The following is a 57,671-nucleotide window of genomic DNA, read 5'->3' on the forward strand; positions in this document are numbered from 1 at the left end:
TACCTACCATGTTGGGTGCTAACAGATCGCTATTGAATCTATTGTCGGGATTAAATGTAGCAGTTAAAGCAACAGTCATATTGCCAGAAAAAGGACCATTTTCTGACGAATTAGATAAATTGAACATACCCTACCATGTTATAGCTTTTAAACATGTATGTGTACAAAAATATTCTTTTTTAAAAAAGACGCTTCTTTATTTGCCAAGGCTATTGCGTATTCGTGCGATAAATATTAAGGCTATAAGCACAATAAAAAAAAACGTGAACCTGATTGATTTTGATTTAATTCACTCTAATAGCGGGATTATTTCAATAGGACAGATGCTATCAAAGCAAACGGGTATTCCTCACGTTTGGCACCTGAGAGAGTTTCAGGATTTAGACTATAATTTGGAATATATATACGGAAAGGATAAATATCTTTTGCTTTTAAAACGGGCAGCTGCTGTTATATCAATATCAAAAAGTATTGCAAAACACTTTTACATAGGTGAGGATATAAATGTTATTTATAACGGTTTGTTTAACAAAGAACAAATTCATAATAAATCAGCAGATCCGAATGATAGGTATTTTATCTTTTGCGGCGCTTTAATCTATGACAAAGGAATCGAAGACGCGATTTACGCGTTTTCAAAAATAACCAATGAGTTTCCATCAATAAAACTTAAAATAGCTGGTGAATTTGTTAAAGAAGAATATAGAAACAAAGTACTAAATATAGTTAGTACTTTGGGCATATCAGCATCCGTTCAATTTCTTGGGTTTCAGAATGATCTTACTCAGTTAATGCAAAATAGCATTGCGCTTTTTATGTGCTCGCATAATGAAGCGCTTGGCCGTGTGACTTTGGAGGCAATGTATAATAAGTGCCTTGTAATTGGTTATAACAACGCAGGTACTTCTGAGCTGATCTCAAACAAAATTAATGGACTACTATATAACGATAATCGTGAATTTGAAAGTTCCATACGTTATTCGATAAGTGATCCATCAGCGTGTATGAAATTGGAAAACGAAGGGTACAAATTTGTGATTTCAAATTTCACAGAAAAAGCATATGCAGATCAGGTTTTAAATGTTTATAAAAGTTTAATTTATGACAGAGGTTAGAGGTACTGTTTTTATTATAACGGTTACATATAACGACGCCGACAATTTATTAAAAACATTATCAAGTGTAAGGGCATACAAAAAACCCTATCATCAATTTATCGTTATTGACGGAGGATCTAAAGATTCTACTTTAAATTTAATCGAGAGCAATCATGACATCATAGATAATTGGGTATCCGAAAGAGATAAGGGTATATATGATGCAATGAATAAAGCATTATTATTCCCTATGAATGATGATGACCTGATAATTTGGTTAAATGCAGGCGATTTACTTACGGATTGGTCTGATTTTAAAATAGATGATTATTTTAACTATGATTGCGTTTTTGCAGCGGTTTTTGCGAAGCTTAACGATAATTATAAAGAACATGTAATTACGCCTAAAATATTGGTGCCCTACAACGAGCGCAATTTTTTTCCGGTTACCACATTTATGCACCAGGGCTTTTTAATAAAAAGAAAGGCCTTTAATGTTTTGCCATATGACTTAGGCGTTGGTTTACAAGCCGAAAACTTGCTRATGTCAAAGTGTATTATTGGTGGAAATTACGGTGTTTTTAATGATGCAGTATCTGTTTTTTATCTTGATGGCGTATCAAACAGGGATTTTAAAAAATTGTTAAAATCTTATCTTCAAGTGGCGAAAGAATTGCAGTTTAACATCAGCAGCGTTATTATGCATCAGTTCCCATTTGTTTTTAAAACGCTTGTAAAGATTTTTTTACCTAATAAAGTTTTCAATTTTTTACGAAAAAAATAATTATGATATCAGTTTGCATGCCCTCATATAACGGTGAAGTTTATATAAAAGATCAGCTAGCTTCCATACTTGATCAGCTCTCAGATGAGGATGAAGTGATTATCTCTGATGATAATTCATCCGATTCAACGGTAGAAGTAATCCGGAGTATAAATGATAAACGAATTAAATTATATATAAATGAAGCTAACCTTCATTATATTAAAAATGTTGAAAATGCCCTTAAGCACTCGTCCGGAGATGTCATATTTTTATCAGATCAGGATGATATTTGGGCCCCCAATAAGGTACAAACAACGCTTGCTGCATTACAGGAAAATGATTTGGTAATTAGTGACTGTTATGTTACTGATAGTAATCTTAATATTTTACACGAATCATATTATCAGCTCAGGAAATCAAAGAAAAATAAATTTTTAGCTCTTGCGTTAGGTTCACCTTATTTAGGTTGTTGCTTGGCTTTCCGTAGAAATGTTTTATTAAAATCGTTACCATTTCCAGATTATATTTCGTCACATGATACTTGGTTGGGAAATGTAGGTGCGTTTCTTTTTAAGGCCAAATTTATTGATGATAAGCTTATCTATTACAGGCGTCATGGAGGTAACGCATCAATATTGGCGGGAACAAGTAAAAACCCTTACTGGAAAAGATTTGTAAAGCGGGCTCTTATAGTTAAAGGTTTGATACACGTTTCTTAACTACACGAACTTTGATATAGAAACATATCATCGCCGGCTATTAAAAGCATCTTAATATAATTAGTTGAATGCAACAAAATTTTAGTTTTTCAGTTCTAAATTAAATGTTTGATTATGAAGATGTTTAATTTTTTCGGTGTTTCTTTTCAATTTTTATTTATTATATTTTGTTTAAGCAGCTTTAAAGCTCCTAATGATTTAGGCGGAATATATGTTGCGCCTAATGGTAGCGACTCTAATACAGGGACAATTAGTAGCCCACTGAAAACTTTAAGTTTTGCGGTAGAGAAAAGTAGAAAGTCTGGTGTTAAAAATATAATTTTAAGAGGAGGGGACTATTACAATACTACGGTTACTTTTGTGCCGCAAGATGCTAATTTAATTATAAAAAACTATCAGGGCGAACAACCTGTTTTATATGGGGGGGTATTGTGTGATAACTTAGCTAAGCAAGGAAAATACTTTGTATCAAATGTAAAAGGAACAGCCGATAGGGTATGGGATTTTCGTATGATTATCAAAGATGATTCTATGTTGTTGCCGGCAAGGTTTCCTGCAAAAGGCCTGTTCAGTTACAAAAATAAGTGGAATCAAAAAACACTATCTTCTTCGGAAGGTTCCTGGCAAAAGAAACCATCAGATACGGATCGTGATGGACTTCAGTATAACGAATCAGATTTTCGATCTCTCGATCCTCAAAATGCTGAGATTGAGTTGTTTCATAGCTGGAACGAATCATATTTAGGAATAAAAAGTATTGACTCAATAAATAAGGTAATTTATTTTATATATCCGGCAACATACCCGTTAGGTGCATATATGGATCAGTCTGCAAATGCTAACAAGTATGCTGTATATAATGTGGCTCAAGGAATGACTTCTCCGGGATCATGGTATTTAAATCGTAGTGAGGAAAAATTATATTATTGGCCATTGGCATCTGATAATGTAAATAAGGTTAAAATATACCTGCCTAAGTATCGTACTATGTTTAATTTCGGTAGCAATGGAGTAAACAACATTACTATTGACGGTTTAACTATAAAAGGGTGCTCAAGTAAATTGCAGAATGAAAATTTTGGAGCCGTAACCATGGATGCGGCGATAAGCGGGACAAACGTTTCAAATATTAATTTAAGCAATTTAAGTATAGCAAACACCGGTAGTTCTGGAATTAATTTAAAGGGCAACAATAATAAACTTAATAATCTTTCGCTGTCAAATTTATATGGTGGTGGTATTTATGTAAATGGAAATAACAATGTCGTATCAAATTCAAAAATAAGCAATGCGGGATTATTGTTTAAAAGTGCGGTTGGAATTTATGAAGATGGTGCAGGCAATAGCATTTTAAATATAAATGTTAATAATGTTTCTTATTCGGGAATTTGTGTGAGGGGCGAGAGGGTTACTGTTCAGGGGTGTAAAGTATCAAATGTAATGCAATATCTTAATGATGGCGCTGCAATCTACTGTACCCAAAGGGAGAATATAACTATCACGAATAACGTGATAGTTGGACATCAGGGAAGTAAAATAGGCATCTATTTTGATGAAAAATCAAATAATAGTACTGCAGAAAAAAATACTATTATCGATTTTCAAATGCCGGTACATTGCCATATGGCAAACAATATAAATTTTAATAATAATATAATTATTGGAAGTTCTATCGCACAGGACTTAAGTTATCAAAATTCAAGTAATGTGAATTTTTCTGAAAACATCGTTGTTGGTAACGATATTTATATGGATAATCACCATGCGGGGACTAATAACCCCGGACTTGGCATAGTTGATAGTAATTATTTTGTCACCTTATCGCAGGCTCAACCAGCTCAAAAGAATCAGTTCTCTATTTTAAATAGTAACCAAAAGGACAACAATCATAAAGTATCTTTATCGACGACTAAGCTCAGAGATGTGATAAACAAACTTAAAGATGACCCTAATAAATATTTAAAGTTGAAAGGAATTTTAAGAGGAAATGAATTGGGTATCCAATAAACTTGAAAAAAAAAACACTGAACGTTTATTATTCGAAGTGCAAAGATATTGTCTTTGATGTGGTCTTAGTTTTAAAGCTATAAATAATCTAAATATATCACACTTAATGCATATACCTTGTTGTTATTGCATTTATTAAAATGACTTTACAAAACTAATGGCATCTAAAGAGATAAAAAGTTTAACCGGAATCAGGGGACTTGCAGCTGTATATGTAATCATTTTTCATTGGAATGTTGAGATTTCTCAGAAGATGAAATTGTCAGATTTTACGGGGAATATTCACTTTTTTAAAAGCATCATTAATCATGGTTATCTATCAGTCGACCTGTTTTTTATTTTAAGTGGTTTTGTATTAAGTTTAAGCTCGCACAGGGTATTTACTGAAACAGTATCATTTGGTGAGGATTATAAAACTTTTATGTTTAAAAGGTTTTTTAGAATATTCCCGCTATATATTTGCATGACTGTATTGTATTATTCTCTGTTTGACAGAGGCAGTTTTGCAAATTTTTTAGTTAATTTAACACTTTTGCAAGGTATTATTCCTTTCTTCAACGACTCTGTTATTCCACCAGGCTGGTCATTAACAAATGAATGGGTAATTTATTTCATTTTTCCGTTTTTATTTCATTACCTCATTAAATTTAGAAATAAAGCATGGGTACTGATTTGCGTCTCGCTATTAATTCTCATTCTGATAAGTATTTTAAGAGCACATTTTATAAACTGGGCAAATTATACACAGTTAAGCACAATTAAAGGGTTTAATCCGGTTGTTTCGTATACTCGCGGACCAGCAAGTTTTCTTCGCACTATAGTTTCGTATTTGCTCGGTGTTTTTGCCTTTATGGTATACGATAAAAAGAAAAACTATAGCAATTTTAAATATGCTGCCATAGCAATAATAGTTTTGCTATTTTTTAATAGATCAGACATTTTAATTATACTTTTAATGCCTTTCCTGATTCTTTACTTGACGGAAGTAAATTACCTGAGTAAGTTTTTCTCATCAAAAGTTGTATATTTTTTGGGCCTGATCTCCTATTCGCTATATGTGAACCATTATTTATTTATTGAATCGTATATGAAAGTGAGCAAGATGATAGGTATTAATAATAATGCGTTTAGCTTTTGTTATGTTGTAACGGGGACGTTGATATTTAGTATTATTACGTATTATGCAATTGAAAAACCGGGGATGAGCTTTTTAAAAAATAATGAAATAAAATTAAAACGTAATTGGATTTTTTTTGGGAAATAATGGCATTTCAACTCGTTGCTGCGTCTTTTGCACAAGATAAATACTATAAGCGGTTTATGATAAATTTCCTCTCCTCATGTTAATAAATTGTTAATTGTAAAAAGAATAATAAAATGTCTGTTTTGTTATTAATATTGTAATTAAATCAAAAAAATGTTTATTTTTGAATAAAATAATTTGTTACTTAATTTGATTATTTTAAATAGACTTTCTACCGATGCTTGATAAGCTTTTTTTAATATCAATGCCAATTTCTAAGGGGACTTATAAGCAGTTTATAAGTTCTATTGTTCATTTTGCAGAAAATAAAAGATCTTCATATGTATGTGTAGCTAATGTTCATATGCTAATTGAAGCTTACAAATCTAAAGCTTTTGCGAATTACGTTAGCAATGCGGATTTGATTACCCCTGATGGAATGCCGTTGGCAAAGGCTATAAAAGCCTTATATGGTGTAAAACAAGAAAGGGTAGCCGGAATGGACTTATTACCAGACCTTTTGTCAATTGCCGAAGAGCGTAAATTAGGCGTTTTTTTTTATGGCGGTTCTCAGCAAATGTTAAACTTGACAAGTGAACATTTAACAAATACATACCCTGATCTTATTATATCTGGCTTATATTCTCCTCCATTCAGAGAATTAAGTCAACAAGAGGAAACGGATGTTATTGGATTGATTAATAATTCTAACCCTTCAATTGTATTTGTAATCCTGGGATGCCCGAAGCAAGAAAAGTGGATGTATGAGATGAGGAATAAAATTCAAGCAGTAATGATTGGTGTAGGTGGGGCTTTACCTGTTATGATAGGTATGCAAAAAAGAGCTCCATTTTGGATGCGAAAGAATAGCTTGGAATGGTTATTTCGTTTATATCAGGAACCCAGACGGTTATTTAAAAGATATTTCAGTACAAATTTTATCTTCTTAGGTTTGTACTTCAAGGCATTAGTTGTTAAATTTTTAAAAATTCAAAATTAGCTTATGAAAAAAATCGCCCTATTAACAGGCATAACAGGCCAGGATGGAGCCTATCTAACAGAACTTTTGCTCTCAAAAGGATACGAAGTGCACGGTATAAAACGTCGTAGCTCTCTTTTTAATACTGACAGGATTGACCACCTTTATCAGGATCCGCATGATACAAACAAAAATCTTATCTTACATTATGGTGATTTAAGTGACAGTACCAATCTGATCCGTATAATTCAACAAGTACAACCCGATGAAATTTATAACTTGGGTGCAATGTCTCACGTTAAAGTAAGTTTTGACACACCTGAATATACAGCTAATGCTGATGGGATAGGTACATTACGTTTATTAGAAGCCATAAGGATTTTAGGTTTAGAGAAAAAGACCAAAATTTACCAGGCATCTACGTCTGAGTTATATGGCTTGGTACAAGCTGTGCCTCAATCAGAAACTACACCGTTTTACCCGCGCTCGCCTTATGCAGTAGCAAAAATGTATGCCTATTGGATTACTGTAAACTATCGTGAAGCTTATGGCATTTACGCCTGCAATGGTATCCTTTTTAACCACGAGAGCCCTTTACGTGGTGAAACCTTCGTTACACGTAAAATTACACGCGCAACAGCAAAAATTGCTTTAGGTTTACAGGATAAGTTGTATTTGGGTAACCTTGACGCACAACGCGATTGGGGACATGCCAAAGATTATGTAGAAGCGATGTATTTAATACTACAACAGGAAGTTGCCGAAGATTATGTAATTGCTACTGGTGTAACTACAAGGGTAAGGGAATTTGTAAGAATGGCATTTGCCGAAGTTGGCATAACCATTAATTTCAGAGGCGAAGGTGTAAACGAAACAGGTTATGTTGTTAGCTGTAGCAACCCTGATTTCCAGATAGAGGAAGGTAAGGAAGTAGTTGCTGTTGATGCGGCATATTTCAGGCCAACAGAGGTCGACTTACTAATTGGTGACCCTACTAAATCAAAAACTAAGTTAGGTTGGGAACCCAAATACGATTTGCAAGGTTTAGTTAGTGAAATGGTTGCAGCCGACGTTGAAAACTTCCAACGCGAGAAACTTTTAAAGAGCTCTGGTTATACCATCAAAAATCAGTTTGAATAATATGGATAAATCATCCAAAATTTATATAGCAGGTCATCGCGGAATGGTTGGATCAGCTATTCAGCGCAAGCTCGAAAAAGAGGGATTCCATAATATCATTAGCCGTTCATCATCAGAACTTGATTTACGGAATCAACAACAGGTTGGAGATTTTTTTAATGAAGAAAAGCCTGACTATGTTTTTTTAGCCGCCGCGAAGGTTGGGGGGATTGTTGCTAATAATACTTACAGAGCTGATTTTTTGTATGAAAATTTACAGATTCAGAATAACGTAATACATAGCAGTTACCTTAATGGGGTGAAAAAACTCATGTTTTTGGGCTCAAGCTGTATTTATCCAAAGCTTGCTCCTCAACCACTGAATGAAGATTATTTGTTGACCGGTCCGCTTGAACAAACCAATGAACCATATGCTGTTGCTAAAATAGCGGGTATAAAAATGTGCGACGCTTATCGTGCGCAGTATGGCTGTAACTATATATCCGTTATGCCTACAAATTTATACGGGTATAACGATAATTATCATCCCCAAAACTCGCACGTATTGCCGGCCCTGATCCGCCGTTTTCATGAAGCCAAGGCTCAGAACATAGGTGAAGTTACCATTTGGGGAACAGGAACTCCAAAGCGGGAGTTTTTGTTTGCCGATGATCTCGCCAACGCTTGCTACTACCTAATGCAAAATTATAATGAGGAAGGCTTGGTAAATATTGGCACAGGAGAAGATATTTCTATTAAAGATCTGGCTTTATTGGTAAAAGAAATAATTGGCTATGAAGGTACAATCAATTTTGATACTACCAAGCCCGATGGCACTCCTCGTAAGTTAATGGATGTATCTAAACTTCATAGCAAAGGCTGGAAACATACCATCGAATTGCCTGAAGGAATTAAATTAGCATACAGCGATTTTTTAAGTAAACTTGAAAGTAAGGCTCTTGCTTAAACTAGGTGTTTACGCTTAACCTGTTTTATTTTATATGGCAAGAAAAATTATTATAACCGGCGGTGCCGGTTTTATAGGTTCACACGTAGTACGGAGATTTGTAACCAGATACCCTGATTATTTGATTATAAATCTTGATGCACTTACTTATGCTGGCAACCTTGAAAACCTTACGGATATTGAAGATGCCGCTAACTATGTATTTGAAAAAGCAGACATAACGAACAAGGAACAAGTTGCTGCCGTTTTTGAAAAATACGACGTAACTGATGTTATTCATCTTGCAGCAGAGTCGCACGTAGATAGGTCAATACTCAGTCCTTTGGATTTTGTTTATACCAATGTTATCGGTACTGTTAATTTGCTGGAAGTTGCCAAAGAAAAATGGGCGGGAAGTTATGAAAATAGCCTTTTTTATCACATATCTACAGATGAGGTATATGGTGCTTTAGGCGAAGAAGGTTTGTTTACCGAAGAAACCAGGTATGACCCACACTCTCCTTACAGTGCAAGTAAGGCTGCGTCAGATCATTTTGTGCGTGCTTACCATGATACTTACGGTATGAGAGCAGTGGTTTCAAATTGCTCAAACAATTACGGGCCTTACCACTTTCCTGAAAAGTTGATTCCGTTGATGATAAACAATATTATTAACAACAAGCCGCTTCCTGTTTATGGCGATGGAAAATATACAAGAGACTGGTTGTTTGTAAAAGATCATGCAATTGCCATCGATTTGATCTTTCATGAAGGTAAAGTAGGTGACACCTATAATATTGGTGGCTTTAACGAGTGGAAAAATATTGATCTGGTTCATTTAGTGTGTAAACAAATGGATGAAAAGCTTGGGCGCGAATCAGGTACCAGCGAGCAGCTGATTACATACGTAAAAGATCGCCCTGGTCATGATAGAAGATATGCCATTGATGCAACCAAAATTAACAAAGAACTTGGCTGGGCGCCGTCGGTAACTTTTGAAGAGGGACTTTCAGAAACAATAGATTGGTTTTTACAGAACAAAGCCTGGTTAAATAATGTTACCACAGGTGCATACGCAAGTTACTATGATCATCAATACGAAAATCGTTAATCTAATACTATAAATAGCATGATAATTACAACTACTCCGCTTGAAGGATGTGTAGTAATAACTCCCCGCATTTTCAACGATGATAGAGGGTATTTCTTTGAATCGTATAATGCCAGGCGTTTTAATGAGGCTGTAGGGTACGAGGTGAATTTCGTTCAGGACAACCAATCTTATTCATCCCGCGGGGTATTCAGAGGGTTACACTTGCAAAAGGGCCAGCATGCACAGGCAAAGCTGGTGAGGGTAACAAAAGGCGAGGTATTAGATGTCGCTGTTGATTTAAGAACCGGTTCACCCACTAAAGGACAATACTATTCGGTTGTGCTTTCAGAAGAAAACAACAAGCAGTTTTTTGTTCCCCGGGGCTTTGCACATGGTTTCATAGTTTTAAGCGATACTGCGATGTTTCAATATAAATGCGATAATTTCTACAATAAGGAATCAGAAGGTGGGCTGCATTATGCAGACCCCGAATTGGGTATTGATTGGGGCATGCCTGATGCTGATATTCTGGTATCTGATAAAGACCGGGAACTGCCATTTTTGAAGGATGCAGCTGATTTTGGTTTTTAATAAATTTATTTTACCCCCCATAGTAAATTATTCAATATGGAAAATATCGTAGTTTTCGGTGCTTCAGGACAGCTTGGTCAGTGTTTAAAAAAGGTAGCGGCCTTAAAAAACATAAAATCAATTGTATTTCCATCCGAAGCGGAAGCTAATATTTTAGACGAGGCTTTACTGGACAGCATTTTTGAACAATATAGACCGGCCTATGCTGTTAATTGTGCAGCCTATACCGCTGTTGACAAAGCCGAAGATGATATTGAATTGGCCCGCAAGATAAATAAAACCGGCGCCCAAAACCTGGCTAATAAATGTAAAACCTACGGGGCTACATTGGTGCAGATATCAACCGATTTTGTTTTCAAAGGTGATATCCCTACTCCTTTGGTGGAAGATGATATTGCCGAGCCTGTTAGCATATATGGACTTACAAAGTTGGAGGGTGAGCAGGATATTGCAGCTATATTGCCACAGCATTATATCATCCGTACAAGCTGGCTGTATTCAGAATATGGGAACAATTTTGTTAAAACCATGCTTAAGTTAGGAGCCGATAGGGATGAACTGAAAATTATAGCCGACCAAATAGGTACACCAACTTATGCAATTGATCTGGCTGCTACCATTTTAGATATCATAACATTGGGAGGTGAAAATTATGGCATTTATCATTACAGTAACGAGGGAGTAACATCATGGTATGATTTTGCAAAGGGTATATTTGACTTATCGGGTACTCAGGTGAAAATTTATCCTATTCGTACAAGTGAATATCCAACAAGGGCAACACGGCCCGCCTTTTCAGTAATGGACAAGGCGAAAATAAAAGAAACATTTGGCCTGGAAATTCCGTATTGGCGTGATAGCCTTGCTGTTTGTCTTAAAGCACTTGAATCTGCCCAATAATCTAAACTAAAAACATCACTTTATGAAAGGAATTATTCTTGCAGGCGGTTCCGGAACCCGCCTTTATCCTATAACCAAGGCTATAAGTAAACAGTTAATGCCTATTTATGATAAGCCAATGATCTATTATCCATTGTCAGTACTGATGCTGGCAGGGATAAAAGAAATATTGATCATTACTACTCCGGAGGATCAAGCCGGCTTTAAACGTTTATTAGGAGATGGCAGTGAGTTGGGTTGCAGATTTGAGTTTGCTACACAGGAAGTGCCGAATGGACTTGCACAAGCATTTGTAATAGGTGCCGATTTTATTGGCGAGGATAAGGTGGCTTTGGTTTTAGGCGATAATATTTTTTACGGTTCGGGGTTCAGCAAGCTTATTCAAAGTTTTAATAATGTAAATGGTGCGGCCATATTTGCTTACCCTGTTGCAGATCCTGAACGTTATGGTGTAGTTGAATTCGATAAAGATTTCAAGGCTCTTTCAATCGAGGAAAAGCCGAAAGCGCCAAAATCCAATTATGCAGTACCTGGACTTTATTTTTATGATAATCAAGTTGTGAAAATAGCGCGCGATATACCTGCATCGCCGCGAGGCGAATTTGAAATTACTGATGTAAATAAAGTATATCTCGAAAAAGGCGAATTACAAGTTGGGGTAATGGACAGGGGAACTGCCTGGCTTGATACAGGTACCTTTGATTCTTTAAGTGATGCTTCGGAATTTGTAAGAGTTATTGAAAAACGTCAGGATACTAAAATTGGATGTATAGAAGAAGTAGCCTACCGTATGGGATTTATTGACTATGAAGCTTTGCAAACTTTGGCGTCAAAATATATTAAAAGCGGTTACGGGATGTATATTCAAAGATTACAACCTTAATTGATTTAACAGAACGATTATTTATTTCATAATTATCAATTTAATTAGATGACTAAAATTACGAAAATTTGCTGCATTGGCGCTGGGTACGTTGGTGGCCCAACTATGGCCATGATAGCAAAGAAATGTCCCGACATTAAAGTAACCGTTGTAGATTTGAACGAATCGCGTATAGCTGCCTGGAACGATCCGGATGTTGAAAATATCCCGGTTTATGAACCTGGATTAAGTGAAGTTGTTGCCGAGGCTCGCGGACGTAACCTTTTCTTTTCTACCAACGTGGAATCAGCAATTGATGAAGCTCAGATGATCTTTATCTCTGTAAATACTCCAACAAAAACTTATGGAGCCGGTAAAGGACAGGCTGCCGATTTAAAATGGATTGAGCTTTGTGCCCGGCAGATAGCCAGGGTGGCTAAAGACAACAAGATTATTGTTGAGAAGTCCACGCTACCGGTGAGAACAGCCAGTGCAATCAAGGATATCCTTACCCATACAGGTAATGGTTCGCAGTTTCAAATATTATCAAATCCAGAGTTTCTTGCCGAAGGTACTGCAGTAGAGGATCTTGATTCGCCTGATCGTGTTTTAATTGGCGGCGATAATTCTCCCGAAGGCCAGGTCGCTATCCAGGCTTTAGTTGATGTATACAATAATTGGATTCCGCGCGAACGCATTTTAACTACGAATGTTTGGTCGTCTGAATTATCTAAGCTTACCGCTAACGCTTTTTTAGCCCAGCGTGTATCATCTATAAACTCATTGACCGAAATTTGTGAAAAAACAGAAGCCGATATCAATGAAGTAGCCAGAGCTATAGGTACTGATAGCCGGATTGGCCCCAAATTTCTGAAAGCATCAGTTGGCTTTGGTGGATCATGTTTTCAGAAAGATATTTTGAACCTGGTGTATATCGCAAGAAGCTACGGTTTACAGGAGGTAGCTGATTATTGGGAGCAGGTTATTATAATGAACGATCATCAGAAAAAGCGTTTCGCCAACCAGATGATCAGAAATTTATATAACACCGTTAACGAAAAAAGGATTGCAATTTTTGGCTGGGCCTTTAAAAAGGATACCAACGACACAAGGGAGTCGGCTGCTATTTATGTCGCCGACCATTTATTACACGAACGTGCCCGTTTAGCTGTTTACGACCCTAAAGTTTCGGCCGAGCAGATTTATTTTGATCTTGATTATCTTGCTACAAGAACCCCGGAAGAAAATAAAACTGGTGTCAGCGTAATTTCAGATCCTTATGAAGCTTGTAAAGATGCGCATGCTATTGCGGTGCTTACTGAATGGGATGAATTTAAAACTTATGACTGGCAACGGATATATGATAATATGTTAAAGCCTGCCAAAATATTTGATGGGAGAAACTTGCTTGATGTAAGTAAATTACAGAAAATAGGATTTCAGGTACTGTCAATAGGTACCAATACACAAAGCGTGTAGCTAAATTAATAGCTGCCAACCCAACATGGGTTTATTGTACAAAAACAAAATAAAGAGGGCATTTCAAAGCTTTGAAATGCCCTCTTTATTTTGTAAATATCTATCTGGTTTGAGCTACTGTAGCAGATATTTCAGAAAATACATTCGCCTTTTTCGGTTTACAAGAATGTCCCTGCTGCTACTGTTTCATTGGTTGATTCGTCAACCAGGATCAATGAACCGGTAATGCGGTTTTTTTGGTACTCATCAAATACCACAGGTTGGGTAGTACGTAAACGGATCTTCACCATTTCATTCATCTTGATATCAGTATTTTCTTCCTGCTTTTCAAGTGTGTTGATGTCAAGTTTGTAATAAACTTCTTTAATAATCGACATTACCTCACGCGTGGTAGTTTTAAGGTGATATTTTGCACCCGGGCGCGGACCTCGGGTTGCCATCCAGCAAATCATCGCGTCAAGATCCTGGCTTACCTGCGGTTCGCTGTCGTCTTTTACAAGCATGTCACCGCGACTTACATCAATATCGTCCTCCAAAGTGATAGAGACCGACATTGGTGCAAAAGCTTCCTCAACCGGCCCCGAATAGGTATCTATAGATTTAATAGCCGATGTTAGTCCTGATGGCAGCACAGTGATCTTATCCCCGGGTCTGAAAATACCACCTGCAATGCGGCCGGCATAACCGCGGTAGTCATGATACTCATCTGCATGCGGGCGAATCACTGTTTGTACAGGGAAACGTGCATCTGAGTGGTTTTCATCACTGGCTATATGTATAGTTTCCAGGGTATGCAGCAGGCTTTCACCTTTATACCATGGCATATTTTCCGAATCGTTTACCACATTATCGCCGGCTAAGGCACTAATGGGCACAAAGCGAATGTCTTTAACATCAATTTTGGCAGCAAAGGCTTCGTATTGTTCAACAACTTTATTAAAGGCATCTTCGCTGTAATCAACCAGGTCCATTTTATTTACGCAAACAATAATATGCGGGATCCTTAAAAGCGATGCGATGAATGAGTGGCGGGAGGTTTGTTCAACAACACCTTTGCGGGCGTCAATAAGCACCAGCGCCAGGTTAGCAGTTGAAGCTCCGGTAACCATGTTGCGGGTATATTGGATATGCCCAGGTGTATCGGCAATAATAAATTTGCGTTTCGGTGTGGCGAAGTAGCGATATGCTACATCAATGGTGATACCCTGTTCGCGTTCTGAACGTAATCCATCGGTTAATAACGACAAATCAACGTGCTGAAGGCCCTTTCTTTCGCTTGATTGTTTTACAGCTTCCATCTGGTCTTCGAAGATGGATTTTGAATCGTACAGCAAGCGCCCTATTAGGGTGCTTTTCCCATCGTCAACACTACCTGCTGTAGTAAAACGTAATAATTCCATTGTGGTGGTATATTGTGCTCCAGGCTTGACTGCCTGAAGGCTCATTGAATCAAATTTAAAAATAACCTTGTTTTTTTCTGTCTTCCATTGAAGTATCCGAGCGTTTGTCATCACTTCGATTTCCGCGCTCGGTACTGCGGGTTGCTGATACTTCGGCAACAATCTTCTCCAATGTGTCTGCGCCAGACTCTATACCACCGGTTATGGTAATATCACCCAGGGTGCGGAAACGCATCAATTTGTTTTCGATAGTTTCTCCCTCCCGGAGCTGTAAAAATTCAGATGCCGGCAGCCATGTATTGTCGCGGTAAACGGCATTACGCTGGTGCGCAAAGTATAACGAAGGTATGGCTATGTTTTCCTGCAAAATATAGTTCCAGATATCCATTTCGGTCCAGTTGCTAATCGGGAACACGCGGAAATGCTCTCCCATGCGTTTGCGGCCGTTAAAGATATTCCAAAGCTCAGGGCGCTGGTTTTTAGGATCCCACTGTCCAAATTCATCACGGTGACTAAAGAAACGCTCTTTAGCACGTGCCTTTTCCTCATCGCGCCTTGCACCGCCAATAGCAGCATCTATTTTGTGGTTTTCAATGGTATCAAGCAGGGTTACTATCTGTAACTCGTTCCGGCTGGCATTGATACCGCTTTCCTCAACTGCGCGGCCCTTGTTGATTGATTCCTGAACCGAACCAACAATGAGCTGTACCCCAAGGTTCTCAACCAGTTTGTCCCTAAATTCCATTGTTTCGGGAAAGTTGTGACCGGTATCAATATGGATAAGAGGCATTGGGATTTTAGCGGGCCAGAATGCTTTTTTTGCCAGGTGTGTTACCACAATAGAGTCTTTCCCGCCCGAAAACAGGATGGCAGGACGATCAAACTGCGCAACCACTTCCCTGATAATGTAAATGGCCTCTGATTCTAATTCCTGCAGATGAGTAAGATAATATTTATGCATGTTAACAATGAAAACCCTGCTAACCCCACCTAAGTAGTAGAGTTTTGCATTTAAACTGCAATTATACGTAATTATGCCAATTATAGTGCTATCTATTTGGAATTTAACACAAATGGGCTGTTGTTAATTCCCTAGGTTATTAGGGCTGTTTATCTAATAAACGGATTTATGCCGATGTTTCAATTGTTTTGATCATCTGGTCAATACCATCGGGAGTGCCAGCATCAAACCAAACAAAATCTTTATCTTTTCTGAACCAGGTGAGTTGCCTTTTAGCAAAGCGCCTGGTATTTCGTTTTATAAGCAAAAGTGCTTCATTAAGGCTGGTCTTGCCATCAAAGTGATCAAACAGTTCAGCATAACCAACGGTATTTAACGCGTTCAATTGGCGGTAGGACAGGAGGGTCGTAACTTCATCAATAAGGCCTTGTTTAACCATTAGGTCAACGCGCAGGTTTATACGTTCGTATAATTTCTCGCGCGGCATATCAAGTGCCAGTTTAATGATATTGAAAGGCCTTTTGTTAATGGTGGCATTACGGTAAGATGAAAATGGTTTGTCCGTTGTTTCAAAAACCTCTAAAGCCCTGATGATGCGCTGCGGATTGTTCAGGTCAACCTGAGCGTAATAATCGGGGTCAACTTGTTTTAGCTTTTCCTGTAATGCGGTGATCCCTTCTTCTTCAAGTTGCAGGTTTAGTTTATCACGTACTAAAATATCAGCAACAGGTAAATCATCAAAACCCTCGCAAATGGCTTTAATGTACAGGCCTGATCCCCCCGCCAAGATCACTTTATCGTGTGTTTTAAAAAGCTCGTCCAAAAGTGCAAGTCCCTGCTTTTCAAAGTCGCCGACAGACAAACTTTCAGTTATGGAGTGCGAATTGATAAAGTAATGTTTAGCTGCAGCTAATTCTTCAGCATCAGGCTTAGCGGTACCAATGCTCATCTCCCTGAAAAACTGTCTTGAATCGGCAGAAACCACTACAGTATTGAAATGCTGCGCCAACTTGATGGCCGCAGCTGTTTTCCCTACTGCAGTGGGACCGGCAACTACTATAAGGGTTTTGTTACCCTGTGTCATGCTCATGGCGAAGCTTTTGGTGTTTTATATCTGAACGCCCTTTTTAGAGGCGGGGGACTATATATATACCGTTCCAAATTTACTTTTCACATCAGCCACAACCTGCTTAATGTTTTGTTCCTGGTCGCGTGGACAAATGAGCAAGGAATTGTTGGATTCTACCACAATATAATCATGCAGGCCCTGTAATATCACCAGCTTTTCGCCTGGAACGTTAACCATGCAGTTTGATGAATTATACATGATCACTTTTTCGGCAGGGATAACAGCGTTACCTACATAATCTTTATCGGCCAGGTCATATATCGATGCCCAGGTACCTAAATCGCTCCATCCAAAATCTGAAGGCAATACATATACATTATCGGCTTTTTCCATAATGCCGTAATCTATCGAAATGTTAACGCATTGTTGGTACACGTTATGGACGTGAGATTTTTCGTTTTCTGAATTATAAACCGGTCTCGCCTCAGCAAATGTCTCATGCATTTCGGGCAGGTACTGTTCAAATGCTTTAACAATAGACTTGGCCGACCAAACAAAAATGCCTGCGTTCCATAAAAAATCGCCGCTTTGGATAAATGTTTTAGCTATTTCAAGCGTTGGTTTTTCTGTAAAGGTTTTTACCTTATGAAAGTCATCATTGATAACGCTATCGGTGTATTGAATATACCCATAACCGGTATCAGGTCTTGATGGTTTAATGCCCAGGGTTATCAGGTAATCATTTGAAGCGGCGGTTTGCAGTGATTTTTCGATAGAGGCAACAAAAGCATCTTCGTCTAAGATCTGCTGATCGGAAGGGGCCACAACAATAACTGCATCTGGGTTAAGGCTTTCAATTTTAAAACAGCCGTAGGCAACGCAGGGTGCTGTGTTACGCATTACCGGTTCAGTAAGGATCTGCTGGTCCTCCATGTCGGGCAGCTGCTGTTTTACAAGCCTGGTGTAGTTTTCGTTAGTAACAACGTATATATTTTCTTTTGGGCATACTTTCAGGAAACGTTCGTAGGTATTTTGTATTAATGTTTTACCTGTGCCAAGAATATCTATAAACTGTTTTGGGTGCGAAGTACGGCTTATCGGCCAAAAGCGGCTTCCAATTCCTCCGGCCATAATAATGGCATAATAATTTTTGTTGTTCATTAGCAATAGGGGGATGAGTTGTTTATTGTGATTTGTTTAAAGAGTATTATATATGGTATAAATAGCATTACAACAAAAAGAGTATATAAAAAATTATATACTCTTTTTACGATTAATAATCGTCACTGTTGCCCCTGCTTGGCCTTTCATCATCTTCAAAGCCTTCATCGTCGCTAAATTCATTGTCGAATTCATCTTCTTCCTCCTCCTCTTCACCTCCGCCGGAGTGTTTTTCTTCGGGTAGTTCGTCCGTATCCGTAACTTCCGAAAAATCTTCGGTGTCCTCGGGATTAAAGGCCATTTCGTTTAGGAAATCGAAATCTTCAGTAGTAGGAGGTAAAACGGTTGGGTTAAATGAGTTGCCAAATTGTTTAGGTGCCTCGCCAACTGATTTGACAACGGCGGGATAAGTAGTGCCCGGTGTTTCATCTAAAATGATCTTCATCAATTCAACATGAAAATCGAACGGACGGTCAAAGTTGAACGTATAGTAAAATTTTTGATGCGGATCATCAATAAAGCTCAATAGCTTCACCTTGCTCATCAATGACACACCGCGGTCAATACGCCTTTGGTTAGGCAGGTAAGTTATTTCTTCACCTTTGGTCCACTGGTCATTGCTGATATAAAATGATGAAGAAAATTCCGGATTATAACCGGTTGACTGATGAATTGCGCGGTGAAGATCTTCGAAAGTTTGATTTGATTTTACATCAATTTCTCTCGTAACGTCATCGTAGTCTTCAAAAGTAACCCTGAACCTGTATAGTGCCATTGCTTATCGTAGATTTTGGACAAAAATAATAATGTTTTAATTTAATTTGGGTTAGTCACAACTTTTAAGCCAATTTCAAGGCCTTTGTTAATTGTAAAGCTTAATGCGGCCTCCCGGTTGTTGGGAATTTCGCCCTCCAGTATCGCTTCGCGGATCTGATTTTTTATTATTCCAACCTCGCGACCTTCTTTTATACCGAACAGGGTCATAATATCGTTGCCTGTAACGGGCGGCTGCCAGTTACGGATGCTGTCGCGCTCTTCAACATCTTTTAATTTTTGTTGAACAAGCTCAAAATTGTTACGATATTTTTTAACCTTATATTCATTTTTGGTGGTGATGTCTGCTTTACACAACAACATGAGCCCTTCAATGTCATCTCCTGCCTCAAAAAGCAAACGCCGCACTGCCGAATCGGTAACTATTGATTGTGAGAGCACTATTGGCCTTAAATGCAGTTGTACCAGTTTTTGAACCTGCTTCATTTTTTCATTAAGCGGCAACTTAAGCTGGGCGAAGATCTTAGGCACCATGCGCGCGCCGCGGTCTTCGTGGCCATGAAAGGTCCAGCCGTGGCCGGGTTCAAAACGTTTGGTAGCCGGTTTGGCTATATCGTGTAATATGGCAGCCCAGCGTAACCAAAGGTCGTCAGTGGTTTCGCAGATATTGTCAAGTACCTGCAAGGTATGATAAAAGTTATCTTTATGACCTTTGCCATCTACATAGTCAACCCCGTAAAGCGCTGTCATTTGCGGAAAGATTTTATGCAGTAGCCCGGTATCAAATAAATAATTAAACCCGATTGAAGGTACAGGGGACAAGATGATCTTGTTTAGCTCATCAGTAATACGCTCCTGCGATATGATGCTGATCCTTTCGGCAGTAGTTTTAATAGCCTCAATTGCGATATCATCTATCCTGAAGTTAAGCTGCGTAGCAAACCTGATGGCCCGCATCATCCGCAATGGATCATCAGAAAATGTTTCATTAGGATTAAGTGGCGTACGGATAAGTTTATTTTCGAGATCAACAATGCCATTAAACGGATCAAGCAGTTCGCCAAAAGTATCGGGATACAGTGAGATAGCCAGTGCGTTGATGGTAAAATCGCGGCGTTTCTGGTCATCTTCCAAAGTGCCGTTTTCCACAATAGGCTTGCGCGAATCGCGGCGGTATGATTCTTTACGGGCGCCAACAAATTCAATCTCCAGATCGCGGTATTTAAGCGACGCCGTGCCGAAGTTTTTATAAACCGCCAGTTTAACTTTAAGATTAGCTGCTACCGTTTCGGCAAAGGCTATGCCGTTGCCAATAATAACGATATCGATATCCTTAGACGGGCGGTTAAGGAAAATATCACGCACAAAACCACCAATGGCATAAGCCTGTACATTTTGTTCGCCCGCAAGGCGGGATATAACAGAAAATACGGGATGCTGCAGGTATTGACGCATAAATTATGTACTGAAAACGCTAATAAGGGTACAAAGGTAAGATTAATTAGAAACTATGCCTTGTAAATTAAAAAACGTGAGATTGTGTGCAGTTAAAAAGGGATGACACAATGTTGTTAACGTAGTTCTGTAGTAAGAGATTACAGGCGGTCGCGTCTGGAATTGCAAACTCCGGGCATAATGGTTGGAAGTTGGAACCTTCCGACAGCGGTTAGACAGTAACGGCCGGGGTTAACAGGGTTAACAAAAAATCGAGTATTTTTTAGTTAAATATTTGATTGTTAATGTATTGATTGAAATGAGACGTTAACCCTATAAAATTGCTAAAAATGTTTCTGTTAAAAACATCGTCAAAGATGCTTTTTTACTAACCTCTAATCCCCAACCTTTAATCTCTCGTTAACGACGCAAAAACTCAAACCTGCCATCAGGGGCCAGCCTCATAATAGTTGAGGGCGTTTTAATTTCCTTACTGTGCTGTTCCAGGTCAACCACATAATCAACGCCATCTATTATCTCCTGGTCAATCTGCGAAAAGTACTGGGGCGAGGGCTTGCCGCTGATATTGGCCGATGTTGACACCAGCGGCTTGCGCAAACGCTGAATAAGCTGCTGGCAAAAAGGGGTATCTTTTACAACCCTGATCCCTACACTACCATCTGCAGCAATTAAGGCCGGCGAGATGTTTTTAGCGCCCGGCATTACCAGTGTTAACGGGTTTTCGGCATACTCAATCAATTCAAAGGCAAGCGGGTTTACTTCGGTAATATAGCTTTCCAGCTTGTTTTCGGTATCCAGCAAAATGATCATGCTTTTGGCCTCATCGCGCTGTTTAAGGCGATAGATCTTTTGAATGGCTTCGGTATTGGTGGCATCACAACCTATGCCCCAAATGGTATCGGTAGGGTAAAGGATGATACCGCCATCCTGTACAACTTTAAAAGCTTTGGCTACTTCGTCTCTAAGCATGGTTTAAAATATTTTGGTAAAGCCGCATTAACTGCAGGCTCAGTTTATCATCAGTAAAATTGGCTGCATAAGCGCGGCCTTTAGTTATCATGTTTTGCCTTAAGCCGTCGTCGCTAAGCACCATGTTCAGCTTTTCGGCGAGGCCGGTATCATCATCCGGGTTAACATAAAGGCTGTCTGGCCCGCCGGCTTCCTTAAGGCATGAGCCGGTTGCCGCTATAACTGGTGTACCGGAGTTTAAGGCCTCCAATATGGGGATGCCGAAACCCTCGTACCGGGACGGATAAACAAACACCGATGCCAGCTGGTAAACAACAGGTAATTCTGCAAAGGTAACGTCTTTTAAAAATATTACCCGGTGGTTTAAATTATTAGCCGTTAAATAAGCTTTAACCTGTTCGGTGTATTTGGTTTCTTTACCAACCACCACAAGTTTTATATCATCAACCTTTTTTAAAGCTTTAACGGTTAGCAAGAGGTTTTTGCGTTCTTCGATAGTGCCAACACTCAGTATAAAGCTGTCGGGCAGGTTATATTTTTCTTTTACTGTCGATTTTTGCGCAGCAGTTTGTTCAATTGCAAACGAAGGATCACATCCCTGGTATATAACTTCAATTTTTTTTTGGTTGATATCAAGCAGTTCAACCAAATCATCTTTTGTTTTTTGACTTATAGCGATGATGCTATCGGCAACCCGGCAGGCATGCTTTATTTTGGCTAAATAGATGCGATAGTTCACCGGTCCAAACTGTTTTGGATAACGCATGAAGATAAGGTCATGCACGGTAACTACGGACTTAATACTAGTTTGCTCTATACCTGATGGTAACTCGTGACTTAAACCATGGTACAGCTCAATGCCATCGATTTTAAGATCTTTAACAATCCCTCTGCTGCGCCACCAAGAGGTGAACCATTTGCTTTTAGGGGTAACAGTGTGGATGTTGGGATAATCGCCAATAAAATTAAGCCGGGGATTGGCTTTGGCCCTTGGCGTATATAAATATAAAGTGTTGGACGGATTGAGTGATGCTATGCCTTTAATTAACCAGCGGCTGTAATTACCTAAGCCGGTATTATTGTAAAAGGCCCGTTTAGCATCGTATCCTATTTTCATTTGAAGTATTAAGTTCAAAGTTTTAAGTCAAATTCGCCTTATTAAATTAAAAGTCATAAGTGAAAGATGGAAAACTGATCCATCAAGCACTTATGACTTTAAACTTGCGACTTCAAACTATATTATACCGCCACGTTATTTTCACGCAGGGCATCATTCAATGATGTTTTTTTATCTGTCGATTCCTTGCGGGTACCGATGATCAGGGCGCAAGGCACCTGGTATTCACCTGCAGCAAATTTTTTGGTATATGAACCGGGGATCACAACCGAACGGGCAGGTACACGGCCTTTATATTCAATCGGGGTACTGTGGGTTACGTCGATGATTTTGGTTGATGCCGTTAATACCACGTTTGCACCTAACACGGCTTCATGCTCAACATGTACGCCTTCAACAACAATAGCACGTGAACCGATAAAGCAGTTATCTTCAATAATAACAGGTGCAGCCTGTAAAGGCTCCAATACGCCACCGATACCAACGCCACCGCTTAAGTGTACGTGTTTGCCTATCTGCGCACATGAACCAACAGTAGCCCAGGTATCAACCATGGTGCCTTCATCAACATAAGCGCCAATGTTTACGTACGATGGCATCATAATAACACCTTTGGCAAGGTGGGCACCGTAACGGGCAATGCCGTGAGGTACAACGCGAACGCCGGTTTGTTTGTAATCGGTTTTGAGTTTCATTTTATCATGAAAAACAAAAGGACCGGTTTTAATTTCTTCCATATGCCTGGTTGGGAAATACAAAACCACCGCCTTTTTAATCCACTCATTTACATGCCAGCGTGAGCCGATAGGTTCGGCCACACGGATCTCGCCTTTATCCAACCGGTCAATAACGGTTTCAATGGCGTTGGTATATTCATTGTAGTTCAGCAGGTTCCTGTCTTCCCAGGCCTCTTCAATCAGTTTTTTAAGATCTTGCATTGTTGAAATTAAACTTTTGGCAAATTAAAGGATTATTTAATTTTATGCTGTTTCGAGCGTTTAGGACCATAAAGGGACAAAACAGGGACAAAATTGAATATCTTTATATTGATTTTTTTGAGTTATGAATTTATTTAGTTACACACTTCCGAAGAAGATTAGCAGGGACAAAGATAATAAAAAGTGGTTCTTACGCTACTCGATCACTTACAAAGGTGAAAAAACGGAATACCCTAAAGAGTATGGTAAAACTTATCTGAGGGGAAAAAATCTTAATTCAATTGAAAACTTGACAGAACGGGAGAGGGAATTTAATAAGGTGATGCTGCTTTTGGAGATGGATTTGAAAGATGGGATAGACCCACGCAATCCGGCAACCGTAAAAGCTGCTGTTGAAAAGCAAACTGAAGCAGCTAGAAAGTACACTTTTGATGAAAACTTCACCTATTTTTTCAAGATGAAGGGCTATGAAAATCCTATACCCAAAAAAGTAGTATCTGCCCGGAATATTGCAACGTTTTACAGAAATCAGTTCAAACCTTTTCTGGTTAGAAAGGGAGTTGACAGTGATATAACCAAGGTAACAGAAGAACATATAAATGAATTTTTGGACAGTTATTATTTAAGTGATGATCCCGCCACAAAATGGAATAATAACACTTATAATAATAAAAAAGGATGGCTTAATTCTTTTTTTGGGTTATTGGCTGACAAAAAGAGGATCCCATTAAATCCTGTAGCTAAGATTAAGAACATGTCAAAAGAGAGCACTGGAAGGTTTGCGATTTACACGAATGAAGAACGTGATTTGATATTTGAGTACCTTGATAAGCACGATGTCTTTATTGCGACTGTTTCCAGGCTGATTTATTACGCTTATATCCGGGAAACTGAGTTAACGCGCTTGTTAGTATCTGATTTTGATATTGATAACCGCCGCATTGCTGTACACCCGGATAATGCAAAAGGACAACGGGACAAACTTTACAGGTGGGTTGTCATGACTAAACAGTTACAAGCTGCATTACTAACCTATTTAAACACGTTCGAACACCAACCAACCTGGTATATGTTCGGGTGGAAAAAAAGACCTTCTGTTACGCAATTGAATAACGATTGGCAGTACAGGTTCAGGTTGTGTTTGAAAAACTTGAGGGCAAAACATCCGGATAAATTCAACAGGCAGGGGTTGTCTTTGTATTCAATGAAGCACAGCGGTGTGACCGATTTCTTTTATGCTAATTATAAGAAGAAATCTAAGATGAATATTCTAAGATATATACAAAGCCAGTGCAGGCACGAAGAGATTTCAACAACGGAAATCTACCTGAAGAAACTACAAATTAACATTGACGTAGTAGATGAATTTGAATGGGATTAAAAACATGTACCAGCCCTGGCACCACACCGGGTTATTTTGCTACGGTCGTTTTACCTGCCGCCCTGTTCATCATTCTTAAATGCGCATCTTTTCGCAGCTCCATTAATTCAGCTTTTTCGATTTGCTTTTTTGTCAGTTTTTTTTCTTTAGTTGTAGCAGCCTGATAAAGTTTACCGAATTGAACGGAGTGTATTTCATTAACCTGTTCGGCTATTAGCGTTTGTTTATCTGTAAGGTTTTTTAACTGTTCTGCTATCGCATTTATCGCCGAGCTGTCGAAAGTGGGTTGTGCCGCTTGCCGTCCGGGGCTGTCAGCTTGTAAATTGTTAAAGTACTCATAAAAATTAGTGATAAGTTTATCAATGGGTATCCCCATGGACATTGTTTGACATTTTATCCGTAATAAACATACGGCTTCGGGGCCGAAATTCCATTTATCCGGTGTGGGGTCTTTTACTGGCTTTAAGCATTCAATAACTTCATTCAGTAATTTATAGAATGCGTCGCTCTCCATGCAAATCACTTCAATTTTGTCCATCATAAATTCTCCCTACATTTGAAGATGATCCGGCTGCGCTGATTACGCTTATAAGACGGTTCATAAATGATGTACCCGAAATCATGCAGATCACGGATACATCTGTGGTAAGTGGTACTGGCCAGGATTTTCGCCATCGGCATGATTTCATGCGCGTAAGCGCAAAGTGGTCGGGGAAAACCCTGCGACTGCCAGTATTCGAGCAGGGTCGCAAACAGGCCAATATGGGTAATGCCAATTCTGGGGTCATTTTTGACCGCGTCAAAGAATACCGATAAAGGCCTGCAGATTTCCATCCCTAAACTCGAATTCCCTGCCTGCGGTGTGTTCCCTGTTCCTGTTTTTCCGAAACAGCCGTTTTTTGGTTATCCGCTTCGTTCTGCCCGGCCTGCTGTTTTTGCTCGGTTGCCGCTTTCTGAGCGGACGGTGTTGCCTGGTCCGCCACTTGGGTGCCCTCTTTGGCTGACGACGCTTTAGCCATAGCCGCCCGTTGCACCTCCTGCGGAGATATATCAGATTTCTGGCTTTGCTCAAAGGCCTGTCTGTTCGCCGGTTTGATATCCAGCTTTTGGCCGTTCTCATCATAAAAGTCGATGCGCATCATTGGAGCATTCACCACCATTTGAGCTTTTACCTCCTGGCCGCCTTTTAATACGTTAACTTCAACCTGCTTGCCTTTCTGCAATTGTGCCAGTAAACGCGCCTGCATGTATTTTTCCTCAGCACCGACAATTGGGAATTTTTCCAGTGCCTTACCCTGGTCATGCCAGCGGATCATCTTTGGTAAAAAGTTTCCGTGCTGATCGGCCTCTTTAAAGTTGAGTGCCCGCCAGGCCCAGTAAGTTTCTCCGGTCGGCACCATTTTTAATTTGTCGCCTACTTGAGTTCTTTCCAAAACAGGTTGTTCACGGTAAACCGCACGCCCGTCCATCATATTGTAGCGTTCCTGGAGCGTGTAGTTATATTTCGGCCCGACAAAGAAGGTCTGCGAAAGGTCTTCCATACCTTCTTTTTTTAGCGTCGAAGTAAAACGGTTGAAAAAAGTAAGGTCTTTAGCGGCATCATCGCCTTTCGAAAAATACAGCACCGAGTGCAGTTCATCTTTTCCGAACTTACGTGTGTGGTCCAGTGTAAACTCCGTCAGGTTCTGTTCCATTTTGGTATTTAAAGCCTTGGCGATGTCTTCGCCGAAACCCATGTACTGGAGTTGATCCCTGTTGTATTCAAAACTTTCCTGATTCATAATACTTAAATTTTTAATGGTTAATACTTCTTTGATAATATGTGTGGGATAGGTTGAAGCAGCTAAAAACCTCGGATCCGTCCATTGCAACTGATCATCGTGCAGCCTGATGGTACCGCGGCTATGGTCGAAGCGGGATAGATTAATGCCCGCCCCGAACGGTCTTGTTATCGCGGAGGAGCAACTCGTGCCCGTCCTTTAGTTTTCCTTTCACGCGTTTGATTTTTTTGGAGAAAAGCCCTTTGGCCGTATTGATCCCCGCTGTTGTCAGCTGCGCCGTCACCGAGGGATCGAGGCTCATCATATCCATGGACTGCACCCCGTTCACCACGCCATCGCGCAGTGCTTCACCGGTTACTGCTTCCGGCACGCTGATGCCCTCCATGCCATCCGTCCGGTCATACACCGTCAGGTTGACGGGGATAATGTTCAGCCCCACATGGATCAGTTTAATATTGATCTTTACCCGCTGGTTATAGAGGTCGCCGCTGCCATAGATCAATTGCCCTTTGGCGAATAGCTGCCCGTTCAGCCGCACCGAGTCCAGCAGGCGCATCCGGATCACCGTGCCCTGTACAATCTTCTGGTTGCCCTCGATCACCGCGGGGATCGCCTGGAACTGTTCCGGTGCAGCTTTCACTGCTACCTCCGGTGTTTTTTCCTTTAGCCGCTCCGGATGCTGGATATCCAGAATTTTTTCCAGTAAGCCGTTCATTTGTTTCAGTTCCGGGTCTTCGCTTAAAGTCGCAGGGTACCGCATGGAATCCGGGCGGCTGTTAAGCGCTGGTTTAGACATTGTCGTACCCACTGGCGCAGGCGGTTTGTTGATCACCGATTGTAACTGGTTTAAGCGCTGGCTGATCTTGGCGGCATTGACCGCCGGGTCATCGTTATTGCCGATAGCCTGGTCGCCAAAATGAGAGGGCTGGCGAGGGGAAAAAGAAAGGCCGTTGTCAGGCGGGGCTAAAGCCCCGCTGTCCGCGGCACGTTTGAAAAAAGGGTCTGTCTTACGCAGTTGCGCTTGTTTATAGGAGTCGGCACGGGCGCGGTCGTAAAAGCTCATTTTGTCGCCGTCCGGATCGCCGCCCAGTAACGCGGATGGTATTTTGTACTGGAGGCTTTGCCGGGCCGTTTGCGGCTCCGGGCCTTTGCCGCCGCCGAAGGCCCAGAAGCATACGGTGCTCAGGCAAAAAATGATAAGCGGCATGACCAGCAGTGCTTTCCGCTGGCGTTGCAGTTTTAAAGGGTTTTTGGTTTCCATGTTAGTGATTGCTGATGGTTAAAACTTTGTTTTCTATGGTGGTCCAGTGCTCGATGAGAAAGCCGAGGAGGTTATTGTCGCTGCGTTCCACTTCGCGGAGGTCGCCTTCGGTGATGAGGCTTTGTGCGACCTGGCTGGTGGATCGGATGACGCGCAGGGTGGCGTAACACCGGAAATGATAAGGGCTGGCGCGGGTGTCGACCTGTACGCTGTCTACGTTAAGGCGCTGGCTGATATTGCCTGCGATGATATTGGCGTAATAGCCGCTGACGGAAAGGCTGTCGTAGACTTTGCGGGCGGAGTTATCCGCCAGGTATAGGGCGCGGGACAGGTTGCGCTTGTTGACCTTTTCGTCGGGGTCGAGCGTAAAGAACAGCTCGTGGAAAGCGCGGACGTGGCCGCGGGCGGCAAGGGGCAGGTATTCGCTTCGTTCGACGGCTTTGGCTGACCAGGCGGTATTGCCGGAAAGGACATAGACCTTTTTTTGCAGGGCGACCGATTCGGATTTCAGCAGCCAGGCCATAAAGCATACGGCAGCGAAGGCCAGCAGGATGATGGCGATGCTAAAAACGCGCACGTGCTGGAACGCGGTCTCCAGGTTTTTGAGTTTTTTGAACATGGTCAAAGATTTTTACCGGATCCGCCTTTTAGCTTTTCCGTGTTGTAATTATTGTTTTGGGTTTGTTTGCTGCTGCTTTGCTGGTTATTGACCAGGCTATTGCCGGCAAAAGCGTTGCGCATGATGGAGCCGCTGAACCAGGACACTGCCATGGAAGCCATCGCAGAAGTTTTGTTGAAGAGGGCATGCCCGCCGACGTTCATGATGTAATTCGCGATACTCGGTACGGTGAAGTAACCGAGGATGCCGATGAGCAGGAAAATGAGGTAAGCGGTGCTGGTATTGCCGAATTCGTTACCGCCGAGGTTCCCGCTTTGGATGGCCAGCAGCATATTGACCTGGATTTTCGCGATGATGGCGCCGAAGATATTGGCGACGGGGAGCCACATGAATACGTTGACGTAGCGGGCGATCCATTGCTTCAGGGTATGCTGGAAGCCGTCGAAGATGCTGAGCCCGAAGCAGAGCGGGCCGAGGATGGCCAGCACAATGAGTTTAAAGGTGCGGATCGTGTCGAGGCAGAGGGCGGCGGCCTGGAAAAGCACATTCAGCACTTCATAGATGAATTTTCGCGCCCAGTTCTTGATGCTCCAGCCGGAAAAGGCATCCGAAATGGGGTTACCGGCGCTGGTATCGGTGCCGTCGGGGTGGCTGTACTGGTACCATTTATCCGGGTCGGAGTTGAGTTCGTTGGGCGTTTGTTCGTTATCGGTTTGCGGCTGTTCGGTGAGCAGGCGTTCAATGGCCTGGTTGGGGTTGGTCACCATATTTTCCGTGGCAGTCACTACGGGTTGCAATACGCCGTCCATCAGGCGGAGTACCAGCGGAAAGAAGGCGACGCAAAAGCCGATGGCAAAAGGGCGCAGCAATGGATAATAATCGATGGGTTCGGCTGCGGCCAGGTGTTTCCAGACACGGGCTGCGATATACCAAAGCGCGGCGAAACCGCCGATGGCGCGGGCGACGCCGATCAGGCCGCTGCAAAGCGGCATCATCTGGTCGTAAAGCTGGCTGAGCATGCCCTGCAAACTGTGCAGATCCTCGGCCACGCCTTCGGCATGGGAAAGTAATGGGCAAAGCACGCCCAGGGTTGCCAATACGGCAATTGCTAATAGCTTCTTTTTCATGGGATTAGGGTTTAATGCCGTAAATGGATTGGAGCGCCTGCCTGTCCTGTTCGATCAAGGCGCGTTGTTTCGCTATAGCCGATGCCTGGTCGTTGAAGCGTCGCAGGTAAGTTAGCTGGTTATGGCTTTCGAGGTACAGCCGGTCGATGACCCTGAGCCGTTCGGCGTCGCTCATTCGCAGCTGGCTGTCCGTGACGATCATGACCAGGTTATCGAGGTTTTGCAGGCTGGCGCTGATGAGGTTATTGTAGACTTTCATCATATAGGCCAGTTCATCCGGGTTGAAGTGGCCGCTGCTGTTAAAAGCAACGGAAGCCTGCCGGTATTCCCCGACGAGCGTGGCCTGGTCGCTGATGATATCGGTAAATCGGGGGTATTTGCGTACGGTGGGGCTGACGAGATAAAGGCCGTCAAGGAATACCTTGTGCAGGCTGAAGTTGCCCTGCGCTACACCTTTGACAGCGTTATAGCCTTTGGACAAGACCTCATAGCCCTGGTACATCTGGCCGAGGATGTTTTTCAGGCTGGCCAGTTTTTCATAATCGAGGATGAGCTGCTGGATGCAGTCATCGACGGATTGCGCTTTGCTTTGCTGCGGCAGCAGGCATCCCAGGCCGGCCGCCAGCAGAATGGTCATCATTATCTTTTTCATCACTTTCAAGATCTCCCTTCACGTTTGGTTTTGGCTATTGTATGCCGTAAAGCCTTTTCATTTGCTCCCGGTCTTGTTGCTGCTTTTGTCGATTGAGCGCCAGCTTGCGGCATTTATTGCTGAAGTAAGCGGCGAAGGCCTGTTTGTCCTTCATGCGGTCATAGATTTTATCCAGCCGGCTGAGGCGGTCGGCGTCGGTCAATTGCAATTTGCCCGGGGTAAGCACATCGGTCAGTTCGTTCATATCCGTCCGGCATTTGGCAAGCAGGCCGGCACTCACATGGCCGAGATATTGCAGTTCTTTTGGGTTAAGCAGTTTTTGTCTGGCCTGCCATTGTTTTTCGTTTGCGAAAAGCGAACGGACCTGCTGGTACAGGCTGTCGGTGGCGCGGCCTTTCGGGTCGTTTTTTACGACGGGCGCTACCTGCTGTAAAGCATTGAAATAAGCGGTATGCAGGCTGAAAGTGCCGTTCTTCAGGTCATGCGCTGCCCTCAGGCCTTTACCAGCGATGGTGTAGCCGGTTGTAATGGCGCTCAGGTAAAGCTGGTAACCGGCGAGTTGTTCGGCCATCAGTTTTTTCTTCGTGGCCTGCTGGCTGAAGAAGCCGCCGAGGAACTGGGCTTTGGCCTGCGTGGTGCAGAGGCAGGCGAGAGAAAAAATAAAGATGGCGGCTAAGCGCGCGGGTTTGCTGAATGGATTTTTCATTTAGATCAGTTTATTGTATCCCATAAAATTGTTTCACCGCCGTGCGGTCGCGGCCTTCTTTGGCCCGGAGCAGGCTGAGACCGGCGTTCTGCCGGTTGAACTGCCGCAGGTGGTCGAGGTTGGTCTGCATGGCTTTGGCCGCCAGGCTGATGCGTTCAAGCCGTTCGGCATCGTCCATCTGCGCGGCGAGGTCGCTGATGACCGTGATGGTTTCGTCGAGGTTGCGCAGGCTTTCCTGTAAGATGCCGTTGTAGATATTGCCCATGTATTTCAGTTCCGTTGGACTGAAATGCGGGTCGCGCCGGAACAGGGCATTGGCGTTCCTGTATTCGCTGAGGAGCTGAGTTTGCTGGCTGATAATGCGCTTAACCGCATCGTAATCCGCGATGAGCCGCCGCACTTTGGAGAGTTCCTGGTAATAACCGGCATAGAGGTCCTTTTCCTTGTTCAGCCAGCTGGAGATCCCGTTGAGGCTGTTGAGGTGCAGGGTATTTTCGATCTGTTGTTCGGCGTTCTGCAACGCGATGGTCTGGTTTTGCAGGCGCTGCACTTTGATGTCGATGGCGACGATCACTTTTTTGATCAGGCCGGTAAAGGCGCTGGCCGCGGGCACCTGTGCCTCGGCTTTTGGTAAGGTCAGCATCAAGAGGAAGCTACAAAGCAAACTGGTAATATATTTTTTCATGACGCTTTGGGATTAAATTGTTTTTTCTGCTACGAGCGCGGCGATGCCCGCCTCGATGCTGCCGTGTTTTTCCGCGTATTCCCGGACTTGCACCCGCTCTTTGCCCTCGGTGGTAAAGGCGTAATATTCTTCCGGGCAAAGTTCATTTTTATAAACTTTCATGATCTGCCCGCCGATGTCGATAAAAATCTCCCGGTTATCCTTGTTGACCGACAGCAGGATGGTTTTACCTTTATCCGAGAGGCCGAGGGCGTTTTGCAGTTTGTCGAACTTTCCCTGGAACTTGCGCATGTCCATCAGGATTTTAATATCGGCGTTATTGATGATAGCATCTTTAATGACCGGCGAGGATATCAGGTCCTCCAGTTCCTGGGTGATGACGATAGGTACTCCGTTAAACTTACGGATGGTTTTGAAGGCGTAGCGCAGGAATTCGGCCATACCCGATTTGGCGATGGCCTTCCACGCTTCATCTATCGTGAGGACTTTACGCACACCCGCCAGCTTCCGCATTTTGGAGATGAACAATTCCATAATGATGAGGGTCACTACCGGGAAAAGGATCGGGTGGTCTTTGATCTGGTCGAGCTCAAAAACAATGAACGGCTGGCTGAGCAGGTCGAGGTTCTCGCGGGCGTTCAGCAGGTAATCGAATTCCCCGCCCTTATAATAAGGCCGCAGTACATACAGGAAATTATCCATATCAAAGGCGCTTTCTTTTACCCGGTGGCTTTTCAGCACTTCGCGGTAGTCGCGTTCAAGGTATTCATATAAAGAATCGAAGCCCGGGAATACCGGCGCGTTTTGTGCTAAATACACGTAATAGCCTTGCAGGGCGTTGGACAGGGCCACATATTCCGCCCGGTTAAAGGTTTCGTTTTCTCCTTTCCAGAGGGAAACCAGTAAAGCTTTCAAGCTTTCTTTTTTCTCGGTGTCCAGTGCTTCGCCTTTGGAAAGGTAGAAAGGGTTGAAGCGGATCGGGTCCGTTTCGGTATACGTGAAATAATAACCTTTCAGGGCATCGCAGAGCCCGAGGTAGCTGCCGCCGATATCGACGGTCACGCAATGCGCGCCCTGGTCATAAAGCGAGCGCAGGATGTGGTTGACCGTCATCGATTTACCGCCGCCCGAACTGCCGCAAACGAGCGTGCCCATATTGGAGGTGATGCCTTCTTTGCGCGGGGCGTCGAAAAGGTCGGCATAGACCGGCTTGCCGGAAAGGCGGTCGCAAAAGCGGATGCCGTCCCCGGGCTGGGCGCTTTTATAGTTGCTTTCGAGGTTGAGAAAGCAGGCGGCTTGTTCGGCGAACGTATCAAAAGTATCGTTGACCGGGAAATCGCCCGCATTGCCGGGGATGCCTGCCCACCAGATCTGCGCCGCGCCGTCAGTTTCCGGTTTGGCGGAGGCATCCATCGCGGCCAGCGCCGATAATACCTGGTTGCCTTTGCTTAACAGCTGTTCCCTGTCATCCGACCAGACCATCACATTAAAATGCGCTTTCACTGGCAGGCGCTGGTGGCTGATGGCCTCGTTCAGGTAATCGTTCGTGGCCTCCAGTGAGATAGCGTTCTCGCGCGAATAAGCCGAGAGCGATTGCAGGCGCAGCCTTTTCTTTTCCAGTTGTTTGAGCGTTGACTGCGCATCGCCAACAAAAATGTACTGGTTATAGATATGGCTGGTTTGCAGCAGCAGCCCAAGGCGGGCGGCAAAGCTCACCGGGAATTTGGTCTGGTCGGTAGAATAGGGCTCGTAGGTCAGACGCGAACCGCAGTTGGGCGGCAGGCTTTCGGTATCGCCCAAAGTATAGATGGCCAGCTGCCGGTTGCCGATACGCACTGCATCATCAAAAGTAATATCCTGGTATAAAGCCTGGTTATCCCTTTCCGCGAGGAAACAGTAGCCTTCGATCAACCCGGTTTTTTTCAGCTGGCTCTGCAGGTCGGCGGCGGTCAAAGGCGTAACCTTGATCAGGCGGGTATCTTCCAGCAGGCGTTTGAACTGCGTGGCTACATCCCGGAATTCGCGCGCCGCTTGCGCGCCCAGCATTTCGCGGGGTACCAGGGTCGGCCGGATCAGGCTGGAAAACAGCGAGCCGCTGGGTTTGCGGCCCTGCGGTTTTTTGGTCAGGTAAACGATGCAGTCGTGCGCAAGGTATTCCCGCCCGGTAAAATAAAGGGCGCTGGCCTGGTTTAAAAAGCTGCGATTGCCTGCTATTTCGGTACTCCCGGTTTTCCGCTGTAAAAACCAGTCCTGTTTATGCAGCACGCTGTCTTTGGGCAGAACCCGGATGGCTTTCACCCAGGCCTGGTGCAGGTTCTCGTAATCTTCGTCCGACAGCGTGAACACTTCCGGCAGGCTAATGCGGAAGGCCAGCGTAAACTCGCCCTGTTTAGACAAGATGGCGTCGTGTTCGATCCCCAGGATGGGCAGTATATTTTTCAGTTGTTTTTTCATGTCACGTATCTCTTTCACTTTTTCAATTGGGCTGGCGAGGGGAAAAATCAAAAGCGGTGGCGGTTGCGCGGCCTGACCTTTTGCATGTTTTCCCGGTGGTCGCGCTGTAATTGTTCTTTATTCTGACGGATCAGCCGCGGGATCTCCGTTTCCGCCAGCGGTATGATATCGGCTTTCAAATCTTTTTGGATCGGGTGGCGACGCAATAATTCCCGTTCATCCATTCCGTAGATCTGTGCGGCGGCGACCGGATCGAGGCCGATCTCGTTGGGTATTTTGATCTTTATGATGCCCTGCGGGAATTCGAGCAGTTTGGGATCGATCTCTACCACCTGTTTCATCAGCGGTTCATAGAAAGCTTCATAGTGCCAGCCGTCGTTGGTCAGCTCGAAAGATTTCAGGCTGATCACCGGGAAGAAGTGCTGTGCGTGGCGGAGTTCGTGCAGGCGCAGGTCGACGATGAATTGCTCACCGGCAATATCGATCCGCGGGAGGATATTTTGTTTGCGGCTCGCCAGCGCTTCCTGGTCAACGATGACCTCGAAATCGCTCATGGATTGCAGCTTCTCGACCGGGATGCTGTATTTTTCAGACATGCCTTGCGGGTCAAGTTGGACAAGCTGTGGAATGATATAGACTTCTGCTTTATCCGGATCGGTGGTGACCTGTTTGGTATTTTCGTTCCAGGCGAGCAGATAATGATCACCAAAATCTGTCAAATCCCTGATGAAGGAAATCTCGTTTTCGGGTTTATCCGTTTGCCGGAGCACCTGCTTGTCGATATCCACAACAAAGCTGGTGCGGTCGAAACGATAGATAACGGGTTCTCTTAACTTGCTCATAATGGATTCTCCTTATTTACTTAATTGCTGGAAAAAACGGCGGCCGTAGGATTTGAGGACGCGGGGTACGCGCTTGCGGGCCATGGCTTTCATCAGGCCGTGTTCGCCGTACCTGCGGCTTAGCGCGAAAATTTTCATGGAGCCGAATGCGGCTGCAGGCCCGCAAATGGCGAGGCGGATGACCGTTCCCGCGCCGACTATGTATAGCGCGGCGAACAGGATCATCAGCAGAAGCACCAGCCCGGCGAAGTACCAGATGTATTGCGCCCTTAACCCGTGGAACTCGATGCTTTTGTTGATGCCTTTGTTAATGGTATAGATGCTGTTGTTCATGGTATGTTTTTTTAGCTTTCTTTGCAGATTGTCTTTTCGTGCCGGTGCTGTTCAGCCCTGCATTTCTGTAAAAGCGGGGGCTGCCGAGGGGAAAAAACAAAAGGATCAGGGTGGTGAAAAGCGTTCCACGCTGGCGAGGGTATCGTGGATCGCGCCGCCGTGGGAGAAAATGGCCAGTTGCTCCAAAATAAAACCCCGGCTTTTGCCCATGACGATGGAATGGTAGCCGAAGGTGACGACGAGGCCCCCGGGGTTGCAGGTGTTTAACGATCTCATCCTTCAGTTGCCTGAAAGGGCTGCAAACAATGCCTTTATAGCGTTCCATGCTTTTTCGGTAGGCGTAGGGCGGATCAAACAGGATGCTGCCGAACTTTTCGCCCCGGTAGCCCCGCAGAAAATCCAGTGCATCGAGGTAGCTATGGGCGGGCATCTCCGGGTCGAGGTCGTTCCGCCATTCGTCAACGGCTAACCTGGTCATCCCCGCAAAGAGGTTGAGCACCCGGCCGGAGCAGGTACGTTCCACCCCTTCCCGGATCGGTTTGACCGAAAAGGTATACCGGTGCAAGGGGCAGCGGATATGTTCAAAGCGGATGCTCATAACCGTACTCCTTTCGATTTCCGGTAGGTTTCATCCTTCCAGGGTTGAGAAGTGTTGATCGCTGTCCCGGCTTGTTTTTCCTTGGATTCGCGGTAGGCTTTCTCCCCGGCCAGCGAAACGACAATGGCTTCTTCAAGGCTGTCTTTACGCTGCTCACCGGCTGGTACGGGGCTTGTAGCCGGTATGACCCCATCGGCCTGTTCCTGCGCCTCCTGTTTTTCGCGGATCTTTCGGGCGATCTCTTTTTCCAGCACATTGAGCTCACTTTTCATGGCAATCAGGTCCTGCTCTTTCTCAAAAGGTTTGCCCAGCAGGCTTTGTAATTGCGGGATCTGCGCCTGCTGTTCCGCCAGTTCCTTGCTGTATTTTTCTACCAGGCTTTCTACCTTATCGATGGCATGGATAAAATAACGGGCGGCGTTTTTCTGGTTATCCTTATTGGGCGCGCCGGAACTGGCGGTATAGTGGATGCTACTGCCCGGCCTTTGGGCGTACAAGGTATTATAGTCGTTCTGGAAAAGTTTTCCTTCGGCGAAGCTTTGCGAAACCTGGTGCCGGATGTACAGCTTAAAGCCATAGAGCTCACCCAGTTCTTTAACAGCGGGTTCGTTCGCTCCGGGTTTCCAGGACTGGTACAGCCGGATCAGGTAGCCGCCGATGGCTTTGGCATCGGCGCTGCCCTCTTCCTTGAGCCGAATGGGGTTGGATTTGCTGCCGTCTTTTTCATGCTTCAGTACTTTTTGATAAGCCTCATGATCCGCGCTCATATCTTTTAAGGTTGCCGCCGTTTTCGCGCTTTCCTTTTCGAGGTTTTCCAGCGCATAGCGGGCACGGGAGATCTCCCGGAAATGCGCGGTCTTCAGACTTTCTGTTACCGCGATCTTCTTCTCCAGTTTGGTTTTATCCAGCAGGCTGGTATCTCCGGAAAGGATGGCGATATACTCCGAAAAGTTCATCCCGCTCTTTTCGTCGATGCTGCCTTCATCGATGCTGCGTACGTTGAGCTCGCAGTTTTTCATTTGTGAGATAAAAGTCTGTTTGTTTTTGAGCAGGTTGAACTTATAATTGTCCAGCGATTGCTCGACGGCATAGATAAAATTCATCACCTTGTTGCCGTAATGCGATTTGGCGAGTTTGTTACCCTGGCGGGAACCGCGCCCGTTGCGTTGCTCCAGTTCGCTCGGTTTCCAGGGGATATCGAGATGGTGCATGGCGATGACGCGTTCCTGCACATTCAGCCCGGTGCCCGCTTTCTCGGTACTGCCGATCAGGATACGGATCTCGCCCCGGTTCATTTTCTTGAACAGCTCGGGTTTTTGTTTATCCGTCCACTGGTGGATAAACGTGATCTGGTTTGCCGGGATGCCCAGGTCCTGCACCAGCTTATTTTTCAAAGCGTCGTATAAATTGAACACGTCCGGTTTCGGGGTGCCGATATCGGAAAAGACGATCTGGGTGCCCCTTTGCGCGCCGCTGTCCCGGTAGAGTTCGGCCACTTTGCGTGCGCAAACGTTTACTTTATAATCCGGGTGGTCTTCGTACTGAACCGGGTTGATCAGGCGCATATCCGCCGCCATTTTCTTGGCGTAATTGGTCGCAATAAGCATCCGTCCTTTATCCTCTTCTTCGGAAAGCGGTAAACGGTCGATCAGCGTTGCATCACCGTTCTGCGCGAATTGCATCAGTCTTTTGATGAATTCCTCCTGTTCCGGTGTGGGTTTGATGTTCACCAGTTGCTCATCCAGCCCGGGTTTGTCCAGGTTGATGTGTTTGGCGGTTTTATAATCGGTGATCTCGTTGTAGAACAGCGCCAGTTCGGGCACTTTGATAAAATGACGGAAGCGTTCCTTGGCAATGATCTCGTTGGTCACGGAGAACTCGAAGTCGGTGGTTTTCTTTGCGAATACCGCCGCCCAGCCGTCAAAGTTCTCGATGCGCTGTCGCTCCATTTCCTTCGGCCGGAGGTATTTAAAAATGAGGTACATCTCTGTTAGCGAATTGGAGATAGGTGTCCCGCTCAGGAAAGTTACGCACAGGTCGCTGTCAAACTTTTGCTGCAAAGTGCGGACGGCGAAAAGCATATTGAGCGCTTTCTGGCTGCCTTCCATATTGCCCAGCCCGGCTATGCGGTCATGGCGGGTGGTAAAAGTGAGATTTTTGAACTTGTGCGATTCGTCGATGAACAGGTGGTCGACGGCCATTTCCTGGAAATCGATGCCTTTGTCCATTTTATCCGCGATATCCGCCGCCAGGGTTTTGAGTTTGACGGTCAGGTTTTCCTTGCGGATCTGTAGCCCGCGAAGCATACGCCTGGAAACCTTGCCGCCTTCCAGTTCCATGGTTGCGAGGTCGGCGGTTACATTGGCGAGTTCGGCGGCAAAGATTTGCTGCTGGATAGCCGGCGACTGCGGGATTTTGCCAAACTGGTCATGCGTCAAAATGATACAGTCCCAGTTATTGTTTTTGATCTCATGGAAGAGCCGCAGGCGTTTGTCCGGAGTAAAGTCGTTTTCACCGGGTGCCAGCACCCGTGCGGCCGGGTAGGCTTTTTGATAAGTATCGGCGATCTGCCGGACATTCGCTTTGAGTGCGAGGATCATGGGTTTGTGGCAAATGCCGAGGCGCTTCAGTTCCTGTGCAGCCATGATCATGATCAGCGTTTTGCCCAGTCCCACCTCGAAGTCGATCAGGGCCCCGCGGTTTTGAACGATCCGCCATACGGCATTTTTCTGGGCCGGGTAAGCATCTTCAATACCCAGCGCTTTACGGTCCAGTCCGGGAAAAGTCTGGTGGTCGCCCTTGTATTCCCGCAGTACGTAACAGTTAAAAGTATCATTATACAATTTCTGGATCGCCTGTTTTTCTTCCGCGGGGAGTTCAGCCAGCCAGTTCACAAAGCCCGTGCGGATCTGTTCGATCTTCTCATGCGCTAACTGGATAGCCTCGGTGTCTGGGTAACGCTTGGTTTTGCCATCTCCCAGGCTAACCTCATAACTGAAATAAGCCGAGGTGTTTTCCAGGGCATGTTCCAGTAAGGTGTAACCATAGGTCGTCCGGTTGCTGTCTTTGGGCGAGATGGCGAACTCCCGCGTGATCTTCAGGTTGCTGCCTTTGACATCGACCTTGAAGCTGTCCGCATCTTTCATATAATGAATGCTGACCGGCAGTTCGAAAAAATCACTGGCAAAGCGTTCATAATAAGCTAACGGAAACCAGCGTTCACCCAGGTTGAAGTCCAGCAATTCAAAAGGGATCGGTTCCGGCTGCACGCGGCTGATCTCCGCCAGGCTATGCGCCAGCTGCCGGTTATCTGGGTTTTCCCCGGCGACACGGATGGCGGTTTCCAGCTTTTTCACCACATTGCCCGAGAGGTACTGATCAACAGTTTCCCAGCGGAAGTTAGCCGGGTTGAGGCAGATATGGCTTTGCAGGGCGATATGGACTTCCTCGCTGCTTAGCCCGGTGGCTTTGGCGATAAAGGCAGGGTCGACGATGCCTTTTTCGTTCAGGCAGCGCGCGAGCGCGGCCACGGGATCGTCCGTCTCAAACGTTTCCCTGGATTGGAAAACGGGGTGGTCCAGGATATCGGCTGCCACGAATTGCTCGCCTTCTTTTCGTTCGACCGAGGACAGGATTTTAAAACCGTATTGTTCATCGGCGAGGATGAGCCTGCGGTTGTTCGGCCGGTTGAGCTGGCCGTAATGGGCGGTAAAATCAATATAGGCCGCATTGAGTTCATCGCGAAAATGCGGGTAGGCGATTTGTGTTACTGCTTCGGTTTCCGCAAGCGCCAGGTAACTATCGCGCAGGCGGGTATAGCGGCCGTAAAACCCGGCATCCTTTTGATCGCCTAATGGCGTAAACAGCGCCTGTGTCCGCGTTTCGTTCAGCTGGCTGATGTGGCCTGCTTTCCCGTCGAGGACGACCAGGCTCCCTTCCTGGTGGAAAGCGTTTAGCGCATAAAAATACAACTCTGCGTTCTTCCCGAACCGGAAATGGTCTTTTAAACTTTGGTCACCGTGGAAGCTGAAATCATGGTTGTATTGCTGCAGGGCCAGTGCCACTTTTTGCAGTTCCTGGGCGAAGCGGTTCCCGTTCATCCAGTTATCCGGGAGCATGTACTCCCGGAAATTGGGAAAAAACTTATAGAGGTATTGCTTATTGTCCCGCTGTTTAGCGGTCATCAGCACCAGCAGTTCATGGCCGGGTTTGTCGGCGGTATAGATGGTGCCCAAAATACGGGCGGTCGGGCCGGTGACCGTGCCGAGATCCGGCTGGCGGAGATAGTCGATGGGCCGGTTGGCGCTTTCCGCTGGCTGGCTATCAAAGAGGCCTAACTGTACGCTTACGGTTTCCGCTTTCTTTTCGGGCATATCGCGGTAAGTAAGCGATGGTTTTTGCCCGGGAATAAATTCCGGTTCATCAGTGAGGCCCGCCTGCGCTTTTTGAAATGCCGCCACATCGAAATGCTCCCGGAGCCCGGTGTTGATGTTTTCGCGCAATTTAACGGCGATCTGGTTGATATCCCCGGTCTGCCATATTTCCTGGCTGGCTTTGCCGTACTGGTTCCTGCCTGCACGAACGGTATCACCGGCGATCAGGCTGGCGTCACCGACCAAGTAGAGGTTGACCGGATAGCTCCCGAATTCGTTGCTTTCGCTCCGGGTGTCGACAGCCAGTTTTTCATATTCGCTGAGCCATCGTTTATGCGCATTCTTTTGCATGATGACCAGGTGACTGGGCGCTTCGGTATTGGCGCTGTCTTTCATCAGGTTGTCAGGCATCGTCGTTACGCTGATCATATCGGCGCGTTCGAAAAGGTATTGGCGCGCATCCCGGTTTCCCGGCGTATTCAGAAAAGCGTCGGTGGTTAAAAAAGCCAGCAGGCCGCCGTTCGCGAGTTTGTCGAGGCCTTTGGCAAAAAAGTAATTGTGGATGCTCCCGGCTATCGCGGCATCGCGGTGCTTAGGGTCAAACACTTTAAAATTGCCGAAAGGGATATTGCTGGCGATCAGGTCGTACTGCCCGTTTTCTTTATTGGATGTTTCTTCCAGGCCTTTGACCTGCACCTCGGTGTTGACCGCAAACGTGGATGCCAGCGCGGCCAGCACCTTGCCGGTGAGCACATCTTTTTCTATCGCATTAACCTGTTGCAGGCCCGGGAAAGCCTTGATAGCTTCGTCGATAAAAATGCCCGCCCCGCTGCTGGGTTCGTATAAGCGTTTGGGGCTGATGCCTTGTTCCTTCAGTACGGAATACAGGGTTTGCGGTACGATTGCCGGAGTATAAAAAGCGGTCAGCACGCTGTCGCGGATGGATTGTACGGCTTCCCGGTAAGCGGGTTCATCCAGGTGTTCCCGAAGCAGGCCGTGCAGCTCCATCATCGAGGGATAGAGCTGCAGGTCCGCTTTGGAGGCGTTGCGTTTCTCCCATTCCTGTTTTTCGCCTGCGGGGTACAATACGGCTTTGATACCGCCGAAACCGGCGTATTTGCGCAGAGCGGCGGTATCGCCCGCGGATAATACATCGCCGGGCTGATAAGCCAGCGCGATGCGGATCGCTTCGATGTTATCGCGTAGTTTATGGAAGGGGTTAAACGACATGCCGGTTTAATTTTCGGTTTGCTGGTTTTCGAGGTATTCGGCAATCATGCCGGTAATAGCTGCGCGCAGGCCGCGATGGTCTTCGTGTTCTTCGCCGAAACTGAACACTTTGAAAATGGGCTCGCAGGCACCGATCAGGTTGATGAGTTCGTAGGTCAGGATACCGCTGCGGTTGAGCTGCTGGTAGTCCTCCGGGAATTCTTCTTCCAGTAATTCTCGCATCCAGCTGAAGCGGGAGGGGCGCAGGTCACGGGTCAGTTCTTCGAGGCAAAGCGCTTCGATCACATAGGCCGGGCGGTTGTCCTGTTGCAGCTCTTCGATCAGTCCGCTAATGGAATCGACCTTGGTGCCGAGGTAGTGGTTCAGCCGGTGGTCTTCCTGCAAAGCGATCAGCAGGTCGGTATGGTGTTGCACCATATAGTTGTGCAGTTTGCCGATGAGTAATGTTTTCATTTGCTTGTTTTAAAGCCCTCCCGTCCGGTGAGGGTTGGGGGTGGGGCTGTGCTATATGCCGAAGAATGATTTGATGATGGTGGCCACGACGACCAAAAAAATACAGGAACCAAACCAGGCGGCGGCGACTTTGGAGGTATCCTGGTCGCCGCTGTTCCATTTCTGGTAAACTTTAACGGCTCCGATCAGGCCGACGATGGCCCCGATGCCGTACATCAGGTTGGTGCCGCTTTCAAAATAGCTTCTGACCTGGGTGTTGGCCTCCTGGATGCCGGCGTTGCCGTCCTGGGCCTGGGTAGTTAAATAATTCAGGGCAATTAGTACCGCGCACAGGGCGGCCTTTTGGAGCGTTTTGCTCCACGATTTTCTCTCGCACTTTTCCATTTCACTTATCGTTTTGTTGTTATTGATGTCGGTTCCGGCTTGGCGCTTTCAATATTTTGCTTCCGCTTTCCGCCTTTTTGGGCATAGCTCTCCCTTACCCGCTCCCGGTGTTCCCGGATGGGGCTGGGAAATGCTGATGCCGTAACCCATTTTTATCCGGTCGCGGCTCTACAGCACGGGGCCGGCGCAGCTTTTCTTGGTTGTCTCAGGGTTTCCCCTTAATGGCCCCGCGGGTTGCGGGGCCGGGGAAAGGCACAGCGGGCTAAGCGCTCCACCACAGATCCACTTCACTTTCACTCAGCAGCGCCGTGCCGGTATTTTCGCATTCGCTGACGACGAGCGCGTTGATCTTTTCGCGGTCGGGTGTAGCGGCCACGTCGGGGTAATCGTTGAGTATTTTCTGGAGTGTGGGGATGAGCAGCTGTGGTGCGAAGGGTTCCTCGGCGGCGTAATAGATGCACTGCCTGAGTTGCCGGGCCAGGTCGTTGGCAGTTCCGCTGAAGGGCAACTTCTGGCTGTTGGCTTCTTCGGGCAAGATGACCGTGGGATTAACCTGTTGCGGCTCAGTTTTTTCTGCCGGATATTGCAACACAGCAGGCCGCTCTTCCGGGGCATCGGCTCTGGCACTCAGCCTGGCGATCAGTTGCTTGATCTCATGACGGTAATATTTCCAGGCGATAAAGGCGTAATAAAAGACCGCTGCTGCGAGAGCGGCGTATAAGTATTGTTTCCAGGTAGTGTTGTTCAATAGATGCTCCATGTTGTTATTACTTTAATATTCGTTTTGAGCAGATTACTGCCGTTTGTTGATACAAAGCAAGGTGATATTGACATGCCGATAAACTTCAAGATGATGCTGAAGCTTTTTTGCAATTGTTGAAGCCTGTTTTAAATGAGGTTGTTAAGGATGTTTTTATAAAAACTGATGTGTAATATAAGTTTCCATGTCCCCTGCGATTGACACATGGGAGGAAGTTTGGGATTAGTCGCGGTGCGATGGATTTATTTAAATTGAGGAGCCCCGGAGTGGAGCTTTAAAGCGTGATGTTTGTGGTGGTATTTCAAAAAGGCAGGGGATAACTGCCGTCGTCGGATCAGCGATAAAACGCATTTGATTAAAACCTAAGAAGATTTTATTACCTGATAATTAAGACATATCCGCTAAGTGTTTTTTGCCCTCTGCCGGGGTTGATAATGAAGTAATAGTTCCCTGCAGGGACAGCCTCTCCGTTACATTTTCCGTCCCAGGGCTTATAGATGCCTTTCATTTAAATGTGAAACTGATTTTTTTTCACAACGCAACTATTGTTCCCGTTAAAATAAAAATTTCTTGATTGTTTTTTTAGAATGAATAGCATGCAAACATGTCACTATTACTCTTATGCGGATGTAACTAATCAATATAAAATTCAGGTAGGATGCCCAATGGCGCGTCCGTCTGGCATGCTGATTAAAATACCAACTTGTTGGTATTGTCAAGGTTGACGGTAGGAAATATTTTAGCAATAGTCAAACACAACAAAATTAGTTTAGGTAAATGCCCCTATCAGCGAGTGAGAGGGGCATTTGATTTAACTATTACTTTTTCAGCAGGTCGTTTACCAGGGCGGTTAGCTTGTTCATACTTCTACTTACCTGCTCAACAAGAACAGGCAGCTTGGCTGTCGGTGCTGCTCCGGCAAACCGGAATAAACTTGTTCATTAACCATCAGTATCCCAATGTTCTTCACCAGGATAGAAATCTGAAAATTCAGGAACACACAGCAGGTAATTCCGGGAATTAGTAAAAGCATACATGTAGGCAATCGCCTCTCTGAAGAGTCCGATCTTTTTTTTTCGGCGCATTGCTGCTAAGCACCTCAAATACATATCCTGCTAATCTAATATATAATCGAATTTGACGCTGTCCCTGAAAAGGGAAACCCAATATATTGGCCCGGACTCATCAATGGTTTAGATATCCAGCATAGCGGTAAATTTTATTGAGATTCGATAGGGATGGATGTCAGTCTTTAACGGCTCAGGGGTGCATACAACACTTATTTGATTTCTAAATCCGGTGTAGCAGGTTAACCAGGCCCCGTTGATACTGTAGATGTCATAAATGGCGATTTACAATTATCTTATCTTAAACTCCCGGGATTTAGCGGAAGATCTACAGGTGGGTTAGCGTTTTCAGGAAATTCATCCTGTAAAGTTTCTTCTTTCTATTGCTCGTCTGGAGACCAGTAATTCGTGATAAATTCCACTTATGCTACCTGCTCATGATGGGAAAGCAAGCTGCCCTCATACTTCCATTCAGTCGCCGAAAGAAGAATTTTTCCAAGATAATCAGGGTTTCGGTCATCCGAGAATTTACGGGGCGGGCCCTCACTTTCCCCGGGCTCGGTAATCAAATGGGTTTCATCGCCAAAAGCGTCCTTGTAAATTTTGAAAAGCCCGGTAGGATGTAGTTTACCATTAACATCCTTATGCAAAGCGGGGTCAATGATCACGTAACGGTCAGTCCCGTCTGCAAGTGGGATAAGGGTTTGTACTGGATTAATCATATTAAGCTTGTTTTTTACTTTGCAAACTGTTCATCAGTTGTTCGTAAAGGTCATCATTTTTGGATGTTTTTGGTTTTAGTTTTTTGATGGCTGGGCGTTTACTAACCTTTCTATCACGGGTTCACTTGCAACTATATTATGGCTCGTCGCCCTCCGGAGAGAAGGCCTGACAGTGAGTGCGTGGACCTTCCTTAAACTTGGTGCAATCATCATGACTGTGGCACTTTTATTTGCATTAACGGCGATACGGCTCCTGTAAGAAGCTTCCGGCTTCAATGAAAATTAATCGCTGGCTATTGCCAAATCGAAATAAAATTTTGAACCCAAATTTGCTGTGCAGTCAACCAATATCCTGCTCTTATGAAACCGCAGGATCTCGGCTACTAAATAAAGCGAATATTCCGGAGCCCTTGATCAATGGATTTTAAAATGAAGTGAAAGGCATTCCGTTAAACTTTGGCCATGATTGATTTATCGATTAAGTACCAATAACATTTGAAATGTTAAAAACACAACTCTATGCTATAGAACGCACGGAATGACATGTTCAAGGGCACCGAAATATCCAATATCAGCTTGGTTATTCATCTTTTTTAGCTGAATTGATTACCGCTGTACATACCGCCTTTGTAAATGTGAGCCTGCTCATCGGTCAGGAACAAAACCAGTTCCGCACCCGAATTTGTCTTTACTTCAAAGCGTTCATCCCGGAAAATCAATCCCTCCTGTTTATGGAGTTGGATATCACTATTAACGGTTATGGCTCCCTGGTAAACATACAGAAGTCCGGTAAGTTGCTCTGCGGGAAAAACAGGTAAACTGGCCGAAGTTCCCGCAGCCAGCCGGTTGTCATAGATCCACGTCCGGCTGCTGAACTGGAAAGCGGCGTCCGCTGCTGGAGAAGCCAGCAAACGCCACTGCTGGTCGCTGTAAAGTTTCTCCAGGTCATGAAAAATCACCTGCGGTTTCAGATCTTTTTCACCCGGCCGGATGAAGATTTGCAATCCTTCATGCGACTCGGCAGTGCCGTCTATATCTTCTTCATGCTGAAAGAATTTACCCGCTTTCATCAACATCATACGGCCACCGCCAATGGTCTCCTGAAAACCCTCGGAGTCCCGATGTTGTACCTTTCCTGTTCGGAAATAAGAAAGAATTTCATCATTAACATGGGGATGCATCGCAATATGATGCCTGCCCTTGAAGGTCGCGTGATCGATACGCCCGATACTACCCAGGCCGGTATCGCCTTCCCCTAAAACCAAACCCGGGTAAAGTATCTTAATAGGGCCGTTACCGCGGAAAGCGCTGCTATTTATTTTCTGTAACATGGCAATTTGTTTTAAGCCGCGCCGGGTCATCGGCGCGGCATTTATCGATTAATTGAATAACAGGGAATAGATCTCATCGATAACGATCGGTTTGGCGATCTCGCCTTCTGGTGAGGCCCAGCTACCGATCAGTTCCGAAACGAACTGGCTGATGGTGGTGGTGCGAACGCCGTTCGCTTCCCATGTACTGCGGGCCACGTCTTCGGCGATCTGGGTTGGTGAACCACCGCCATCAATGACAACCTGTACGTCAAAGCCTTCTTTCTGCATGTCGATCGCCGGCCAGACGATACAAACGTCATTGGTAAGACCTGCCATAACGATGTTCTTCCGGTCGCCAGCCTCCTTTAGTACAGCTGCTTTAAAATCCACATCATCCCAGGCATTAGTGATACCCTGGCGTTTAATACGCTCCGCGTATTGCTGCGGCAATATTTCCTGCAGATCAGTGATTAGTGGGCCCTGCTGCATGTCTTCCTGGCTTGTGGTCAGCACGACGGGAATGTTCAGGCCTTTGGCCAACAGCGCCAGAGCACGGGCACGTGAAATAATCACATTATGCTGACGGTTAGCTGAAAAATTAATTGTTCCTTGTTGGTGGTCGATCAGTAATATGACGGTGTCTTCGATCTTAAACTTTTTCATATGCTTTGTGTTTTTTAATGTTTACAAAGCAAAAGTACCGGGCATGAGGCCCTCCGGACGATGACTTTTGTCACGAACGCTTGGTGACAAAGATCACGATGATCCTCAGCGTAGCGAACGTGATCGGGCCCTGCTCAGCGTTTCACGGGCGATGCCCAGATATGAGGCGATCTGGTGGGCAGGAAAACGTTGTACCAGCTCAGGGTACAGCCGCTCAAAGTGCTCATAGCGTTTAATGGCCGGCAGGCTGATGGTATCGTCCAGCCGTTTCTGGGAAGCAATGTGATTGTTTTCGCTCATCTGCCAGAACATGCCTTTGATCGCCGGTATCTCCAGCAGGTCGTCCAGCCGCTCTCGTGGCATCAGCAGGAGCTCCGTTTCTTCCCAGGCCTCAATAAAATATTTGGAGGGCGTACGGTTCATGTAACTGGCACGGTCCGTAATCCACCAGTTTTCAATAGCGAGTTGCAGGATATGTTCATCACCCAGTTCATCTACACTGAACTGCCGTGCTGCACCGCTGATAATAAAGCCCGTATTCGTACAAACTTTGCCCTCTTCCAGAAAATACTGTTTACGGCGCAGACGTTTGGGCAGCATTATCCCGCGGATCAGTTCTTTTTCCGCTTCGCTTAAGGTTTGCTTACCGTAATGCTGGATATAATTAAAAAGTGGTTCGTACATGGGGCTTTAAACAAAAATAACATTTTGTCTACATTTCGCATCAGCCAGTAGTTAATTAACACCACTATTCAATTTAAAGCTGCGGAAGTTTTTTATCTCATTGACACCAGAGAACTACTAAAGCTCTTTTGCGACAGGCTTGAGTAATTTATTAATCTGAAAATATCTTCTTATCATTTGCTGTCAGAAATAGTTAACTTTAATATCAATTAAGCCAAGATTGTGATTGATCGTGGAAAAGATCGGCGACACTGAATGGGTACAGATTGTGGAAACGGCCATTGACATAAAGGGTCGGTGATTTCATTATAGCGGGTTGACTAATAACCAGTCGGTGGCGGTGTCCCTGTCTTCAAAAAAGGCTACCCGGACGGTAGCATAAGCAGATGGGAGGCTCTTCCCGGCAGCAATGCGGCTGAAGGTGCTGGGGGAATAGATCCACGCGAACTTTTTCAGGCCGGCTTTTGCCATGGCTGGGAACCAAACTTCGGCACCCCAGTCTGAAGCTTCCGACCAGTTTCCCCTGACCAGCGTATTGTCGTTCAACACCAGTGAGCAATTATTTTTTTTCATCAGGTCAAGCAGCATTTCGCAACCTTTAACAACTGAATCGTAGTTCTGGTAACCTTTCCAGTCGACGTACATATACCGGCCTTTCTCCCGGTAATGAATGGAAATGAAACTCCCCTCGTAGTAGGTTTCCTGATCGGTCTCGAAGTCTGCAAAATGCTGCTTTCCGCTGAGCGGCAGCAAAAAATAAAAGGTAGATCCGCTTCCCGGCTCGCTTTCGATCCAGAAACTACCGCCGTGGCGTTTAACGATCTCGGCGGCGATGAACAATCCTAAGCCTAAGCCCTGGAAGCGTGCCGATGAATTATCCACCCTGTAAAAACGGTCGAACAGCCCTTTCAGATGTTCCTGCGCGATGCCGATTCCGAAATCCTGCACAGATACGATGATGTTCTGATTTTCTTTTGTACAGCGCACGATCACCTCGTTTGCGTCTGGTGAATATTTGACGGCATTACCGATCAGATTAACCAGTACCTGTTCGATACGATGCTGGTCTCCCCGGTAATTTACCTGGCAATCGGAGTCAAGGATGATCCTATGACTATTTGTGGTATGCTGCATACTTTCAACAACCTCCGCCAGCATCACCTTAAAGTCAAATTCCTCCCTGTTATAGGTCATTTTTCCAGCGTTGATGCGTGAAACATCGAGCAGATCATCGATCAGGCGGCCAAGCCTGTCAAGTTGCCGCTGGGCTTTGCCAATCATCGGTTTTATTCTCGGTTGCAGGCTGATTTCCCGCTGGGCGAGCTGGAAGAATGCTTTAACTGTAGTCAGCGGGGTTTTGAGTTCGTGGCTGGCAATGCTGATGAATTCATCTTTCTTAAATTCGTTGGTCTTCTGCAGGTGTATGTTGGTATTGGTACCAATCCATAACGTGATCTGCTCATTTTCGATTAGCGGCTGTGCTCGGGAGAGGTGCCAGTAATATTTGCCGTCGGCGAATCGCAGCCTGTATTCGGTCAGATATTCCCTTCCGTTATGCAGGCAACGGACCCATTTTTCCAGTGCGCCGGGCAGGTCGTCAGGATGTATATAGTCCTGCCATCCCGCGCCAACGATCTTTTCGTTGGATTGTTCCCCGAAGTCCGTACATACAACATCGTTAACATAAATCAATGAACCATCCGGATTGGCCGTCCAGACCTGTTGAGGGATGGCATTAAGCAGAAACCGGAAGCGTTCTTCACTTTGCTGTAAGCCGACGATGGTTTGTTCCAAAAGACCCTGCGTTTCGCTGAGTTCCTCGTTGCTTGTCGTGAGTTCCTCATTCATAGCGGCAATTTCTTCTGTAAGCGATTGCTGCTCGGTGTAACTCTGTTGCAGGAGTTGCCGGGATTCTACCATATCGGTAATGTCCGCGGCAGTAACAATGATCCCATTGACCTTTCCCCCGGGATCCCGTACCGGATCGTAATAAAAGCTGATATATTTAGTCAGCCGTCCGCTCTCGCTTTCGACATAAAATGTTTCTTCCTGCTGGCCGTAGGGTTCGCCCGTTTCATAAACCCGTTTAAGCAGTGCCGGAAATGGCTGGTCGATCAGTTCGGGCAATATATCAAAAAGCTTGCGCCCGATGATCTCCTCCAGTCGCTTATACCAGAAATCCGCAAGGGGACGGTTAGCGATCTCGACAATAAATTCGGGCCCGCGAAGGATCATCAGCGGATAATGCGAATTCATCACGAGGTCGCGAAGGTCCGCTTCAATTTTTTCAGAACGTTTACGGGCGGATACTAATTCTGTGACATCATAAGCGAAAACCATAATGCCGTCGGTTACACCGGTATTGTCAGAACGTGGCTGATAAGTAAAGTTAAAGTAACGGTCAGCAAGTTGACCGGTTTGCGGATCGGTTAAAGGAACGAACAGCTCGTTGCCCTCGTAGGCCATTCCTGTTTGGTAGACGGCCCGCAGGATATCACCGATAGGCTGGTCCTCGATCTCCGGCAACGCTTCGAAGATGGGGCGGCCGAGCAGTTCCCGTTCCGGAAGGAACTCCTGGTAACGGCCATTCACGAGTTCGAAAACAAGGTCCGGGCCGGAAAGGATACAGATGCCGGCAGGGGCGCGCATAAAAAACCGTTTTAGTTTATCCCGTTCCAGACGGATCTCTTCGGTCTTTTCGCTAACCCGAAATTCCAGATCGGCATTCAACCGGCTCAGATTCACCTGGGTTGAATGGAGTTCCTCATTCGTAGCAGCAAGTTCTTCATTGGCGGAAGCCAGTTCCTCATTAAGGCTTTGCTGGTCCTGATAAGCCATATTCAATTCGTAGGCCAATGCGTTGTTCAGTATCGTACCGACATGCAAGCCAACTGTGGTGATAAACAAACGGTAATCTTCGTCGAGTCTTTTACGGGCCGAGATACCGACAACGAGACGGCCGCACATTGCAGCATCTCCGTGCGAGATCGGAGCGGAAAACGCTTCAGCAATCGGCTCCGGCCAGTAATTGCTGACACTGTCAGTATATATGCTCTTAATAACCGGTATGTGCCCATTCGGAACCTTTTTCAACCGCGCTGCATCCCAGCAAGCCGCTGTCAGCAGAGATTCCTGCTCACCGTTTTGCGATCCGTAAAGTGCAAAACAAGGGATATCGGCTTCCGCCATCTGTAATGTCTCGTTAATAAGGCGAACGGCAGCCGGGAGATGGTGCGCTTCGTTCTTACGGTTCATCAGCGCAACTAACAACTGGTTCCGGCGGTCATTGATCACACGGAAAGTGGTTTCAATAACTGCGTTGAAAACACCGCCGGTGCTGCCGTCTGCTGCTTTTATGGGCGACAGGCTATAATCGAAATAACACTCCTCCGTATAGCCAAAGCGATGCATGTACAAAGGTGCGTCGGGACGTCGGTAGGATGCGCCGTTGAAAAGCACGGATTCAAATTCTTCCTTAAGCCCGGCCCATATCTCCGGCCAGACTGTTGCGCCTGGCTGCCCCAAAGCCCAAGGATGTTTTTTTCCGGGAATGGCACTCCATGGTTCGTTATAGATCAGGCTGAAATCCGGGCCCCAGTAAATAGCGATAGGAAAGCCGGAGTTAAGCACAATGCTTACAGCAGAGCGCAGGCTTTCCGGCCAGTTGCCGGGCTCACCTAAACTGGTGGCCGCCCAATTCGTTCGTTTGATCAGGTGGTGATGTTCACCATCCCCCGCTAAAAATGTATAATCTGAAGCCACTCTCGAAAATTATGTCGTTTGGAATATTCCAACTAATAACCCGAATTGAGGAATATTGTTGGCTAAAATGTTGTTTAAGGTTTATTCAAGAACCGTCATCGATTTACTTGAGGAAAGCGTTTTATCAGATCGCATTCAGAGAGCTCTATGAAAAAGCCCACAGTGATGCGGGCTGCTTGCGATATAGTTGTAGGGAGACTTTCGGTAATGTATTGCGCTTACAGTCAACTAATATAGTATTTTGGAACTAAAACACTGTGAATGATGACCAATTGATATTATATGCAGTCAGGTTACTTTAATTGAATTAACAATATTGTTACAGCGCAACATTCTGCAAAACAGTTCCGTTCATAAAATGTGACTCCACAAACGCGGCCTGCCAAAATTTTGCTAATTGAAGATTCCGAAATAGATACGGTCATCTTCAAACTGATGATTAAAAAAACGCTTCGTCATCCTGTTGTTGACACCTGCAAAAACGGACTCGCAGCAATAGAGAAGCTTATGACTTTGAAGGCGCAGGCTCCTGACCTTTTGCCTGACTATATTTTTCTTGATCTGGCTATGCCGGTGATGGATGGCTGGCAATTTATGGATGAGTATAACCGTTTGAATATTGATCCTTTGTGCAAGAGCAAAATTTATGTTTTATCATCGTCGATCGATCAGGCGGATATCATGAAATCACATGCAAATCCAAGGGTTGAAACCTTTTTATCCAAGCCAATTGATTTTACGAAAATTGAAGCCGTTTTCTTGTCAAATTAGGCCATGGCCGCGGACACGTACATTTTCCTTGCCCGGTTATAGGGTTTTTACCTATCCGGAAACTAACAATAGACTGACGACAATTTTCGCCGCGAACCCGGTAAACTTCCGGGGCTTTCCTACACATTTTGCGACTATTCTGGATCCGGCCCCCAATTAAAGGCCGGCCCGTAACATACCCGGCCTTAAAGTTAAAACAGGACAGCGTCTCGTTTAAATAGGACAATAAAAATATATTTCAATCGATAACTGACGATAACGATCGGTACCGCCGAATTTGATGATGTTAAGAAAAGCCGTCTTATACTGCATATTAAAAAATGTTGGAATAAGCCTCCTTTTAATCACCGCGGGTATGGATATTGATATCATTTAGATATGAACAAGCGGATACTTATCATTGATGACGACGAAGACATTTTAGATATCCTGCATGTGATTTTCCGGGATGAGGGTTTCAACGTTGTCGTTTCAAATACAGGTGAAGCAGCTAACAACATTCACATTATCAATCCTGATTTTATCTTGCTGGATGTACGCATAGCAGGATCAGAGAAAAGAGGAGACCAGATCTGCGCTGAAATTAAAGCTAATTATCCTGAAAATAAATTACCGGTTGTGCTTGTCTCAGCGGAAACCGATCTCGAGATGATTGCTAACCAATGCGGAGCCGATTTTTATATTAAAAAGCCTTTCGATATTTATGACCTTTTATTAAGGGTAAAAGCGCGCCTCGCCTGAAATAAAATCCCGGAAATTTCATCCTTAGCGTTTATTGCGATATGATATTTGTAATTTAGTTGAACCTATGGAAGAAAAATCAAACCAATCTAAACGTGGCCATATCTTCGTTGGACCGCAAAAACTAAGGGTTTATTTTATCAATAACCTCAACAAAATTTACGCCGCCAAAACGCACCTGATCAAACATCTTCCGGAGATTGCGGGGGAGGCTCATTTCGCAGACCTGCGTTCGGCGATCCTCGAAACTTTAGAAGACGTGGAAAAGCAGTTGGCCAGGATGGATATTATTTATACCATGTTGGAGGCAGATCGCGAAGGTGGTAATTTCAGCGGCCTGTCCGGGCTGATCGATGACGCTTTTGAAGACATTAAACTGCACAGTAAAGACGCTGAGTTGCGGGACCTTTCGATCGCGTTTTATCTCCAGAATATTGAAAGCATGGAAATGGCATCGTTTCAGGTTCTGGAAATGGCCGCTGTAAAGCTGAAAAACAAGCAGATTAAGCAACTGATTAGAGAAAACTATGATGAAGCAAAAGCTGACAGAACACTGTTGCTGTTAATTACTGCAAAATACGTTACCGCGAAATGATAACCATAGACGGTTGAAGTTGTAAAGATATCCGGGAGACTTTCGGTTAGAATAGTTTTTGGTTTAAGGCTCCGAATAACAAATGATAGCAATTTACAACAACTGGCCTGCAAGTTAAAGCCAGGTATTAATCAAAGTTGCCCTGCCAGGTCATCATCGCGATCGCTTCCCAGGAACAGTAAAACGAACCAAAGTAATAAGCCGATCAGCATCACTTGCCTGTGGCTACCGGGAACATGATGAATTTTGCCCGTTAGCAATAAGATGCTATCAAACAACATGACGCAGAACAACAGCGAAAAAAGCAGCGAGCCATAAAAACCGATATTCTCTTTCATGGCAGCTCCTCCAGATTCTTTAAACGGAAGATCTCTTTGGCAATAAGTTTGCAATTGAAACCGAGTTCTTCCAATGTGCAGCAGATACTTTTAATTTTTACCGGCAGGCTGTCAACCGTCTCCATGAGATCGATATGTAGCGGGCAGTTGGCCATCATATCGGGGTCGCCCTTAAGCTGCCGAAACAAATCGTGCGCCGCCTCACGCTCATTCCCGAAGAAGTACTGCCCGTAATCTACAAAGCCTTGTGTGGTTTTAAGGCTTAACAGGATGTAAAACTGTGTTTCCATAATGATGATAAAATCAAAAGGAACCCCGGCCTGCGGGGACCCAATTAATTCAATAAAAATTATTTAACACTTATTTGATCTCAATCTGGCGACGCACCGCTTTGGCTTCTTCGCGCTTAGCGATATCGATGCGAAGGATACCATCGGTATAGCTGGCCTCGATCCGGCCATGGTCGGCGCTGTCGGGCAATGTAAAGGAGCGCACAAAGGAACTGTAGCTGTATTCACGCTTACTGTAATTCTTTTGGTTATCCGCTTGTTCTGAGCTTTGTTCTACAGAGATGGTGAGCACATTTCTTTCCAGATTGAGTTTGAAATCATCCTTCTTCAATCCTGGCGCTGCCAACTCGACATGATAGTTGTTTTCACTTTCGCCAATGTTTACGGCAGGTACACGTGTCACCATTCGGTCGCTGAAAAAAGTATCGTTGAAGATCGAATCGAAAACGTCATTAAAGCCTGGCATTAATGAGTTGTTTGCTTTGTTGTTGAATTTAACTAAGGTCATGGCCTTTTCTCCTTTAAATTTTACTTTAAAAAACAATTGAACAAAAGATTAATTAAACTGAGAACTTAAATACAAGCCTCATGCCATGGCTGTAATTCTGAAATTTTTTCAGTTTTGAGCTGAAAAAATTTCAGCTTCAGTGCCAAAATTCCAGCGAAGACACATAAGCCCTAAGGAGATGCTTCCATTTCTTCGGTGCGCATTTCGTTAAATGCCATTTAGAAAAGCGCGCCGGAAACAGCGCGCTTTTTATTAAAATTAAATGAGACTGAGATCCATCTGATCAATTGACATATAGCTGAATCTTTTGCAGCAGAAAATCCAGGTCAAAAGGTTTAGCCATGAAATCGGTCGCACCTGCGTCCGCAGCAATTTGCTTTCCGTCACGGCTGGCCGATATGATGATCACCGGAAGTTCATGGGTCTTCGGGTTCTTGCGCAGGCTTTTCAATACCTGATCGCCCGACAATACCGGCATCCAGAGATCCAGCAATAAAAGGTCAGGATGCTCGCGGTCGATCACATCGTAAATGTGCAGGCTGTTTTGCACAGGAATAATCGTATAACCGCTACCTTCCAGGACGATCTCCAGCATATCCAATATGCCTTCATCGTCATCACATATCACTATCCTTTTCGTATCCATCAGGCTGCCTGTTTGTTTAAAGGAAGTGTAAAACTAAAAGTTGATCCCTTGCCGGGTTCGCTTTCCACCCAAAGAGTGCCGCCATGGTTTTTGATGATCTGGTCGCAGATATAAAGGCCGATCCCCATGCCCGGGAAACGCTGTTGTATTTCACCGACGCGGTAAAATCGGTCGAAGATCTTTTTTTGGTCCTCCACCCGGATGCCCATGCCCTGGTCTTTCACCGAGAATTTAACGAAATTGCTTACCCGAGAAAGGTACACTTCGATTTCTTTATGGTCGGGGGCGTATTTGATCGCGTTGGACAAGAGATTATTAATGACCTGCACAATATGCGATTCATCAGCAGATAGCATTTCACCGGTACTTCCGCTTACCTGGATCTGGTGGGATTTGGTGGCCGCCTGAATACTCTCAACCGCTTCATGAACACTCTTATCGAAGTCGAACAGGTCTTTGTGCAATTCGATATTGCCGGTCTGGATACGGGAAACGTCCAGCAGCTCGGCGATGAGGTTATTCAAACGATCCACATAAATACCAGTTTTGTCCAGAACGGATCTGAACCTTTCACCCAGTTCCGGCGGCACCATGCGCTGCATTATCTGCACCAGGCCTTTGATGGTGGTCAGTGGTGTTCTGAGTTCATGGCTGGCTATCGAGAGAAAATCATCTTTCCGTTTTTCGATCTCGCGGCGGTCCGTAATATCTTCAATAGCGATCAGAATCCGATCCTTGTACTGGCCTTCCAGCTCGATCCGGTGAGCGTTCAGCACCATCAGCTTCTTGCCAATATGCGGAAAGTCATGTTCTACTTCAAATTCTTCGACTGGGTTATTGGTCGGTAAAATATTTTCCAACAGTTCTTTCAGCGGTGCAATGTTCCATTGGCCATTACCGAGGTCATAAAGCAATTTTCCGATTGTATCTCCGGCGGTCACTTTAAAAGTTTTCAGGAAATGATCATTAACGCTTAATACCCGGAAATCAGAGTCCAGTACGATCAGGCTTTCTCTGACGGTCTGCACGATACTGGCGAGATAATCTTCACTTTCTTTCAGGCTTTGCGTACGTTCCGAAATGCGTTTTTCCATCAATTCCTGCTGATGACGGAGATCGAGCTCTGCCTTTTTGCGGCGGGTCACGTCATTTTGAACACCGATAAAATAGCTGACCCGGCCACGGTCATCTTTGATGGGCGACATGTATAGTTCATTATAGAACAAGGAGCCGTCCTTCCGGTAGTTCCGAATATCGACGATGCAGCTTACACCGTCGCGTATCGCTTTGCGCAGCGTCTCGCGCTCTTTCTGATCCCGGTCCTCCTTCTGCAAAAAACGACAGTTGTGTCCTATAATTTCATTCCGTTGATAACCGGAAATGGTTTCGAACGCCTTGTTACAATATATGATCGGATTGTCCGGCAAGCGGTTATCCGTTAAAATAATTCCGGAAATTGAAGCATCCAGCGCTTGTAAAAGCAGGCTGAAATCTTCTTTCGCCGTTTCATGAGAAATGTTAAACTCACCGTTGTGTAAACTGTCCACTGGAAAAAAGTTAATATTTAATATTTCGCCCGAACTATACAAAATCCTTGCCAGCGGTGATTTTTTCGGTGTAAACGATTGCTAAGGTTGTATCTCAGCGGTTATATTTTTATACGAGCGGCCGAAGAATTGCGGCTAGCCTATCGGGGCGTAAATCGTCGCCTCCTATAGCTTTTACCGAACCATAGCAAGCTTCCAGCATCATTTGCTGTATGTTTCTGCTGTTCACATTAACCCTGAAAAAAGCGTTGAGATGTTTGCGCTCTTCCGCTGAAATATCATTTTCAAACCAGCGAGGCATTGTATCATTGACTGAAGCCGGATAATCAACTACGCTTGAATTACACGCCGAATGTCCCGGCGAGGGCTAATACATGCCTTCATTTGTTAAAAAATGTTAAAGGTATTGTAAGAGTCTAAACATCCTTTTTTATTTGAATCATCAATTTTTAACCCTTAAACCAATTTTTAAAGCATTTTTTTAAAGCTATTATTAACCATTTTAGTCGTTGAATCATGTTATCCAGATTATCTACAACACCCTTAAGCGTTCTACGCCGCGCTTTTCAGTTTTTTTTCTTTCTTGTTTTATGTTCAAATGCCCGGGCACAGCAGTCTGGGTCAAATACAAAGTCTGCGTTCAATGCGAAACTCATCAATATAGAGGCCGCAACTAATGAAACATTCCGTTACAGTACCACATTACAGAACGGATCAGCCGAAGCGCAGGTCTATGATTT

54 protein-coding genes (1 of these 54 running past the window's edge) are annotated in these 57,671 nt (G+C 44.8%); 18 read left to right on the top strand and 36 right to left on the bottom strand.

Going from position 1 to position 57,671, the window contains the following annotated elements; genetic code table 11:
- The 13 genes from AC1DUD_RS27315 to AC1DUD_RS27375 all read left to right on the top strand — a co-directional run.
- Window positions 1–1,115, top strand: a 1,115-nt coding sequence (locus tag AC1DUD_RS27315) for a glycosyltransferase family 4 protein (RefSeq protein WP_477380438.1), incomplete at its 5' end; no start/stop codon positions are given.
- Window positions 1,102–1,881 (top strand): glycosyltransferase, encoded by a 780-nt coding sequence (locus AC1DUD_RS27320; protein WP_477380440.1) that lies wholly within the window; start codon window positions 1,102–1,104, stop codon window positions 1,879–1,881. The genes AC1DUD_RS27315 and AC1DUD_RS27320, both read left to right, overlap by 14 nt.
- A 17-nt stretch (window positions 1,882–1,898) precedes the next feature.
- A complete protein-coding gene (locus AC1DUD_RS27325) occupies window positions 1,899–2,582 on the top strand; it encodes a glycosyltransferase (RefSeq protein WP_477380442.1) in 684 nt (227 codons plus the stop codon).
- Window positions 2,583–2,696: 114 nt separating this feature from the next.
- Window positions 2,697–4,589, top strand: coding sequence for a right-handed parallel beta-helix repeat-containing protein (locus AC1DUD_RS27330; protein WP_477380444.1), 1,893 nt, complete (start codon window positions 2,697–2,699; stop codon window positions 4,587–4,589).
- 157 nt (window positions 4,590–4,746) lie between these two features.
- On the top strand, window positions 4,747–5,853 hold the full coding sequence (locus AC1DUD_RS27335) for an acyltransferase family protein (RefSeq protein WP_477380446.1): 1,107 nt from the start codon (window positions 4,747–4,749) through the stop codon (window positions 5,851–5,853).
- Between the two features lie 217 nt (window positions 5,854–6,070).
- On the top strand, window positions 6,071–6,832 hold the full coding sequence (locus AC1DUD_RS27340; protein WP_477380448.1) for a WecB/TagA/CpsF family glycosyltransferase: 762 nt from the start codon (window positions 6,071–6,073) through the stop codon (window positions 6,830–6,832).
- Between the two features lie 3 nt (window positions 6,833–6,835).
- Window positions 6,836–7,951, top strand: coding sequence for a GDP-mannose 4,6-dehydratase (gmd, locus tag AC1DUD_RS27345; RefSeq protein ID WP_477380450.1), 1,116 nt, complete (start codon window positions 6,836–6,838; stop codon window positions 7,949–7,951).
- Window position 7,952: 1 nt separating this feature from the next.
- On the top strand, window positions 7,953–8,897 hold the full coding sequence (fcl, locus tag AC1DUD_RS27350; protein ID WP_477380452.1) for a GDP-L-fucose synthase: 945 nt from the start codon (window positions 7,953–7,955) through the stop codon (window positions 8,895–8,897).
- 34 nt (window positions 8,898–8,931) lie between these two features.
- Complete coding sequence (rfbB, locus tag AC1DUD_RS27355) at window positions 8,932–9,987, top strand: dTDP-glucose 4,6-dehydratase (RefSeq protein ID WP_477380454.1); 1,056 nt, start codon at window positions 8,932–8,934, stop codon at window positions 9,985–9,987.
- Between the two features lie 18 nt (window positions 9,988–10,005).
- Window positions 10,006–10,560 carry a dTDP-4-dehydrorhamnose 3,5-epimerase gene (rfbC, locus tag AC1DUD_RS27360; protein WP_477380456.1) on the top strand — a complete coding sequence of 185 codons (555 nt, stop codon included), beginning with the start codon at window positions 10,006–10,008 and terminating at the stop codon, window positions 10,558–10,560.
- Window positions 10,561–10,596: 36 nt separating this feature from the next.
- Window positions 10,597–11,460, top strand: coding sequence for a dTDP-4-dehydrorhamnose reductase (rfbD, locus tag AC1DUD_RS27365; protein ID WP_477380458.1), 864 nt, complete (start codon window positions 10,597–10,599; stop codon window positions 11,458–11,460).
- A 22-nt stretch (window positions 11,461–11,482) separates the two neighbouring features.
- Window positions 11,483–12,343: a glucose-1-phosphate thymidylyltransferase RfbA gene (gene rfbA / locus AC1DUD_RS27370; RefSeq protein ID WP_477380460.1), complete on the top strand. Its 861-nt coding sequence runs from the start codon at window positions 11,483–11,485 to the stop codon at window positions 12,341–12,343.
- A gap of 48 nt (window positions 12,344–12,391) precedes the next feature.
- Window positions 12,392–13,801, top strand: coding sequence for a UDP-glucose 6-dehydrogenase (locus AC1DUD_RS27375; RefSeq protein WP_477380462.1), 1,410 nt, complete (start codon window positions 12,392–12,394; stop codon window positions 13,799–13,801).
- Window positions 13,802–13,959: 158 nt separating this feature from the next.
- Here the strand turns inward: AC1DUD_RS27375 and cysN are convergent, their stop codons facing one another.
- The 9 genes from cysN to AC1DUD_RS27420 all read right to left on the bottom strand — a co-directional run bounded on the left by cysN (window position 13,960) and on the right by AC1DUD_RS27420 (window position 23,645).
- Window positions 13,960–15,312 carry a sulfate adenylyltransferase subunit CysN gene (cysN, locus tag AC1DUD_RS27380; protein ID WP_477380464.1) on the bottom strand — a complete coding sequence of 451 codons (1,353 nt, stop codon included), beginning with the start codon at window positions 15,310–15,312 and terminating at the stop codon, window positions 13,960–13,962.
- Window positions 15,257–16,162 (bottom strand): sulfate adenylyltransferase subunit CysD, encoded by a 906-nt coding sequence (gene cysD / locus AC1DUD_RS27385; protein WP_477380466.1) that lies wholly within the window; start codon window positions 16,160–16,162, stop codon window positions 15,257–15,259. The genes cysN and cysD overlap by 56 nt, the downstream gene beginning before the upstream one ends.
- Before the next feature lie 166 nt (window positions 16,163–16,328).
- Window positions 16,329–17,252: a tRNA (adenosine(37)-N6)-dimethylallyltransferase MiaA gene (gene miaA, locus AC1DUD_RS27390; protein ID WP_477380468.1), complete on the bottom strand. Its 924-nt coding sequence runs from the start codon at window positions 17,250–17,252 to the stop codon at window positions 16,329–16,331.
- A 51-nt stretch (window positions 17,253–17,303) separates the two neighbouring features.
- Complete coding sequence (locus AC1DUD_RS27395; RefSeq protein ID WP_477380470.1) at window positions 17,304–18,392, bottom strand: mannose-1-phosphate guanylyltransferase; 1,089 nt, start codon at window positions 18,390–18,392, stop codon at window positions 17,304–17,306.
- A 112-nt stretch (window positions 18,393–18,504) separates the two neighbouring features.
- Window positions 18,505–19,167 (bottom strand): IS1096 element passenger TnpR family protein, encoded by a 663-nt coding sequence (locus AC1DUD_RS27400; RefSeq protein WP_477380472.1) that lies wholly within the window; start codon window positions 19,165–19,167, stop codon window positions 18,505–18,507.
- Between the two features lie 41 nt (window positions 19,168–19,208).
- Window positions 19,209–20,621 (bottom strand): CCA tRNA nucleotidyltransferase, encoded by a 1,413-nt coding sequence (locus tag AC1DUD_RS27405; RefSeq protein WP_477380474.1) that lies wholly within the window; start codon window positions 20,619–20,621, stop codon window positions 19,209–19,211.
- 399 nt (window positions 20,622–21,020) lie between these two features.
- Entirely contained in the window at window positions 21,021–21,590 is a 570-nt protein-coding gene (locus tag AC1DUD_RS27410; protein ID WP_477380476.1) for an L-threonylcarbamoyladenylate synthase, read from the bottom strand.
- Window positions 21,583–22,707 carry a glycosyltransferase family 4 protein gene (locus tag AC1DUD_RS27415; RefSeq protein ID WP_477380478.1) on the bottom strand — a complete coding sequence of 375 codons (1,125 nt, stop codon included), beginning with the start codon at window positions 22,705–22,707 and terminating at the stop codon, window positions 21,583–21,585. The genes AC1DUD_RS27410 and AC1DUD_RS27415 overlap by 8 nt, the downstream gene beginning before the upstream one ends.
- Before the next feature lie 122 nt (window positions 22,708–22,829).
- Window positions 22,830–23,645, bottom strand: a complete 816-nt coding sequence (locus AC1DUD_RS27420) for a 2,3,4,5-tetrahydropyridine-2,6-dicarboxylate N-succinyltransferase (RefSeq protein ID WP_377024038.1) — start codon at window positions 23,643–23,645, stop codon at window positions 22,830–22,832.
- A 124-nt stretch (window positions 23,646–23,769) separates the two neighbouring features.
- On the opposite strand from AC1DUD_RS27420, the gene AC1DUD_RS27425 reads away from it, so the two are divergent.
- Complete coding sequence (locus AC1DUD_RS27425; RefSeq protein WP_477380481.1) at window positions 23,770–25,026, top strand: tyrosine-type recombinase/integrase; 1,257 nt, start codon at window positions 23,770–23,772, stop codon at window positions 25,024–25,026.
- A gap of 31 nt (window positions 25,027–25,057) precedes the next feature.
- On the opposite strand, the gene AC1DUD_RS27430 is transcribed toward AC1DUD_RS27425, so the two are convergent.
- The 21 genes from AC1DUD_RS27430 to AC1DUD_RS27530 all read right to left on the bottom strand — a co-directional run bounded on the left by AC1DUD_RS27430 (window position 25,058) and on the right by AC1DUD_RS27530 (window position 51,495).
- Window positions 25,058–25,564 (bottom strand): hypothetical protein, encoded by a 507-nt coding sequence (locus AC1DUD_RS27430; RefSeq protein WP_477380483.1) that lies wholly within the window; start codon window positions 25,562–25,564, stop codon window positions 25,058–25,060.
- A gap of 298 nt (window positions 25,565–25,862) precedes the next feature.
- Window positions 25,863–26,807 carry a hypothetical protein gene (locus tag AC1DUD_RS27435; RefSeq protein WP_477380485.1) on the bottom strand — a complete coding sequence of 315 codons (945 nt, stop codon included), beginning with the start codon at window positions 26,805–26,807 and terminating at the stop codon, window positions 25,863–25,865.
- Between the two features lie 142 nt (window positions 26,808–26,949).
- Window positions 26,950–28,068 carry a conjugative transposon protein TraM gene (locus tag AC1DUD_RS27440; protein ID WP_477380487.1) on the bottom strand — a complete coding sequence of 373 codons (1,119 nt, stop codon included), beginning with the start codon at window positions 28,066–28,068 and terminating at the stop codon, window positions 26,950–26,952.
- Window position 28,069: 1 nt separating this feature from the next.
- Window positions 28,070–28,687 (bottom strand): conjugative transposon protein TraK, encoded by a 618-nt coding sequence (traK, locus tag AC1DUD_RS27445; RefSeq protein ID WP_477380489.1) that lies wholly within the window; start codon window positions 28,685–28,687, stop codon window positions 28,070–28,072.
- 2 nt (window positions 28,688–28,689) lie between these two features.
- On the bottom strand, window positions 28,690–29,814 hold the full coding sequence (traJ, locus tag AC1DUD_RS27450) for a conjugative transposon protein TraJ (RefSeq protein ID WP_477380491.1): 1,125 nt from the start codon (window positions 29,812–29,814) through the stop codon (window positions 28,690–28,692).
- Window positions 29,815–29,818: 4 nt separating this feature from the next.
- Window positions 29,819–30,466 (bottom strand): TerB family tellurite resistance protein, encoded by a 648-nt coding sequence (locus AC1DUD_RS27455; protein WP_477380493.1) that lies wholly within the window; start codon window positions 30,464–30,466, stop codon window positions 29,819–29,821.
- A 34-nt stretch (window positions 30,467–30,500) separates the two neighbouring features.
- Complete coding sequence (locus AC1DUD_RS27460; RefSeq protein WP_477380495.1) at window positions 30,501–31,172, bottom strand: hypothetical protein; 672 nt, start codon at window positions 31,170–31,172, stop codon at window positions 30,501–30,503.
- A gap of 10 nt (window positions 31,173–31,182) precedes the next feature.
- Window positions 31,183–31,857: a conjugal transfer protein TraI gene (locus AC1DUD_RS27465; RefSeq protein WP_477380497.1), complete on the bottom strand. Its 675-nt coding sequence runs from the start codon at window positions 31,855–31,857 to the stop codon at window positions 31,183–31,185.
- A 12-nt stretch (window positions 31,858–31,869) separates the two neighbouring features.
- Window positions 31,870–34,311, bottom strand: coding sequence for a TraG family conjugative transposon ATPase (locus AC1DUD_RS27470; RefSeq protein ID WP_477380499.1), 2,442 nt, complete (start codon window positions 34,309–34,311; stop codon window positions 31,870–31,872).
- A gap of 47 nt (window positions 34,312–34,358) precedes the next feature.
- A complete protein-coding gene (locus tag AC1DUD_RS27475) occupies window positions 34,359–35,153 on the bottom strand; it encodes a hypothetical protein (protein ID WP_477380501.1) in 795 nt (264 codons plus the stop codon).
- Window positions 35,154–35,165: 12 nt separating this feature from the next.
- The gene (locus tag AC1DUD_RS27480; RefSeq protein WP_477380503.1) at window positions 35,166–35,486 is read right to left on the bottom strand and encodes a DUF4133 domain-containing protein; all 321 of its coding nucleotides are present in this window, start codon (window positions 35,484–35,486) and stop codon (window positions 35,166–35,168) included.
- A complete protein-coding gene (locus tag AC1DUD_RS27485; protein ID WP_477380505.1) occupies window positions 35,461–36,084 on the bottom strand; it encodes a hypothetical protein in 624 nt (207 codons plus the stop codon). Before AC1DUD_RS27485 ends, AC1DUD_RS27480 begins: the two co-directional genes overlap by 26 nt.
- Entirely contained in the window at window positions 36,081–41,687 is a 5,607-nt protein-coding gene (locus AC1DUD_RS27490) for a helicase-related protein (protein WP_477380507.1), read from the bottom strand. The genes AC1DUD_RS27485 and AC1DUD_RS27490 overlap by 4 nt, the downstream gene beginning before the upstream one ends.
- A 6-nt stretch (window positions 41,688–41,693) precedes the next feature.
- Window positions 41,694–42,140 (bottom strand): hypothetical protein, encoded by a 447-nt coding sequence (locus AC1DUD_RS27495; protein WP_477380509.1) that lies wholly within the window; start codon window positions 42,138–42,140, stop codon window positions 41,694–41,696.
- Between the two features lie 51 nt (window positions 42,141–42,191).
- On the bottom strand, window positions 42,192–42,524 hold the full coding sequence (locus AC1DUD_RS27500) for a DUF4134 domain-containing protein (RefSeq protein WP_477380511.1): 333 nt from the start codon (window positions 42,522–42,524) through the stop codon (window positions 42,192–42,194).
- Window positions 42,525–42,786: 262 nt separating this feature from the next.
- Window positions 42,787–43,284: a hypothetical protein gene (locus AC1DUD_RS27505; protein ID WP_477380513.1), complete on the bottom strand. Its 498-nt coding sequence runs from the start codon at window positions 43,282–43,284 to the stop codon at window positions 42,787–42,789.
- Between the two features lie 1,489 nt (window positions 43,285–44,773).
- Window positions 44,774–45,073 (bottom strand): hypothetical protein, encoded by a 300-nt coding sequence (locus AC1DUD_RS27510; protein ID WP_477380515.1) that lies wholly within the window; start codon window positions 45,071–45,073, stop codon window positions 44,774–44,776.
- Between the two features lie 593 nt (window positions 45,074–45,666).
- Window positions 45,667–46,404: a pirin family protein gene (locus AC1DUD_RS27515; protein ID WP_477380517.1), complete on the bottom strand. Its 738-nt coding sequence runs from the start codon at window positions 46,402–46,404 to the stop codon at window positions 45,667–45,669.
- Between the two features lie 48 nt (window positions 46,405–46,452).
- Window positions 46,453–47,049: an isochorismatase family protein gene (locus AC1DUD_RS27520; protein WP_477380519.1), complete on the bottom strand. Its 597-nt coding sequence runs from the start codon at window positions 47,047–47,049 to the stop codon at window positions 46,453–46,455.
- Window positions 47,050–47,154: 105 nt separating this feature from the next.
- Window positions 47,155–47,733 (bottom strand): Crp/Fnr family transcriptional regulator, encoded by a 579-nt coding sequence (locus AC1DUD_RS27525; protein WP_477380521.1) that lies wholly within the window; start codon window positions 47,731–47,733, stop codon window positions 47,155–47,157.
- Between the two features lie 306 nt (window positions 47,734–48,039).
- Window positions 48,040–51,495 (bottom strand): PAS domain-containing protein, encoded by a 3,456-nt coding sequence (locus AC1DUD_RS27530; protein ID WP_477380523.1) that lies wholly within the window; start codon window positions 51,493–51,495, stop codon window positions 48,040–48,042.
- Window positions 51,496–51,855: 360 nt separating this feature from the next.
- Here AC1DUD_RS27530 and AC1DUD_RS27535 point away from each other — a divergent pair, with 360 nt between their 5' ends.
- The 3 genes from AC1DUD_RS27535 (at window position 51,856) to AC1DUD_RS27545 (ending at window position 53,602) form a co-directional block, all read left to right on the top strand.
- Window positions 51,856–52,266 carry a response regulator gene (locus tag AC1DUD_RS27535; protein WP_477380525.1) on the top strand — a complete coding sequence of 137 codons (411 nt, stop codon included), beginning with the start codon at window positions 51,856–51,858 and terminating at the stop codon, window positions 52,264–52,266.
- 378 nt (window positions 52,267–52,644) lie between these two features.
- Window positions 52,645–53,007: a response regulator gene (locus AC1DUD_RS27540; protein WP_477380527.1), complete on the top strand. Its 363-nt coding sequence runs from the start codon at window positions 52,645–52,647 to the stop codon at window positions 53,005–53,007.
- Between the two features lie 67 nt (window positions 53,008–53,074).
- On the top strand, window positions 53,075–53,602 hold the full coding sequence (locus AC1DUD_RS27545; RefSeq protein WP_477380529.1) for a DUF892 family protein: 528 nt from the start codon (window positions 53,075–53,077) through the stop codon (window positions 53,600–53,602).
- Window positions 53,603–53,733: 131 nt separating this feature from the next.
- On the opposite strand, the gene AC1DUD_RS27550 is transcribed toward AC1DUD_RS27545, so the two are convergent.
- The 6 genes from AC1DUD_RS27550 to AC1DUD_RS27575 form a co-directional block, all read right to left on the bottom strand.
- On the bottom strand, window positions 53,734–53,940 hold the full coding sequence (locus AC1DUD_RS27550; RefSeq protein ID WP_477380531.1) for a hypothetical protein: 207 nt from the start codon (window positions 53,938–53,940) through the stop codon (window positions 53,734–53,736).
- A complete protein-coding gene (locus AC1DUD_RS27555) occupies window positions 53,937–54,230 on the bottom strand; it encodes a hypothetical protein (protein WP_477380533.1) in 294 nt (97 codons plus the stop codon). The genes AC1DUD_RS27550 and AC1DUD_RS27555 overlap by 4 nt, the downstream gene beginning before the upstream one ends.
- A gap of 70 nt (window positions 54,231–54,300) precedes the next feature.
- Window positions 54,301–54,738: an Hsp20/alpha crystallin family protein gene (locus AC1DUD_RS27560; RefSeq protein ID WP_477380535.1), complete on the bottom strand. Its 438-nt coding sequence runs from the start codon at window positions 54,736–54,738 to the stop codon at window positions 54,301–54,303.
- A 283-nt stretch (window positions 54,739–55,021) separates the two neighbouring features.
- Window positions 55,022–55,384: a response regulator gene (locus AC1DUD_RS27565; RefSeq protein ID WP_477380537.1), complete on the bottom strand. Its 363-nt coding sequence runs from the start codon at window positions 55,382–55,384 to the stop codon at window positions 55,022–55,024.
- The gene (locus tag AC1DUD_RS27570; protein WP_477380539.1) at window positions 55,384–56,931 is read right to left on the bottom strand and encodes a PAS domain-containing sensor histidine kinase; all 1,548 of its coding nucleotides are present in this window, start codon (window positions 56,929–56,931) and stop codon (window positions 55,384–55,386) included. The genes AC1DUD_RS27565 and AC1DUD_RS27570 overlap by 1 nt, the downstream gene beginning before the upstream one ends.
- 109 nt (window positions 56,932–57,040) lie before the next feature.
- Window positions 57,041–57,232 (bottom strand): hypothetical protein, encoded by a 192-nt coding sequence (locus tag AC1DUD_RS27575; RefSeq protein WP_477380541.1) that lies wholly within the window; start codon window positions 57,230–57,232, stop codon window positions 57,041–57,043.
- Between the two features lie 215 nt (window positions 57,233–57,447).
- Between AC1DUD_RS27575 and AC1DUD_RS27580 the strand changes: the two genes are divergently transcribed.
- Window positions 57,448–57,671: the 5' end (the start) of a COG1470 family protein gene (locus tag AC1DUD_RS27580; RefSeq protein WP_477380543.1), read on the top strand. It continues 625 nt past the right edge of the window; 224 of the gene's 849 nt are visible here — the first part of the coding sequence; it begins with the start codon at window positions 57,448–57,450; its stop codon lies off the right edge, out of view.

This window comes from Mucilaginibacter sp. P4_A11 (assembly GCF_056402535.1).

Bases quoted from the DNA above. Each gene is read 5' to 3' on its own strand.
- AC1DUD_RS27325 (WP_477380442.1), top strand. From the start codon at position 1,899: ATGCCCTCATATAACGGTGAAGTTTATATAAAAGATCAGCTAGCTTCC.
- AC1DUD_RS27330 (WP_477380444.1), top strand. From the start codon at position 2,697: ATGAAGATGTTTAATTTTTTCGGTGTTTCTTTTCAATTTTTATTTATT.
- AC1DUD_RS27335 (WP_477380446.1), top strand. From the start codon at position 4,747: ATGGCATCTAAAGAGATAAAAAGTTTAACCGGAATCAGGGGACTTGCA.
- AC1DUD_RS27340 (WP_477380448.1), top strand. From the start codon at position 6,071: ATGCTTGATAAGCTTTTTTTAATATCAATGCCAATTTCTAAGGGGACT.
- gmd (WP_477380450.1), top strand. From the start codon at position 6,836: ATGAAAAAAATCGCCCTATTAACAGGCATAACAGGCCAGGATGGAGCC.
- fcl (WP_477380452.1), top strand. From the start codon at position 7,953: ATGGATAAATCATCCAAAATTTATATAGCAGGTCATCGCGGAATGGTT.
- rfbB (WP_477380454.1), top strand. From the start codon at position 8,932: ATGGCAAGAAAAATTATTATAACCGGCGGTGCCGGTTTTATAGGTTCA.
- rfbC (WP_477380456.1), top strand. From the start codon at position 10,006: ATGATAATTACAACTACTCCGCTTGAAGGATGTGTAGTAATAACTCCC.
- rfbD (WP_477380458.1), top strand. From the start codon at position 10,597: ATGGAAAATATCGTAGTTTTCGGTGCTTCAGGACAGCTTGGTCAGTGT.
- rfbA (WP_477380460.1), top strand. From the start codon at position 11,483: ATGAAAGGAATTATTCTTGCAGGCGGTTCCGGAACCCGCCTTTATCCT.
- AC1DUD_RS27375 (WP_477380462.1), top strand. From the start codon at position 12,392: ATGACTAAAATTACGAAAATTTGCTGCATTGGCGCTGGGTACGTTGGT.
- cysN (WP_477380464.1), bottom strand. From the start codon at position 15,312: ATGACAAACGCTCGGATACTTCAATGGAAGACAGAAAAAAACAAGGTT.
- cysD (WP_477380466.1), bottom strand. From the start codon at position 16,162: ATGCATAAATATTATCTTACTCATCTGCAGGAATTAGAATCAGAGGCC.
- miaA (WP_477380468.1), bottom strand. From the start codon at position 17,252: ATGAGCATGACACAGGGTAACAAAACCCTTATAGTAGTTGCCGGTCCC.
- AC1DUD_RS27395 (WP_477380470.1), bottom strand. From the start codon at position 18,392: ATGAACAACAAAAATTATTATGCCATTATTATGGCCGGAGGAATTGGA.
- AC1DUD_RS27400 (WP_477380472.1), bottom strand. From the start codon at position 19,167: ATGGCACTATACAGGTTCAGGGTTACTTTTGAAGACTACGATGACGTT.
- AC1DUD_RS27405 (WP_477380474.1), bottom strand. From the start codon at position 20,621: ATGCGTCAATACCTGCAGCATCCCGTATTTTCTGTTATATCCCGCCTT.
- AC1DUD_RS27410 (WP_477380476.1), bottom strand. From the start codon at position 21,590: ATGCTTAGAGACGAAGTAGCCAAAGCTTTTAAAGTTGTACAGGATGGC.
- AC1DUD_RS27415 (WP_477380478.1), bottom strand. From the start codon at position 22,707: ATGAAAATAGGATACGATGCTAAACGGGCCTTTTACAATAATACCGGC.
- AC1DUD_RS27420 (WP_377024038.1), bottom strand. From the start codon at position 23,645: ATGCAAGATCTTAAAAAACTGATTGAAGAGGCCTGGGAAGACAGGAAC.
- AC1DUD_RS27425 (WP_477380481.1), top strand. From the start codon at position 23,770: ATGAATTTATTTAGTTACACACTTCCGAAGAAGATTAGCAGGGACAAA.
- AC1DUD_RS27430 (WP_477380483.1), bottom strand. From the start codon at position 25,564: ATGGACAAAATTGAAGTGATTTGCATGGAGAGCGACGCATTCTATAAA.
- AC1DUD_RS27435 (WP_477380485.1), bottom strand. From the start codon at position 26,807: ATGAATCAGGAAAGTTTTGAATACAACAGGGATCAACTCCAGTACATG.
- AC1DUD_RS27440 (WP_477380487.1), bottom strand. From the start codon at position 28,068: ATGGAAACCAAAAACCCTTTAAAACTGCAACGCCAGCGGAAAGCACTG.
- traK (WP_477380489.1), bottom strand. From the start codon at position 28,687: ATGTTCAAAAAACTCAAAAACCTGGAGACCGCGTTCCAGCACGTGCGC.
- traJ (WP_477380491.1), bottom strand. From the start codon at position 29,814: ATGAAAAAGAAGCTATTAGCAATTGCCGTATTGGCAACCCTGGGCGTG.
- AC1DUD_RS27455 (WP_477380493.1), bottom strand. From the start codon at position 30,466: ATGAAAAAGATAATGATGACCATTCTGCTGGCGGCCGGCCTGGGATGC.
- AC1DUD_RS27460 (WP_477380495.1), bottom strand. From the start codon at position 31,172: ATGAAAAATCCATTCAGCAAACCCGCGCGCTTAGCCGCCATCTTTATT.
- AC1DUD_RS27465 (WP_477380497.1), bottom strand. From the start codon at position 31,857: ATGAAAAAATATATTACCAGTTTGCTTTGTAGCTTCCTCTTGATGCTG.
- AC1DUD_RS27470 (WP_477380499.1), bottom strand. From the start codon at position 34,311: ATGAAAAAACAACTGAAAAATATACTGCCCATCCTGGGGATCGAACAC.
- AC1DUD_RS27475 (WP_477380501.1), bottom strand. From the start codon at position 35,153: ATGAGCAAGTTAAGAGAACCCGTTATCTATCGTTTCGACCGCACCAGC.
- AC1DUD_RS27480 (WP_477380503.1), bottom strand. From the start codon at position 35,486: ATGAACAACAGCATCTATACCATTAACAAAGGCATCAACAAAAGCATC.
- AC1DUD_RS27485 (WP_477380505.1), bottom strand. From the start codon at position 36,084: ATGAGCATCCGCTTTGAACATATCCGCTGCCCCTTGCACCGGTATACC.
- AC1DUD_RS27490 (WP_477380507.1), bottom strand. From the start codon at position 41,687: ATGTCGTTTAACCCCTTCCATAAACTACGCGATAACATCGAAGCGATC.
- AC1DUD_RS27495 (WP_477380509.1), bottom strand. From the start codon at position 42,140: ATGAAAACATTACTCATCGGCAAACTGCACAACTATATGGTGCAACAC.
- AC1DUD_RS27500 (WP_477380511.1), bottom strand. From the start codon at position 42,524: ATGGAAAAGTGCGAGAGAAAATCGTGGAGCAAAACGCTCCAAAAGGCC.
- AC1DUD_RS27505 (WP_477380513.1), bottom strand. From the start codon at position 43,284: ATGGAGCATCTATTGAACAACACTACCTGGAAACAATACTTATACGCC.
- AC1DUD_RS27510 (WP_477380515.1), bottom strand. From the start codon at position 45,073: ATGATTAATCCAGTACAAACCCTTATCCCACTTGCAGACGGGACTGAC.
- AC1DUD_RS27515 (WP_477380517.1), bottom strand. From the start codon at position 46,404: ATGTTACAGAAAATAAATAGCAGCGCTTTCCGCGGTAACGGCCCTATT.
- AC1DUD_RS27520 (WP_477380519.1), bottom strand. From the start codon at position 47,049: ATGAAAAAGTTTAAGATCGAAGACACCGTCATATTACTGATCGACCAC.
- AC1DUD_RS27525 (WP_477380521.1), bottom strand. From the start codon at position 47,733: ATGTACGAACCACTTTTTAATTATATCCAGCATTACGGTAAGCAAACC.
- AC1DUD_RS27540 (WP_477380527.1), top strand. From the start codon at position 52,645: ATGAACAAGCGGATACTTATCATTGATGACGACGAAGACATTTTAGAT.
- AC1DUD_RS27545 (WP_477380529.1), top strand. From the start codon at position 53,075: ATGGAAGAAAAATCAAACCAATCTAAACGTGGCCATATCTTCGTTGGA.
- AC1DUD_RS27550 (WP_477380531.1), bottom strand. From the start codon at position 53,940: ATGAAAGAGAATATCGGTTTTTATGGCTCGCTGCTTTTTTCGCTGTTG.
- AC1DUD_RS27555 (WP_477380533.1), bottom strand. From the start codon at position 54,230: ATGGAAACACAGTTTTACATCCTGTTAAGCCTTAAAACCACACAAGGC.
- AC1DUD_RS27560 (WP_477380535.1), bottom strand. From the start codon at position 54,738: ATGACCTTAGTTAAATTCAACAACAAAGCAAACAACTCATTAATGCCA.
- AC1DUD_RS27565 (WP_477380537.1), bottom strand. From the start codon at position 55,384: ATGGATACGAAAAGGATAGTGATATGTGATGACGATGAAGGCATATTG.
- AC1DUD_RS27575 (WP_477380541.1), bottom strand. From the start codon at position 57,232: ATGCCTCGCTGGTTTGAAAATGATATTTCAGCGGAAGAGCGCAAACAT.